At 67.7% G+C, this 56,861-nt stretch carries 51 protein-coding genes and 2 pseudogenes (1 of these 53 running past the window's edge); 29 read left to right on the top strand and 24 right to left on the bottom strand.

Annotation, left to right across the window (positions count from 1 at the left end; translation table 11 throughout):
- The first annotated feature begins 93 nt into the window (after positions 1-93).
- The 4 genes from rnpA to ACH34W_RS48605 are packed head-to-tail and all read left to right on the top strand — an operon-like array spanning position 94 to position 2,139.
- A complete protein-coding gene (gene rnpA / locus ACH34W_RS48590; RefSeq protein WP_395968066.1) occupies positions 94-324 on the top strand; it encodes a ribonuclease P protein component in 231 nt (76 codons plus the stop codon).
- Positions 321-677, top strand: a complete 357-nt coding sequence (gene yidD / locus ACH34W_RS48595) for a membrane protein insertion efficiency factor YidD (RefSeq protein WP_395968067.1) — start codon at positions 321-323, stop codon at positions 675-677. The genes rnpA and yidD overlap by 4 nt, the downstream gene beginning before the upstream one ends.
- Entirely contained in the window at positions 670-1,617 is a 948-nt protein-coding gene (gene yidC / locus ACH34W_RS48600) for a membrane protein insertase YidC (protein ID WP_395968068.1), read from the top strand. The genes yidD and yidC overlap by 8 nt, the downstream gene beginning before the upstream one ends.
- A gap of 15 nt (positions 1,618-1,632) precedes the next feature.
- A complete protein-coding gene (locus ACH34W_RS48605; RefSeq protein ID WP_395968069.1) occupies positions 1,633-2,139 on the top strand; it encodes a protein jag in 507 nt (168 codons plus the stop codon).
- A 936-nt stretch (positions 2,140-3,075) separates the two neighbouring features.
- Here the strand turns inward: ACH34W_RS48605 and ACH34W_RS48610 are convergent.
- Positions 3,076-3,528 carry a DUF6458 family protein gene (locus ACH34W_RS48610; protein WP_395968070.1) on the bottom strand — a complete coding sequence of 151 codons (453 nt, stop codon included), beginning with the start codon at positions 3,526-3,528 and terminating at the stop codon, positions 3,076-3,078.
- Between the two features lie 171 nt (positions 3,529-3,699).
- Between ACH34W_RS48610 and rsmG the strand changes: the two genes are divergently transcribed.
- From rsmG to ACH34W_RS48625, 3 genes are all read left to right on the top strand, one after another.
- Positions 3,700-4,386: a 16S rRNA (guanine(527)-N(7))-methyltransferase RsmG gene (gene rsmG / locus ACH34W_RS48615; RefSeq protein ID WP_395968071.1), complete on the top strand. Its 687-nt coding sequence runs from the start codon at positions 3,700-3,702 to the stop codon at positions 4,384-4,386.
- A 371-nt stretch (positions 4,387-4,757) separates the two neighbouring features.
- Positions 4,758-5,573, top strand: coding sequence for a ParA family protein (locus ACH34W_RS48620; RefSeq protein ID WP_395968164.1), 816 nt, complete (start codon positions 4,758-4,760; stop codon positions 5,571-5,573).
- 43 nt (positions 5,574-5,616) lie between these two features.
- Positions 5,617-6,591: a ParB/RepB/Spo0J family partition protein gene (locus ACH34W_RS48625; RefSeq protein ID WP_395968072.1), complete on the top strand. Its 975-nt coding sequence runs from the start codon at positions 5,617-5,619 to the stop codon at positions 6,589-6,591.
- 2,242 nt (positions 6,592-8,833) lie between these two features.
- Here the strand turns inward: ACH34W_RS48625 and ACH34W_RS48630 are convergent.
- Positions 8,834-9,755 (bottom strand): annotated as a pseudogene (locus ACH34W_RS48630) (IS481 family transposase); the annotation flags it as partial.
- A gap of 72 nt (positions 9,756-9,827) precedes the next feature.
- On the opposite strand from ACH34W_RS48630, the pseudogene ACH34W_RS48635 reads away from it, so the two are divergent.
- A pseudogene (locus ACH34W_RS48635) lies at positions 9,828-10,467 on the top strand (DDE-type integrase/transposase/recombinase); the annotation flags it as partial.
- 195 nt (positions 10,468-10,662) lie between these two features.
- Here ACH34W_RS48635 and ACH34W_RS48640 read toward each other — a convergent pair.
- The 3 genes from ACH34W_RS48640 to ACH34W_RS48650 form a co-directional block, all read right to left on the bottom strand.
- Positions 10,663-10,857, bottom strand: coding sequence for a hypothetical protein (locus tag ACH34W_RS48640; protein ID WP_395968073.1), 195 nt, complete (start codon positions 10,855-10,857; stop codon positions 10,663-10,665).
- Positions 10,858-10,999: 142 nt separating this feature from the next.
- Entirely contained in the window at positions 11,000-11,941 is a 942-nt protein-coding gene (locus ACH34W_RS48645) for a D-alanine--D-alanine ligase (RefSeq protein ID WP_395968165.1), read from the bottom strand.
- Positions 11,942-12,403: 462 nt separating this feature from the next.
- Positions 12,404-13,642 carry a PLP-dependent aminotransferase family protein gene (locus tag ACH34W_RS48650; RefSeq protein ID WP_395968166.1) on the bottom strand — a complete coding sequence of 413 codons (1,239 nt, stop codon included), beginning with the start codon at positions 13,640-13,642 and terminating at the stop codon, positions 12,404-12,406.
- Positions 13,643-14,124: 482 nt separating this feature from the next.
- Here ACH34W_RS48650 and ACH34W_RS48655 point away from each other — a divergent pair, with 482 nt between their 5' ends.
- The 3 genes from ACH34W_RS48655 (at position 14,125) to ACH34W_RS48665 (ending at position 16,286) form a co-directional block, all read left to right on the top strand.
- Positions 14,125-14,742 carry a GNAT family N-acetyltransferase gene (locus ACH34W_RS48655; RefSeq protein WP_395968074.1) on the top strand — a complete coding sequence of 206 codons (618 nt, stop codon included), beginning with the start codon at positions 14,125-14,127 and terminating at the stop codon, positions 14,740-14,742.
- Positions 14,743-14,875: 133 nt separating this feature from the next.
- Positions 14,876-15,532, top strand: a complete 657-nt coding sequence (locus ACH34W_RS48660; protein ID WP_395968075.1) for a DedA family protein — start codon at positions 14,876-14,878, stop codon at positions 15,530-15,532.
- Between the two features lie 313 nt (positions 15,533-15,845).
- Positions 15,846-16,286, top strand: coding sequence for a nitroreductase family deazaflavin-dependent oxidoreductase (locus ACH34W_RS48665; protein ID WP_395968076.1), 441 nt, complete (start codon positions 15,846-15,848; stop codon positions 16,284-16,286).
- 132 nt (positions 16,287-16,418) lie between these two features.
- Here the strand turns inward: ACH34W_RS48665 and ACH34W_RS48670 are convergent, their stop codons facing one another.
- On the bottom strand, positions 16,419-17,021 hold the full coding sequence (locus tag ACH34W_RS48670; RefSeq protein WP_395968077.1) for a TetR/AcrR family transcriptional regulator: 603 nt from the start codon (positions 17,019-17,021) through the stop codon (positions 16,419-16,421).
- A 117-nt stretch (positions 17,022-17,138) separates the two neighbouring features.
- Between ACH34W_RS48670 and ACH34W_RS48675 the strand changes: the two genes are divergently transcribed.
- Positions 17,139-18,338, top strand: a complete 1,200-nt coding sequence (locus tag ACH34W_RS48675; protein WP_395968078.1) for an FAD-dependent monooxygenase — start codon at positions 17,139-17,141, stop codon at positions 18,336-18,338.
- Positions 18,339-18,563: 225 nt separating this feature from the next.
- On the top strand, positions 18,564-18,932 hold the full coding sequence (locus ACH34W_RS48680; RefSeq protein WP_395968079.1) for a hypothetical protein: 369 nt from the start codon (positions 18,564-18,566) through the stop codon (positions 18,930-18,932).
- Between the two features lie 105 nt (positions 18,933-19,037).
- On the opposite strand, the gene trxA is transcribed toward ACH34W_RS48680, so the two are convergent.
- Together trxA and trxB are read right to left on the bottom strand one after the other, a co-directional pair.
- Positions 19,038-19,352, bottom strand: coding sequence for a thioredoxin (trxA, locus tag ACH34W_RS48685; protein WP_395968080.1), 315 nt, complete (start codon positions 19,350-19,352; stop codon positions 19,038-19,040).
- 92 nt (positions 19,353-19,444) lie between these two features.
- Complete coding sequence (gene trxB / locus ACH34W_RS48690; RefSeq protein WP_395968081.1) at positions 19,445-20,398, bottom strand: thioredoxin-disulfide reductase; 954 nt, start codon at positions 20,396-20,398, stop codon at positions 19,445-19,447.
- A gap of 190 nt (positions 20,399-20,588) precedes the next feature.
- On the opposite strand from trxB, the gene ACH34W_RS48695 reads away from it, so the two are divergent.
- Positions 20,589-21,158: a dienelactone hydrolase family protein gene (locus ACH34W_RS48695; RefSeq protein WP_395968082.1), complete on the top strand. Its 570-nt coding sequence runs from the start codon at positions 20,589-20,591 to the stop codon at positions 21,156-21,158.
- A 138-nt stretch (positions 21,159-21,296) separates the two neighbouring features.
- Here the strand turns inward: ACH34W_RS48695 and ACH34W_RS48700 are convergent, their stop codons facing one another.
- Positions 21,297-22,091, bottom strand: coding sequence for an anti-sigma factor family protein (locus tag ACH34W_RS48700; RefSeq protein WP_395968083.1), 795 nt, complete (start codon positions 22,089-22,091; stop codon positions 21,297-21,299).
- Positions 22,091-22,711, bottom strand: a complete 621-nt coding sequence (gene sigM / locus ACH34W_RS48705; RefSeq protein ID WP_395968084.1) for an RNA polymerase sigma factor SigM — start codon at positions 22,709-22,711, stop codon at positions 22,091-22,093. Before sigM ends, ACH34W_RS48700 begins: the two co-directional genes overlap by 1 nt.
- 283 nt (positions 22,712-22,994) lie before the next feature.
- Between sigM and ACH34W_RS48710 the strand changes: the two genes are divergently transcribed.
- Positions 22,995-23,414: a hypothetical protein gene (locus ACH34W_RS48710; RefSeq protein ID WP_395968085.1), complete on the top strand. Its 420-nt coding sequence runs from the start codon at positions 22,995-22,997 to the stop codon at positions 23,412-23,414.
- A 141-nt stretch (positions 23,415-23,555) separates the two neighbouring features.
- On the opposite strand, the gene ACH34W_RS48715 is transcribed toward ACH34W_RS48710, so the two are convergent.
- The 4 genes from ACH34W_RS48715 to ACH34W_RS48730 form a co-directional block, all read right to left on the bottom strand.
- Positions 23,556-25,151: a protein kinase family protein gene (locus tag ACH34W_RS48715; RefSeq protein WP_395968086.1), complete on the bottom strand. Its 1,596-nt coding sequence runs from the start codon at positions 25,149-25,151 to the stop codon at positions 23,556-23,558.
- 215 nt (positions 25,152-25,366) lie between these two features.
- Entirely contained in the window at positions 25,367-26,959 is a 1,593-nt protein-coding gene (gene murJ / locus ACH34W_RS48720) for a murein biosynthesis integral membrane protein MurJ (protein ID WP_395968087.1), read from the bottom strand.
- Between the two features lie 175 nt (positions 26,960-27,134).
- Positions 27,135-29,702, bottom strand: a complete 2,568-nt coding sequence (locus ACH34W_RS48725) for a DUF6049 family protein (protein ID WP_395968088.1) — start codon at positions 29,700-29,702, stop codon at positions 27,135-27,137.
- Between the two features lie 236 nt (positions 29,703-29,938).
- Positions 29,939-30,670, bottom strand: a complete 732-nt coding sequence (locus ACH34W_RS48730) for an aminoacyl-tRNA deacylase (protein ID WP_395968089.1) — start codon at positions 30,668-30,670, stop codon at positions 29,939-29,941.
- Between the two features lie 628 nt (positions 30,671-31,298).
- On the opposite strand from ACH34W_RS48730, the gene ACH34W_RS48735 reads away from it, so the two are divergent.
- Positions 31,299-32,792, top strand: a complete 1,494-nt coding sequence (locus ACH34W_RS48735) for a CCA tRNA nucleotidyltransferase (RefSeq protein WP_395968167.1) — start codon at positions 31,299-31,301, stop codon at positions 32,790-32,792.
- Positions 32,789-34,102: an adenosylmethionine--8-amino-7-oxononanoate transaminase gene (locus ACH34W_RS48740; RefSeq protein WP_395968090.1), complete on the top strand. Its 1,314-nt coding sequence runs from the start codon at positions 32,789-32,791 to the stop codon at positions 34,100-34,102. Before ACH34W_RS48735 ends, ACH34W_RS48740 begins: the two co-directional genes overlap by 4 nt.
- 49 nt (positions 34,103-34,151) lie before the next feature.
- On the opposite strand, the gene ACH34W_RS48745 is transcribed toward ACH34W_RS48740, so the two are convergent.
- The 4 genes from ACH34W_RS48745 to ACH34W_RS48760 all read right to left on the bottom strand — a co-directional run bounded on the left by ACH34W_RS48745 (position 34,152) and on the right by ACH34W_RS48760 (position 39,402).
- Positions 34,152-35,447 (bottom strand): MFS transporter, encoded by a 1,296-nt coding sequence (locus ACH34W_RS48745; protein WP_395968091.1) that lies wholly within the window; start codon positions 35,445-35,447, stop codon positions 34,152-34,154.
- A gap of 140 nt (positions 35,448-35,587) precedes the next feature.
- Positions 35,588-37,336, bottom strand: coding sequence for an ABC transporter substrate-binding protein (locus ACH34W_RS48750; RefSeq protein ID WP_395968092.1), 1,749 nt, complete (start codon positions 37,334-37,336; stop codon positions 35,588-35,590).
- 280 nt (positions 37,337-37,616) lie between these two features.
- Positions 37,617-38,696, bottom strand: coding sequence for an inositol-3-phosphate synthase (locus ACH34W_RS48755; RefSeq protein WP_395968168.1), 1,080 nt, complete (start codon positions 38,694-38,696; stop codon positions 37,617-37,619).
- Positions 38,697-38,769: 73 nt separating this feature from the next.
- Positions 38,770-39,402, bottom strand: coding sequence for a helix-turn-helix transcriptional regulator (locus tag ACH34W_RS48760; protein ID WP_395968093.1), 633 nt, complete (start codon positions 39,400-39,402; stop codon positions 38,770-38,772).
- A 205-nt stretch (positions 39,403-39,607) separates the two neighbouring features.
- Here ACH34W_RS48760 and ACH34W_RS48765 point away from each other — a divergent pair, with 205 nt between their 5' ends.
- The 5 genes from ACH34W_RS48765 (at position 39,608) to ACH34W_RS48785 (ending at position 48,891) form a co-directional block, all read left to right on the top strand.
- Positions 39,608-39,973: a DUF5318 family protein gene (locus ACH34W_RS48765; RefSeq protein WP_395968094.1), complete on the top strand. Its 366-nt coding sequence runs from the start codon at positions 39,608-39,610 to the stop codon at positions 39,971-39,973.
- 889 nt (positions 39,974-40,862) lie between these two features.
- Positions 40,863-43,169 (top strand): transglycosylase domain-containing protein, encoded by a 2,307-nt coding sequence (locus tag ACH34W_RS48770; protein WP_395968095.1) that lies wholly within the window; start codon positions 40,863-40,865, stop codon positions 43,167-43,169.
- A gap of 836 nt (positions 43,170-44,005) precedes the next feature.
- Entirely contained in the window at positions 44,006-46,258 is a 2,253-nt protein-coding gene (locus tag ACH34W_RS48775; protein WP_395968096.1) for a transglycosylase domain-containing protein, read from the top strand.
- Between the two features lie 37 nt (positions 46,259-46,295).
- Positions 46,296-47,819: a glycosyltransferase family 87 protein gene (locus ACH34W_RS48780; RefSeq protein WP_395968097.1), complete on the top strand. Its 1,524-nt coding sequence runs from the start codon at positions 46,296-46,298 to the stop codon at positions 47,817-47,819.
- A gap of 376 nt (positions 47,820-48,195) precedes the next feature.
- Positions 48,196-48,891, top strand: coding sequence for a hypothetical protein (locus ACH34W_RS48785; RefSeq protein ID WP_395968098.1), 696 nt, complete (start codon positions 48,196-48,198; stop codon positions 48,889-48,891).
- 157 nt (positions 48,892-49,048) lie between these two features.
- Here the strand turns inward: ACH34W_RS48785 and ACH34W_RS48790 are convergent, their stop codons facing one another.
- Entirely contained in the window at positions 49,049-49,543 is a 495-nt protein-coding gene (locus ACH34W_RS48790; protein WP_395968099.1) for a hypothetical protein, read from the bottom strand.
- Positions 49,544-49,851: 308 nt separating this feature from the next.
- Between ACH34W_RS48790 and ACH34W_RS48795 the strand changes: the two genes are divergently transcribed.
- Positions 49,852-50,304, top strand: a complete 453-nt coding sequence (locus ACH34W_RS48795) for a barstar family protein (protein ID WP_395968100.1) — start codon at positions 49,852-49,854, stop codon at positions 50,302-50,304.
- Positions 50,305-50,416: 112 nt separating this feature from the next.
- Here ACH34W_RS48795 and ACH34W_RS48800 read toward each other — a convergent pair whose 3' ends face one another.
- The 3 genes from ACH34W_RS48800 to ACH34W_RS48810 all read right to left on the bottom strand — a co-directional run bounded on the left by ACH34W_RS48800 (position 50,417) and on the right by ACH34W_RS48810 (position 52,290).
- On the bottom strand, positions 50,417-50,809 hold the full coding sequence (locus tag ACH34W_RS48800; protein WP_395968101.1) for a DUF4190 domain-containing protein: 393 nt from the start codon (positions 50,807-50,809) through the stop codon (positions 50,417-50,419).
- 205 nt (positions 50,810-51,014) lie between these two features.
- Positions 51,015-51,797 (bottom strand): deoxyribonuclease IV, encoded by a 783-nt coding sequence (locus ACH34W_RS48805; protein ID WP_395968102.1) that lies wholly within the window; start codon positions 51,795-51,797, stop codon positions 51,015-51,017.
- Positions 51,798-51,984: 187 nt separating this feature from the next.
- Positions 51,985-52,290: a hypothetical protein gene (locus ACH34W_RS48810; protein ID WP_395968103.1), complete on the bottom strand. Its 306-nt coding sequence runs from the start codon at positions 52,288-52,290 to the stop codon at positions 51,985-51,987.
- A 239-nt stretch (positions 52,291-52,529) separates the two neighbouring features.
- Here ACH34W_RS48810 and ACH34W_RS48815 point away from each other — a divergent pair, with 239 nt between their 5' ends.
- From ACH34W_RS48815 to ACH34W_RS48840, 6 genes are all read left to right on the top strand, one after another.
- On the top strand, positions 52,530-52,697 hold the full coding sequence (locus ACH34W_RS48815) for a hypothetical protein (RefSeq protein WP_395968104.1): 168 nt from the start codon (positions 52,530-52,532) through the stop codon (positions 52,695-52,697).
- A 383-nt stretch (positions 52,698-53,080) separates the two neighbouring features.
- Complete coding sequence (gene rpsF, locus ACH34W_RS48820) at positions 53,081-53,371, top strand: 30S ribosomal protein S6 (RefSeq protein ID WP_395968105.1); 291 nt, start codon at positions 53,081-53,083, stop codon at positions 53,369-53,371.
- 52 nt (positions 53,372-53,423) lie between these two features.
- Positions 53,424-53,996 (top strand): single-stranded DNA-binding protein, encoded by a 573-nt coding sequence (locus ACH34W_RS48825; RefSeq protein WP_395968106.1) that lies wholly within the window; start codon positions 53,424-53,426, stop codon positions 53,994-53,996.
- Positions 53,997-54,063: 67 nt separating this feature from the next.
- Complete coding sequence (gene rpsR / locus ACH34W_RS48830; RefSeq protein WP_395968107.1) at positions 54,064-54,300, top strand: 30S ribosomal protein S18; 237 nt, start codon at positions 54,064-54,066, stop codon at positions 54,298-54,300.
- 18 nt (positions 54,301-54,318) lie between these two features.
- A complete protein-coding gene (rplI, locus tag ACH34W_RS48835; RefSeq protein ID WP_395968108.1) occupies positions 54,319-54,765 on the top strand; it encodes a 50S ribosomal protein L9 in 447 nt (148 codons plus the stop codon).
- A gap of 294 nt (positions 54,766-55,059) precedes the next feature.
- Positions 55,060-55,836 carry a peptidoglycan recognition family protein gene (locus tag ACH34W_RS48840; protein WP_395968109.1) on the top strand — a complete coding sequence of 259 codons (777 nt, stop codon included), beginning with the start codon at positions 55,060-55,062 and terminating at the stop codon, positions 55,834-55,836.
- 132 nt (positions 55,837-55,968) lie between these two features.
- Here ACH34W_RS48840 and ACH34W_RS48845 read toward each other — a convergent pair whose 3' ends face one another.
- Both ACH34W_RS48845 and ACH34W_RS48850 read right to left on the bottom strand, forming a co-directional pair.
- A complete protein-coding gene (locus tag ACH34W_RS48845) occupies positions 55,969-56,133 on the bottom strand; it encodes a hypothetical protein (RefSeq protein ID WP_395968110.1) in 165 nt (54 codons plus the stop codon).
- 94 nt (positions 56,134-56,227) lie between these two features.
- Positions 56,228-56,861: the final stretch of an MATE family efflux transporter gene (locus ACH34W_RS48850; RefSeq protein ID WP_395968111.1), read on the bottom strand. It continues 698 nt past the right edge of the window; the window shows 634 of its 1,332 coding nt (coding positions 699-1,332); the start codon falls outside the window, past its right edge; it ends in the stop codon at positions 56,228-56,230.

The following is a 56,861-nucleotide window of genomic DNA, read 5'->3' on the forward strand; positions in this document are numbered from 1 at the left end:
CCCCCCCCCCCCACCCCGCGCGCCCCCCCCCCCGCCCGGCCAACTGTCGTCGTTCACCTGCTACACCGAGATGACGCCGCCGAAGAGGACCCATTGGTCGGGTTCATCGTGGCCCGCAACGTAGGGAACGCGGTCGTACGGAATTCCGTACGGCGTCGGCTCCGTCACCTCGTACGCGGGCACCTCGATCGACTTTCGCGGGGTAGCCTGCTCGTAGTGCGTGCCAATCCCGCCGCGGGTAGGGCACGCCATGACGAACTGGCCGCGGATCTCGAGTCGGCACTCGACCGGCTGCTGCGGCCCGCGTCCAAGGGACGGAAATGACGAGCCAGCCAGAGGGGTACGTCCCCTCGCCGCACGAGGTCACGAGGCCGAGCCTCGCGGCGCGTGGGTTGATGCTCCTCGTCCGTGCCTACCGCCGCTTCTTGAGCCCTCTGCTCGGACAGCAGTGCCGCTTCCAGCCCAGCTGCAGCGCGTATGGCCTGGAGGCCCTCCAGGTGCACGGCGCCCTGCGGGGCACCTGGCTGACGGTCCGCCGGATCGGCCGGTGCCAGCCCTTCCACCGGGGCGGGTACGACCCCGTACCGCCCCATCGAGGGGACGCACCTTCGAAGACCTCCGGCCGCGACGAGAGCGGCCCCGCCCTAGCAGAGCCCAAGGAGCTGCCCGGTGCTTGATCCGCTATACAAGGTCGTTGCTCAGCTCATCGTGTGGATTCACACGGGTCTGAGCTCCATTGGCATTGACAAGGACAGTGGATGGGCCTGGGGCGGCGCCATCATCCTGCTGACGGTGTTGCTGCGTCTGCTGCTCTTCCCCCTGTTCGTGAAGCAGATCCATGCATCGAAGAAGATGCAGGAGCTGAACCCCAAGATCCAGGCGCTGCGCAAGAAGTACAAGAACGACAAGCAGCGCCTCAATCAGGAGGTCATGAAGCTCTACCAGGAGAACGGCGCCAACCCGCTGTCGGGCTGCCTGCCGATCCTGGTCCAGATGCCCGTCTTCATCGGTCTCTTCCAGGTCCTCAAGAACGTCTCGGACGCCAAGCAGGGCGAGGGCTACTTCGCCGTCACCCCTGACCTGGTGCAGAGTGCCCAGGATGCCAACATCTTCGGGGCGCACATCCCCGACACGTTCCTGAACGCGTGGGGCGCCGACCCCAAGACCTGGAGCGCGATCGTCGTCACCGGCATCGCGGTGATCATCAGCTCCTTCACCACGTTCTTCACCGTGCGGGCGAGCATGCAGCGGCAGAAGCTGCAGGGCACGATGGACGAGAACAACCCGATGATGCAGGCGCAGAAGATGATGGTCTTCCTCGCGCCGCTCTTCGGCCTCTTCGGCCTCGGCTTCCCGCTCGGTGTGCTCATGTACTGGGTGACGTCCAACAGTTGGACGCTCGCGCAGCAGCACTACATCTACAAGAAGTACTACCCGCACGACGAGAACGGCAACGGCGACGCCAAGGACGCCAAGCCGGCCACGGGCCTCAAGTCCAAGCTCAAGAAGGAGCCGACGCCGGAGCCGGCCCCGAAGGTCGAGGAGAAGCCCAAGGTCGTGCGCAACCAGCCGACTCGCAAGCCGCGCAGCAAGCGCAGCGGCAGCCAGAAGCGCTAGTTTGAACCCCGGTCCATGTCGAAGAAGGAGTTCCCGTTGAGCCAGACCGACACCACCGAGGTCGACGTCCAGGCGCTCGAGCAGGAAGGCGAGATCGCCGCCGACTACATCGAGGGCCTGCTGGACATCGGTGACTACGACGGTGACATCGACATGGACGTCGAGGGCGAGCGCGCCATGGTCGCGGTCGTCGGCGGCGCGCTGGACGAGCTGGTCGGCAAGCGCGGCGAGGTCCTCGAGGCCCTGCAGGAGCTGACGCGCCTGGCCGTGCACCGCCAGACCGGCAACCGGACCCGCCTCATGCTGGACATCGGCGGCTACCGCGAGCGGCGTCGCGCCGAGCTCACCAAGCTGGGCCAGGACGTGTCGGACGAGGTCAAGCAGAGCGGCCAGCCCAAGCCGCTCGCTCCCATGACCCCGTTCGAGCGCAAGATCGTCCACGACGCCGTAGCCGCCGCCGGCCTCCGCAGCGAGTCCGAGGGCGAAGAGCCCGAGCGCTACGTGGTAGTCCTCCCCGCTTAAGTCCCAGAAGAACGGCGGTGGTCCCCCAACCAGGGGGCCACCGCCGTTCTCATTTCCGCCAAACGGCCCCCCCGCGAGCAAGCGGCCCGGCGTGGGCACCGCCGCGTGCTGCACGTCAGCCAGTACCGAGGGCTGCACGTCGGTCGTAACTAGGGCTACGCGATGGCCAGTGGGTGCGGGCTGTGCGACGGCCGGTACCGCGGGCTGTGCGACAGCCGAATGGTGCGGGCTGCGCGACAGCCAGTATCGCGGGTTGCGCGACGGTCAGCGGGTGCGGGTTGCGCGACGGTCAGTTGCGCGGGCTACGGGTCGGTCGTACCGCGGACTACGCGACAGCCAGCGGGTGCGGGCTACGTGACCGTCAGTGGCGCGGGCTACGCGATGGCCAGTGGGTGCGGGTTGCGCGACGGTCAGTACCGGGCTGCGCGACGGTCAGTGGCGCGGGCTACGGGTCGGTCGTACTGCGGGCTGCGCGACAGCCAGTGTGTGCAGGCTGTGCGACGGCCAGCGGGTGCGGGTTGCGCGCCAGCGAATACCGGGCTGGGCGACAGCCAGTACTGCGCGGCCGTCGCGGGCGCCGAGAACCTCGGCGTCGCCTGGGCGATCGCCCGCGCACGTCAGAGTGCGGTGTTCGCGCCGCGTTCTGGGGATGGGCTCGTTCGGCGAGAGTCACGCCGGTGCCCGGGAACTCGTGTGGCGGATATCACCTGTACTCGCGAGCTCACGCATTGTGCACAGGTCGCGCTGGGTGTGGATGGCGGGTGGAAGAGCCTGTGGATAGAGACGATCGGGGTGTTCGCACATGGTATTCGTTCGTTTACACAGAGGTCGGCGCCCGGTCAACTTATCGGGAGCGGTCGGCGACGTTGTGGTGGGTGTCGGCGACCCTTGACCGGGCGCCTTCGGCTTCAGGCGAGCCCTGCCCTGCGGAAGCGGTTAGGAAGGACGTTCGTGCGGAGCGCGACTCGAGGGAGGAGTGGTGGCGTGGGGACGGTTCTGTCTGGCGGGGTCCTGGGCGATCGCGGGATCCTGCGCCCGCGCCGGGTCTTGCGTGGTGTGGCCTCGCGGCGTATCGGCCACCTGAGCTGGCCGTTCGATGACACGTTCGACGTGCTCAACCGGGCCGTCGGGGGTCTGCTCGACGGTGCGTTCCTCGTGAATGACCGTCTCGGGCTCGGCGGGTTCGGTGTAACCGGGATCGCTCCCGACCATGAGGTCGGCCTGGCGACGAGGCCGGGTGTAGAGAAGGGTGAAGGCCATACTGAAGGCCCCCGCCAGAATCAAGATCCAGCCGACGAGCTGGATGTCTACGCCGGAGAGTTCGACGCGGAGGGCGAACGCAAGAATCGCACCGAAGCTGATGAAGGAGAGACTGACTCCCACTCCCATGACTCGGGGCTCCTTCCGTTTTCGGGACGGGCTGCTCTCTCGCCTCTACCCGACGAGGGGCGAATATGCCTGTGCCTGCGGCTGGTAAGCCCTTCGTGGCCGTCCGAACAGTCTTCGTGCTGGTCGTTTCGTGTGTGCGTCCCCCGGACTTTTTGTGGAACGATTCGTTCGGTGGGGATTTCGAGTGAGGTTTTCGGTGACGCGCTACCGCTGGCTGAGCGCTATGCGGAGTTTCTCGCCGATGCCGGAGTCGAGCGGGGCCTCATCGGGCCCCGCGAGGTCGACCGGCTCTGGGAGCGGCACCTGATCAACTGTGCCGTCGTGGAGGAGGCGATTCCGGAGGGCGCCAAGGTCGTCGACATCGGCTCAGGCGCCGGACTACCGGGGATCGTGCTGGCGATCGTACGACCGGACCTCTCGATTACCCTGTTGGAGCCCTTGCTCCGGAGGACGACCTTCTTGAACGAGGTCGTCGAGATGCTGGAGCTCGAAAACGTCGAGGTACGCCGCGGCCGGGCTGAAGAGGTCACCCGGGAACTTTCCGTTGACATCGCGACCGCCCGCGCGGTGGCTCCGCTCGAGCGTCTCGCCAAATGGGCACTGCCGCTTCTGCGCCCCGGTGGCGAGCTTCTGGCGATGAAGGGCGAGCGTGCGGCGACCGAGTTGGAAGAGGCTCAGCCCGTTCTGAAGCGGTTCGGTGTACGTACGACTGAACTACTCCAAGTCGGGCGCGGTAAGGTCGAGCCGCCGACAACGCTTGTCCGTGTGGTCGCCGAGCGCGAACCCCGCCAGGAGCCCGGCCGGGGTCGGTTGGCCGGGAAGGGCGACGCTAAAAGGTCGAGGAAGAGGTCTTCATGAGCACGGGACCAGGACTGGGCTGGCCTGACCGCGCCAACGAATCCCCTGATGACGACACGTCCGGCCTTGGCTGGCCCGATCAGGGCGAGGCGCCGGAGGCCGGGGAATCGTCGCCCGAAGCCACGCCGGAGGCGCCGTCCGGCGAGCCGGATGCGAGCACGACCCCCGGGGGCACACCTTCCGGGCATGCAATGTGGGGCAACACAACGTCCGGGACCGCGGAGAACGTCGGATACGTACCGACCAACGGGGGTACGCAGGAGCCGCCAGGCCCGCGCAAGGCATCATCTCAGGGGGAGTCGCAGCTCGTGCGCGAGGCGCTCAAGGACGCCAATGTTTCACAAGAAACAACGGTGGCAGTGATCAAGGCCATGTCGGGTCGCAAGCAGAAGGAGTGGCCCAGGCCCGCCGACTGCCGTGTGATCACCATTGCCAACCAGAAGGGCGGGGTCGGCAAGACCACGAGCTCGGTCAACCTGGCCGCCTCGCTGGCGATGCACGGCGCCCAGGTTCTGGTGGTCGACCTGGATCCGCAGGGGAACGCCTCCACGGCGCTCGGAGTGGAGCACCACGCTGAGATTCCGTCGATCTATGACGTGCTCATCGAGGACATGCCGCTGGCCGACATCGTGGTGCCGGCCGCCGACATACCCAATCTCTTCTGCGCTCCGGCCACCCTCAACCTCGCCGGCGCCGAGATCGAACTGGTCTCGAAGGTCGCCCGCGAGTCCCGGCTGCGCCGCGCGCTCGACGCGTACGACACGGACAAGTTCGACTACGTCCTCATCGACTGCCCGCCGTCGCTGGGCCTTCTGACGGTGAACGCCCTCGTCGGCGGGGACGAGCTGCTCATCCCCATCCAGTGCGAGTACTACGCGCTGGAGGGTCTGGGTCAGCTGATCCGCACCGTCGACCTGGTGAAGTCGCACCTCAACCCGGACCTGAACGTCTCCACGATCCTGCTGACGATGTACGACGCCCGAACACGACTGGCCGCCCAGGTGGCCGACGACGTTCGTGATCATTTCGGCGACGTCGTGCTCAACACGGTGATCCCGCGAAGCGTCCGCGTTTCTGAGGCTCCGAGCTACGGACAGTCCGTCATGACGTACGATCCGGGATCGAGCGGTGCGCTCGCCTACAGCGAGGCCGCATCCGAGATCGCCTACCGCGGAGCAGCGCAGTGAGCGACCAAACAAACGTGGCCAGGGTGCCGAACGGGGAGGTGGCGTGAGCCAGCAGCGACGAGGTCTGGGTAAGGGACTGGGTGCCCTGATTCCCACCGCTCCGCCCCCGGGTACCCCGGGAACGGCGGGCGAGCCCGGCCTCCCCGGCGGCCCGAACGGCTCGGCCTCCCCGGCCATGCAGCCGGTCGCCGGAGCGCATTTCGCCGAGCTCCCGCTCGACGCCATTCGCCCCAACCCCCGGCAGCCCCGGGAGAACTTCGACGAGCAGGCGCTCGAGGAGCTGTCCGAGTCGATCGGCATCGTCGGCCTCCTGCAGCCGATCGTCGTCCGCAAGATCGAGTCAGCCGAGCACGAGTACGAGCTGGTCATGGGCGAGCGCCGCTGGCGCGCGTCCCAGCTCGCCGGTCTCGACGTCATCCCCGCGATCGTCCGCGACACGGGTGACGACGCCATGCTCCGGGACGCGCTCCTGGAAAACCTGCACCGCCAGCAGCTCAACCCGCTCGAAGAAGCCGCCGCCTACCAGCAGCTCCTGGAGGACTTCGGAGCCACCCACGAGCAGCTGGCCACCCGCATCGGACGCTCCCGCCCGCACATCACCAACACCCTGCGGCTGCTCAACCTGCCACCGGCAGTCCAGCGCCGCGTCGCCGCCGGCGTCCTCTCGGCAGGCCACGCTCGCGCGCTCCTCTCCCTGGAGAGCGTCGAGGCCCAGGAGAACCTGGCCGCCCGCATCGTCGCCGAGGGCCTCTCCGTCCGTGCGGTGGAAGAAATCATCGCCATGCGCGACGTCGAGGACGGCCCCCAGACGCCTCGCCAAAAGCGCAAGAAGCCCGTCGCGCCCGCCCTCAAGCAGCTGGCCGACCGCCTCTCCGACCGCTACGAGACCAAGGTCCGCGTAGACCTAGGCCGCAACAAGGGCAAGATCGTCGTCGAGTTCGCCTCCCTGGAGGACCTCGACCGCATCATCAAGACGATGGTCCCCGACGAAGAGGGAGTCGGCGACCCCGACGCCTGACCGACCACCACAACGCCCCGGGATCCCAACCCGGGGCGTTTCCATTCCCACAGAGCCACGACACCGCCCCGCCTACCACCCCCGGCGGCGCCCGACTTGATGGACCACGGTCACCAGCCCCGCCAGAGCCACAACGCCACATCAACCTCAAGCGCCAGACCCGGTTGCTCAAGCCCCCTGCCCCACAACAGCAAAGTGCCCGACTTCACCCCGAGGCTTTTCCGCACCCTCAACATCTCGTACGCCGCTCAACCACCTCCCCCTACACCCTCCAAATGACATGAAGCTCCACCAGAGCGCCGGACCGAAGCTTCACTGACCCTCCGGCCCACATGGGTCGGTGGAACGGCGGCTACGGCGGGCCCAGAAGACATCAACGGGCCGCAAGAGCCCAAACCGGGTGGATGTCAGCACTCGGAGAGCTGCCCTCAACCGGCAGATCCATCACCAACCAGTCTCACCACGTCCAGGAATCCATCGACGCCGACCGCGCCGCCCACTTGCCTCTCTCCGCCATCGCCTTCGGCACACACGCCAAACCAGGCAGCTCCGGCGTCCTCAACAAGGCGGGCTGGAAATGTCGACGCGTCCGACGAACACCGGACCTCAAAGGAGTCCTTCTGGATGGCCGCTCACGCGCCATCTGGAGCGCCCATGTGGCGAGGTGGCGGGGCCCAGTCCAGTGGAGGATCTGAGCCACGGCGGCTGAGGCTCCGCAGTGATGGCCTGCGAGGTGCATGTGAGGGATTCGCAGGAGCCCTCAACAGCGGTCGGTTGGTGACCAGTCGCGATCCCCCACTGGCACCCACTTACCAGGGATGGCCACGACCACGACTGTGTTCAGTTACGGAAGGTCAGTGCATCTACCGATGCTCGAGGGCCGTGGTCCTAGTTCACGACAGGCACACCCAGTGCCTGGTACCTCAGCAGGTCCGTGCGGCGCTGCGCCGAGCAAGCCGTACCGTGACGGGCGCGAGCGCGGCACATGCGGGGTGGCCAGCGTCTGGCCGCCGTCACGCTGGGTTCGTCCGAGGCGGCCGAACAAGCGCAACCGGCCGCAGACGGGGAACGGTGTGGCTACCAGCGGGGAGCCGAACTGGCCGTGCACGAGAAACGATCTTGGCCGGTGTCAGTGGTCTCGGAGCGTTAGCGCAGCTATGTGACCTGGGGCGTGTCTCAAAGTTCAGCTGCCCTAGTGCGCGACGCCTGGGCGCCCACCTCGCGGGCTGTCGCCCCATCACACCAAGACGCTCCGCAGAGAGTTGCGTCCACGGAGATGGTGTACGAGTTAGCTCTGGTCACGGGCGCGGCGTCGTGGAATGAGACGGTCTCCCAGATGGACGATCAAGCTCGAAGCAGAGGAACGCGATGGCGGTGGACACCGGTGTGGACCCCGCGGGCTGGATTGCCGGGCAGATCGAGGCGTCTGAGCCGGATCTGCTGCTGTCGATGCTCAAGACGACGGCCGAGGCGCGGAGGTCGACGGCTAAACCGGGGTCGACTCCCTCCTCCGCCCCACGATGCACGCACGAGGTGGATTCGGGCGGCGTAGACACAGGGCGCTCGCCACGGGGCGCCGACTTTGAGGCACACCCTTGAGGGAGAGGGCGCTCGGCAGAACCATCAATCAGAGGGCCCCAAGGCGGCAGCCATGTTTCACATGAAACATGGCGCTAGGGGTGCCGTCGCTCGGTCATGCTTCAAGATGGGCGATGGTCGCGACGTGGAGGGCGACCCTTGCTGGTAACTGCGTACCGAGGTTGGAATCGGTGTAGCGCTCGCGTGACCTAGCGTTCAATCCGCCTCGCAGTAGGTCTTCCCTGCGGTGTCTAGGTGCGGGTTGGTTGCTCCCAGCACAAGTGGCTGGCCCGATGTTGTCGAGCGCAGAGTTGGTCTGCCGATCTGCGCTGCGGTTGAGCCGGCGGCGTTCCCAGCAACTGCGCCAGCCAGTCCCCACATCCGGTCGTCGCTGCCGCCGTCCTGCGGCGGAGTGGTCGCCACTAAGGCGTGTCTCAAAGTCACCTGCTCTGCTCGCGACGTCCAAGTGTGCCCTCGCGGGGTTGTCGCCCCCACCAGAACTGTCCGCAGAGCTCCGCGTTTCGGCGGGCACCCCGGGCAAGCGTCGGTCGACGACCAACCCCTGTGCCGACTCCCTCCTCCGCTCCACGATGTACGCCCGAGATGGGTTCGGGCGGCGTAATGCATAAGGTGCTCGCTACAGGCGCCGACTTGCAGACACGCCCTAGTTGTACTGCCCAGACAGGTTGGGTACGCGGCTGGCGGGTGGGTGGCCGCCCGAGTGCGGTGTGGCTGCGGTGGTGGTTGTAGGTGTGCAGCCAGGGCGCGAGTGCTTGGCGGCGTTCGGCTTCGGAGTGGTAGGGGCGGGCGTAGGCCCATTCTTGGAGCAGGGTGCGGTTGAGTCGTTCGACTTTGCCGTTGGTTTGTGGCCGGTAGGGGCGGGTGCGTTTGTGGGTGATGCCGGCGGTGGTGAGGGTGTCGCGCCACAGGCGGGATTTGTAGCAGGCGCCGTTGTCGGTCAGCACGCGGCGGACGGTGATGCCGGCTGCGGTGAAGAAGGCGTGGGCGCGGTGCCAGAACGCCACCGCGGTCTCTTTGCGTTCGTCGGGCAGGATCTCGCTGTAGGCCAGGCGGGAGTGGTCGTCGATGGCGGTGTGGATGTAGCTGTAGCCAACATGGCTGTTGCCGTTGTGGTCCAGGGTTTTGCCGGGGGTGCGGGTGCGGTGACGTTGCCCTGCCCGGCGGCCGATGGCGCGGTGCCCGCCGCCGTCGGGGATGTTGCCGAGCTTTTTGATGTCCATGTGCACCAGGTCGCCGGGGTTGGCGTGCTCGTATCGGCGGATCTGTCGCCGCATCGGCCGTCCGGTGGCCCGGTCCAGATGCGCCAGCGGCGGGCAGCGGTAGCGGACCAGCACCACGTGCACCGTGGAGACGGGTACCCCGAGGCGGTCGGCGATCCGGGCCGGGCCCAGCTGATGGACCACCGGCACTTTGATGATGCGCCGCTCGAGCCGCTGGGGGGTGCGAGCCGGGCTGCGGCGCGGGCGGCTGGAGCGATCGCTCATCCCGGCCCGCCCTTGGTCGCGGTACCGGTCGGCCCACCGCTTGGCCGTGGTCGCCGACACCTGGAACCGTTCGGCTGCCCGCGGCCCAGCGTTTGGCGGTCGGCCAGGACACCCCGTACTGCTCGTCCGCCCGCGCCACCGGCCAGCCGTCATCGCGCCACCGGCGAGCCGGTCCGCCGCTACGAGCACGACCACCCGGGCGCGATGCTGCACATCGACGTCAAGAAACTCGGCAACATCCCCGACGGCGGCGGCTGGCGCTATGTCGGCCGCGTCCAGGGCGAACGCAACCGGGAGGCCACCGCCCGCCGCACCGGGGCCCGCAACAGCCGCTACGAGCCCCGGGTCGGCACCGCGTTCGTGCACACCGCGTTCGTGCACACCGTCGTCGACGACCACTCCCGCCTGGCCTACGCCGAGATCTATGACGACGAGAAGGCCACCACCGCGATCGCCGTGCCGCGATCGCCGTGGCCTGGTTCGCCGAACGCGGCGTCACCACCGAACGCGTGCTGACCGACAACGGCTCGGCCTACAAATCCCACGCCTGGCGCGACGCCTGCACCGAACTGGGCATCCAGCCCCCAAAAGACCCGGCCCTACCGGCCCCAGACCAACGGCAAGGTCGAACGCTTCCACCGCACCCCGGCCGACGGCTGGGCCCTAGGCCGTTTCCACAACTCCGAGCAGGCACGCCGCAAAGTGCTACCGGCCTGGCTCCATCACCACAATCACCACCGGCGGCAAACCACCCATCACCAGATTGACCAACGTCCCTGGGCAGTACACCTAGAAGGCGTCGGCTTCGGGGATGTCGCGAGGCCCCCGAGCAGAGTCAGCAGACGATGGTCTCGGGCAGGGGGACGGTGGCCCAGGGCGGGTGGGCGGCAGTCCGGGCCGGGCGTTGACGGGGCGAGCGTGGATAGGGCATGCGGTGGTCAGGGTTGGTGGCGCCGCCGACGGCGATGGCGAAGAACAGGGCGATGCGTTAGCGGGCGGAAATGTCGCGGTGTTCGGTCTTCCAGCCGAGGGAGCTGCCGATGTTGGCGTAGACCTCTGACAGCTGGTTGCCGCCGGCGGCTTTGCCGGTGTGGCCTTCGGCGAGGGTGCGGAGGGTTTCTTTGCTGGCTGAGACGCTGGGTGGTTTGGCCTTCCATGTCGACGGTGCCGTACGGGGTACCAAAGGCGATGCTGGAGACGGGGAGGGGGGCGGTGCGGCCGGCGTCGATGGATTCCTGGACGGCTCGAGGCTGGTTGGTGACGGATCTGCCGGTGGAGGGTAGCTCTCCGGGGGCGATGTTTCACGGGAAACAGTGGGCGGCGGGTCAGGGGAAGCGGCGGAGGATCAGGTCTCGGCAAAGGGAACCTAGATCCAGGCCCGCGACGCTCACTGCGCGGGGGAGGAGGCTCGTCTCGGTCATCCCGGGTGCGACGTTGACCTCAAGGAAGTGGACCTCACCTGAAGCGTCGACGATGAGGTCGGTGCGGGAGAGGTCGCGTAGGCCCAGAGCGCGGTGGGCGGTCACGGCAGCGGCGGTCGCTCGTTGGGCAGCTTCAGGGGTGAGGCGTGCCGGAGTGACGAACTCCGTGTCACCGGCGTCGTAGCGAGCCGTGTAGTCGTACAGGCCGTTGGGGGCGACGATTTCTACGGCCGGGAGAGCCATGGGTTCTCCGGCTCGTTCGATGACGCTGACCGCGATCTCGACGCCTTCGATGTACTGCTCGATGAGGGCCGCGTCTCCGTAGGCGAAGCAGCCCACCATCGCGGCGGGTAGTTCGCTGGCTTCACGTACGACGGAGGCGCCCAGGGCCGAGCCACCGCGAGTGGGCTTAACAAAGAGTGGGAGTCCCAGCCGGTCGACGATTCGGTCGAGCACGGAGGATGCGCCGAGGTCGTGGAAGACCTCTTTGGGGAGCGCTACGGAGGCAGGGGTGGCGATGCCTGCCTGGCGTACGACGGCCTTGGCGGTCGGCTTGTCCCAGGCAACTCGGCACGCATCCGGGCGGGCCCCCACGTACGGAACCTCAAGGAGTTCGAGTACGTCCCGGATCGAGCCGTCCTCACCGGCGGCCCCGTGAAGCACAGGAAACACAGCGTCCGGAGGATCGTTGGTGAGCGAGTCCAGCAGCGTGGCGTCCGCGTCCCGGAGTTCCACAGGGACATTGGCTGCGCGGAGCGCGTCGCTGACCCGGCGACCTGAGCGCAAGGAGACCTCTCGCTCATACGAGAGCCCCCCGGCAAGGACGATCACGTGCCCGAGTTCCAATCCATTGCCCTTCAAACGGTGTCTCCATGGAGACGAACAAGCTTGGCGGTGTTCCAAGGAAACCAGAGGGGCGGGTGGGTGTTCGGGCCGGGTGCCGGGAAGTGGAGGGCGCGAGGCAGTGGCAGGTCGCCGAACGGACCTGCGCGCGATCGGGGAAGCCCTGGTGGCTGTTGGAGCCATGCGTGCTTGGTCACCAGACAGCTACCGGTCAGGTCATAGTCGGTCAAGGGTGTGATCGCGTGCTGGAGGCTCCTGGGCGGTGTCTCCGCAATCTCGCTAACCTGCCGGTTGCCCATGACCTCCGCCATGAGCCGCAATTCCGCTCGTTCCGCCACCAGCTTCCGAGAACCCTGAGTCTCCGGTCGTTACCGATCTCGAAAACCCATCGCATCTCCTCAACGGGAATGCGCGACGGCCTCTTGAACCTCAGATCTTCTCTTCGGCGCTGAGAGATGCGGGTGATTAGAGGGTTTCGGGGCCTGGGGTGTCTACGAGCGCGGATTGGGCTCCTACGCCGCCGGCGCCGCCGAAGGTGTCGCGGAGCTCGATCTCCTGCTCGATCACCCCGGCGAGCCTCCGGACACCTTCGCGGATGCGGTGGGGCTCCGGGTAGCAGTACGAGAGCCGCATGTGGCGGTGGCCGCTGCCGTCGGCGTAGAAGCCGGTGCCCGGCACGTACGCGACCCGTTGGGCGATGGCACGCGGGGCCATGGCCTTGGCGTCCAGACCCTCGGGGAGACTGAGCCACACGAAGAAGCCACCGGCCGGGCGGGTCCACGTGCAGCCTTCGGGCATGAGCGATCCAAGCGAGTCCAACATCGCGTCGCGGCGCTCGCGGTAGAGCTCGCGGAAGTCCTTGATCTGCTCCCGCCACGGCTGGGTCGTCAGGTACTCCCGTACCGCCAGCTGAGTCAGGCTGGAGTGGCACAGCACCGCGGATTCGGCGGCCAGCACGAGCTTGGCGCGTACGGCGTGGGGCGCCAGGACCCAGCCGACGCGGAGGCCGGAGGCGATCGTCTTGGAGAACGAGCCGAGGTAGATGACCCGGTCGGGATCGTCCGCGCGGAGTGCCCGCATGGGCTCGTTGTCGAAGCCGAGGAGGCCGTACGGGTTGTCCTCGATGACGAGCACGTCGTACGCGGCGCAGATCTCCAGGACCTGGGCGCGGCGGGCCGAGGTGAGCGTGACACCGGCAGGGTTCTGGAACGTGGGCACCGTGTAGAGAAACTTGACCCGGCGTCCCTCGATCCGCAGCCGTTCGAGGGTCTCGCGGAGCGCGGACGGGATGAGGCCGCCCTCGTCCAACGGCACGTGAACGACGTCGGCTTGGTACGAGGCGAACGTGCCGAGTGCGCCGACGTACGACGGCGCCTCGGCCAGGACGACGTCGCCCGGGTCTACGAAGATCCGGGTGATGAGATCCAGCGCCTGCTGAGCGCCGACGGTCACGACGACATCGTCCGCGGAGGCCTGGATGCCCTCCAGCGACATGACTTCGCAGATCTGCTCACGGAGACCCGGATCGCCCTGTGCCGACGCGTACTGCAGCACCTCGGCGCCGTTGCGCGCGACGAGATCGCCGACCATCTGGCCGACGGCGTCGAGTGGAAGCGCCGAGACGTACGGCATGCCGCCCGCGAGCGAGACCACCTCGGGGCGGGCAGCGACTGCGAACAGAGCCCGGATCTCAGAGGCGACCATGCCGGCGGCACGGGCGGCGTAGCGATCGGAGTAGGCATCTGTACGCGAGTGCTGTTCCACGAGGCACCTCCGTGGCGTTTCGATTTCCCTGCAAACTACGCCATCACGGTCACGTGACCGGGACGGCCCCCGCCACTTCCGCGTGGCCAACGCCTTGGTGTAACGAAAACTCAGGACCTGTCGAACGAGGCGCAGTGCGTTCCTTGAACGACCTCACGTGGCCATCCTATGGTGACTCTCCGTTGAGTCTTGATCACAGCTTGGTGGAGGGTTGGGTCGTCCACGCCCCGCCGCATCGTGCTCGCGGTGGTACGAAGTCTTCCGTCCGATACGATGCCTGAGGATCCCGGGTAGTTGCCGGGAATTTCAGCGAAGTGGCGCTCCGCTCGAGTAAACCCGTTTCCCAGCACGCTCCTTGTCCGGTCCTCGGCCGCGCGCCACCCGAGGTTCGCCGGGCGGGTTCACCAAGGGGTGCAGATCCGGTGTCGCGCCGTCTCGTCAACATCACGTTGGACAATCTCGACGATCTTCCGCGCCGCTGCCGTCGCTGTGTCTTCTGGGAGCTCGACCCAGTGAGCCGGGACCGCGCCGCGGAGGACGGTGACCCGGACCTCGAGAAGGAGGCCTGGATCTCCTCGACGCTGCTCGAGTGGGGCAGCTGCGGCAAGATCGTGTACGTGGACAACACACCGGCCGGGTTCGTGTTGTACGCGCCGCCGCTGTACGTGCCGCGCTCGGTCGCGTTCCCCACCAGTCCCGTCAGCGCCGACGCCGTCCTGCTGATGACCGCGCACATCCTCCCCGAATTCACGGGAGGCGGGCTGGGCCGGATGCTCGTTCAGGGCGTGGCCAAGGACCTCACCCGCCGGGCGGTGAAGGCCATTGAGGCCTTCGGCGATCTGAAGGGCGAGGAGGGTGGCTGCATGGTTCCGGCGGACTACCTGCTTTCGGTCGGGTTCAAGACCGTACGGCCGCACCACCGTTATCCGCGCCTCCGGCTTGAACTCAAGTCGGCCTTGTCGTGGCGTGAGGACGTCGAGGTGGCCCTGGAACGCCTTCTGGGCTCCATGACCCCAGAGGGCGCCCTCCGTCCCGTCTGAGGCCGCCTGAGCGAGCCGCCGTCTCTGGGGCGTCCCCACCGGAGGTTCGGGCTCGCACCCCACCCAAAGTAGGGGGTGGTTATGGACGTAAGGTCGATCCGCGAGGCAGTGATCGTCACTAGATTCTCTTCCCGTGGACGCAATTCTGGATCTTGTGCATACGGCGGTCAGCTCGCCGTGGTTCTACCTGGTGCTGTTCGCGGTGGCGGCGATCGACGGATTCTTCCCGGTGGTGCCCAGCGAGAGCATGGTCATCACCGCGGGCGTCTACGCGGCCTCTGGCGAGCCGAACGTGGTGGCCGTCGTGGTCTTGGCCGCACTCGGTGCCTTCCTCGGAGACCACATCTCCTACTTCATCGGACGCGGCTCCGGCAGCCGCCTGACGTCCCGGCTCCGGCCCGGCACACGCCGGCATAAGGCGTTCGACTGGGCAAGCCGGACGATGCACGAACGCGGCGGGCTCATCCTGGTGGTGGCCCGGTACGTACCCGGCGGTCGCACCGCGGTCACGATGACCATGGGTTGCGTTCACTACCGCCTGCGGTCGTTCTCGTTCTTCGCCACCTTGGCCGCCGTCAGCTGGGCGCTGTACGGCACGCTCTTGGGCTACCTGGGCGGCATGGCGTTCGAGAACGACCCCATCAAGGGCGTCGTACTCGGCCTCGGGATGGCCATCGGCGTCACCATCGTGGTCGAGGTCGTCCGCTACCTGCGCAAGAGGAACCGTCCGAGCGTGACCGAAGAGGTCGCCGACGAGGACGACGCCCCTCAGGTTCCGATCTCCGCGTAGCCGGATCCATGGCTCGGCGGGCCGGGTCGCGGAGGAACACTCCCGACCAGGGGAGGAACACTCCTCCCCGACCCGGCCCGCCGAGCCATTTGTTGCTACCAGCCCCCCCAAAACCTCAGCTGCCACCAGCCCTCCAAATCTCAAGGGACCGCGACCTCTACCACGGACTCCACCCCTCAATCGGCCTGAGCGCCGGCAGGTGACCGCGTTACGGGTTACTTCGAAGTGCCTTCTTCTCGACCGATCGCCGGTCTCGGCACGATGACCTCAGTCAAACAGACGCGTTCGTACCAGCCGGTTGGAGGAAGAAGACATGTCCGTATGGGACGCAGAGGTGATCGACAGCCCGGAACGAAGCGTGGCTGAGCACGTTCGCCGTTACCTCTCGACCGACGGTGAGGACGGCTACATGGAGGGTGGCGTCACCAACCTCCTGCTGACGACAGTGGGGAGAAAGTCTGGCCAGTTGCGCCGCACGGGACTCTTCTTTGGGCAGGACGGAGACCGCTCTGTGCTTATCGGGTCATCGTTCAGCGGCGGCCCCAAGCACCCCTCCTGGTACCTCAACCTTGTCGCCCACCCTGAAGCGCAGGTGCAGATCAAAGGTGAGAAGTTCCTCGTCCGCGCGCGTACCGCCGAGGGTGAGGAGAGGGCACGCCTGTGGCGATTGATGACCTCAAGGTGGCCTGCATACGACACGTACCAAGCGAGATCTACCCGCGAGATCCCAGTCGTCGTCCTTGAACGCATCTGACCCTCGGGCCGCCGCCACGGCCGGGCCGCCGCCGCGCGGGTCGGAAGGCCACACGGGCCGTCGTCGCGCGGGTCGGAAGGCCGCACGGGCCGCCGCCGGCCCGCTGCTAGAACGCACAGCCCCTTGCACAGGTCAGCTGGTACGGGAGTCAGTGGGGATCGGGAGGCCCTTGGCCACGGTTTGGGCGGCTTCGATCAGGTCGAGGCCGGAGGGGGCGGTTTCGGGGTCCAGGAGCCATTGGGCCGCCAGGCCGCTGAGCAGCGTCTGGTAGTACGCGCCGATCCTCTCCACCTCCTGCGGGTCGGTCACCGAGGCGGGGATGCCGAACAGTTCGACCAAGGCCATGCGGGCCTGCTTGCCGGCCTCGGCGAACGTCTGGCGCAGGTCGGGGTCGCGCTCGATGTAGGCGAGCATCTCGAACTGGATGGACCACAGGGCGCGGGAGTGGGCGAACGACTCGGCGACCTTCGTCCAGGTGGCCGCGAAGCGTTCGGCCCGATCGGCGTCGGCGGCGCTCTCGGACGCGGTCGAGATGCGGGCCATGTCGTCGCCCCACTCTTCGATGGCCTGCCGCAACGCCTCGGTTAGCAGCACGTCCTTCGACCCGAAGTGGTAGCCGATGGCGGCCAGGCTGACCCCGGCGGACGTCGCGATGTCGCGCGCCGTCGTGCGGGTGTAGCCCTTTTCGAGCAGGCAGCGCTTCGCGCCCTCCAATAGATCTTCACGGTTGCCCATGGGCAGGATCTTACACACGTTCGGTACGGGCGTCTAAAACGCTGGTATTGCACAAGCGTCTAAAACGGTTGTACCGTTCAGCCATCGAGACAACGACGATGGCTGGGAGGCCCCTCCATGAAGAACACGAACGTCCTCATCTCCGGCGCCGGAATCGCAGGCATCACGCTGGCGTATTGGCTGCGGCGTCACGGGTTCAGCCCGACGGTCGTCGAGCGGGCGGCCACGATCCGCGAGGGCGGCTACAAGATCGACATTCGGGGCGCCGCGCTGGAGGTCGTCGAACGGATGGGCCTGCTGGAGGAGATCCGCTCGATGCGTACCGACGTGCGGGCCGGGTCGGTCGTCAATGCGGCAGGCAAGCGCGTCGCGAGCATGGACGGCGACACGTTCGGCGGGCGCGTGCACGGGGACGCCGAGATTCTGCGCGGTGACCTGCACCGGATGCTGTACGAGCGCACGAAGGACGACGTCAGGTACGTCTTCGGCGACTCCATCGCCTCGATGAACGACGTGGCTGACGGCGTCGAGGTCACGTTCGCCAGCGGCCAGACGGGTGTCTATGACCTGGTGGTGGGGGCCGACGGACTCCACTCGGTCACCCGCGCCATGGCGTTCGGCCCCGAGGAACGGTTCCTGCGCGATCTCGGCCACTACATATCGATCTTCAGCGTTCCCAATCATCTGAACCTCGACCGCGAGGAGCTCACCTACATCGGACCTGGCCGGACTGCGCTGACCTACAGCACGGCCAAGGACACCGATGCCAAGGCGATGTTGCTGTTCTCGTCCGGCCCGCTCTCGCACGACCAGCGCGACCGGTCCCAGCAGGAGCAGATCTTGCACGACGCCTATGCCAGAGAAGGCTGGGAGGTCCCGCGGATGCTCGACGGTATGGCGGGCGCGGCTGACTTCTACTTCGACTCCCTCAGCCAGGTTCACATGGAGCGCTGGTCAGAGGGCCGCGTGGTACTCCTCGGTGACGCCGCCTACTGCGCCTCGCCAGCTTCCGGTCAGGGCACCAGTCTCGCTCTGGTCGGCGCCTACGTTCTGGCTGGGGAGCTGGCTGCGGCCGACGGTGACCATGAGGCGGGTTTCGAGGCCTACGAACGAGAGATGCGGGCGTTCGTCGACGCCAACCAGAAGCTCGGACCGTCCAACATCAAGCAGATGGTGATGCGCACCAAGGGCCAGGTCCGCTTCTCCATGGTCATGCTCTCGCTGATCTCCCGGCTGCCGGGCAAGGAGAAGATGCTGGCCAAGGTCGTGGCGCCGATTCACAAGGCCGCCAACGCCATCTCGCTCAAGAACTACTGACCGGCCTCAGCCTGACACGGATAGCGCCGAAGCATGCGGGGACGTGCACCGGCTCTCCAGACCCCTGTCGCTCTTCGTTCATGATCAGCTCGGGGCATGGCAAAAGTTGATCTTTCTCCGATGATCATTTCCTTCTATGGTGACGCCCAGGCACTGAAGATCATCCGGCACATCGCCGTCGGCGCCAGCCCTTGGCGTACAGGCTCGTCCGAATGGAGAACCCCCATGAAGAGACTGCTTCTCGCCGCTCCTGCCGCCACCGCCGCGTTCACGATCGCTGGGATGGGCCTGGCCGGCGCTGCGGCCGCACAGACCGCGACAGCGACGCCTGCGGCGGCACAGAGCACGACGGCGACGCCTGCGGCCGTGGCCGCCTGCAGCAGCCCGATCAAGGCGAAGGAGAGCATCCACATTCGCGCCTCGATCGGCGGGACTTCGCTCGGGCTGTTCCACAAGGACCGCACCGGGTGCCTGAACAGCCGCTCGTCCGGTCCCTCGTACACCGCCTGCGGTGTCACGGGCACGACCTACTACTACATCACCTACGGCAGCACGAAGGGCTGGGTCGTCTCTGGCTGCGTCATCAAGCTCTGACGATGAATGAATGACCACGGCCCGTACCCCTGACCTTCAAGGGGTACGGGCCGTGCTTCATGCGCCCGCCGCGGGAGAGGCGAGTATCAGTGGAGGATCAGACGCTCAGATGAACTCGGCGAGCTCGCGCAGCAGGGCGGCCTTCGGCTTGGCGCCGACGATCTGCTTGACGATCTCGCCGTCCTTGTAGACCTGCAGGGTCGGGATGCCGGTGATGCCGAGCTGCGAGGGCTTCTGCGGGTTCTCGTCGATGTTCATCTTGACGATCTCGAGCTTGTCGCCGTGCTCGGCGGAGATCTCCTCGAGGATGGGGGCCACCATCCGGCACGGCCCGCACCACTCCGCCCAGAAGTCGACCAGGACGGGCTTGTCGCTCTTGAGGACCTCGGTGTCGAAGTCGGTGTCGGTAACGGCTTTCAAGGTGTCTCCTTCATTCCGAACGGCAGGGTCATCCCCCGCCGGTACCCGGTCGCCATGGACTCGGGTCCCGATGAGCATCTGCGTGGCTGTGCTCAGATCTGGTGGGTCAGCTCCGCGGTGCCTTGGTCCTGCAGCCAGCGCTCGGCGTCGATGGCCGCGGAGCAGCCGCTGCCGGCCGCGGTGATGGCCTGGCGGTAGATGTGGTCGACCACGTCGCCCGAGGCGAACACGCCGGGGATCTTCGTCTTCGTGGTCGGGGCCTCGACGAGCAGGTAACCGTCGGCGTCGGTGTCCAGTTGCCCGGCGAAGAGCTCGCTGCGCGGGTCGTGGCCGATGGCGATGAAGAGCCCGGTCAGCTCCAGATTCTCCTCGGCACCCGACGTGGTGTTGCGAACGCGGACACCGGTGATCTTGTCCTCGCCGTGGATCTCGACGACTTCGCTGTCCCAGAGGAAGCGGATCTTCTCGTTGGCGAACGCCCGGTCCTGCATGATCTTGCTGGCGCGCAGCTCGGCGCGGCGGTGGATCACGGTGACGGAACGGGCGAACTTGGTGAGGAAGATCGCCTCCTCCATCGCGGTGTCGCCACCGCCGACCACGGCGATGTCCTGGTCGCGGAAGAAGAAACCGTCGCAGGTGGCGCACCAGGAGACGCCGCGTCCGGACAGCCGCTTCTCGTTCTCCAGGCCCAGCTCGCGGTAGCCGGAGCCGGTCGCGATGATCACGGACTTGGCCAGGTAGACGTCCTCGCCGACCTTCACGACCTTCGGGTCGGCCTTGAGGTCGACCTCGGTCACATCGTCGGTGATGAGCTCGGCCCCGAAGCGCTCAGCCTGCTTGCGCAGGTTGTCCATCAGGTCGGGACCCATGATCCCGTCAGGGAAGCCGGGGAAGTTCTCCACGTCGGTGGTGTTCATCAGCGCACCACCGGCCGTCACGGAGCCCTCGAAGACCAGCGGCTTAAGGTCGCCGCGGGCCGCGTAGACCGCGGCCGTGTAGCCCGCGGGGCCCGAGCCGATGACGATGACGTTGCGGACGTCGCTCACTTTAATTGCGCCTCTCTGCTTCTTCCGGCCCCCTGGCTGAGGACCCACCCCGCCTCCTGTACGCCAGGGTGTCAGTCGGCCGGTCGCCGTCTCCGGTGATCCGGCCTGCCAGTGGCGTCAACCGATCCTAGGGCCCGGTGATTCCCGTACGGCCCGATCCGCTCACCAGCCTGGTCATAAGCTTGACCACATGGCACGGATTCTTCTCCTGCACTCGATGTACGGCTTGCGACCCGCCATCCACGCGGCGGCCGAACGGCTGCGAACGGCCGGCCACGACGTCCACGTCCCGGACCTCTACGACGGGCGTGTTGTGGACGACGCGGAGGCGGCAGCCGAGATCCGGGAGGAGATAGGCCGGGACGAGCTCCTCAAGCGCGCCGTGGCCGCCGCCGCGCCGCTCTCCGACGAGGGCCTGGTGTACGTGGGCTTCTCGCTCGGCGGCGCCCTCGCCCAGAACCTCGCCCTCGCCGACGAGAAGGCCCGAGGGTTGCTCCTCTTCCACGGCACGTCGGACCTGGCCGACGACGCGTCCACCGACATCCCGGTGCAGCTGCACGTCGCCGACCCCGACACGTTCGAGCCCGTCGACTGGCTGAACGCCTGGTACCTGCGGATGCGCAGGGCCGGAGCCGACGCCGAGGTCTACCGCTACCGAGGCGCCGGCCACCTCTTCACCGACCCCGACCTGCCCGACTACGACGCCGAAGCCGCCGAACAAGCCTGGGCCACAGCCCAAGCCTTCCTAGCCGACCTCTAATCCCGCCATCAAGCCACGACCCGAACGCGCCACCCCAAACCCCGAGGTCGTCAGTGGTCATGGGGGTACCGGGGCCCGTGGGTATGCGAAAGCCCTCCGGCCGCTTCCGGGTGGGGAGGCGGGCAGGAGGGCTTTCGATCAGGCGGACTCGCGCTTCAGGACTGAGCAGTTCGGGCCTACGGCCCAGACGTTCCAGGTCCCGGGCTTGGCTCCGGCCAATGCGATCACTGTGGCGTCCGAGCCTTCGTACTTGGCGACGTCAACAAGGGCCGGGGTCTTCCCCCCGGTGATCGTCGAGACACATTGGGCCAGTTGTGAATCAGGGGCCTGTCCATCGCCGACCTTCAGCTCGGGACCCTTGCCGAACAAGCGCCCCACCTGCTGGTTCAGCTGTCCCTGCCGGTAATCCGTACCGCTGCGGGAGACGGTGTACGAGCCGGTCACCTTGGGCTGGCCATTCTCACCGAGCGTCTGCGTACGTTCCGACGGGGCCGCACCCTTTGCGGCACCGCCACTGGAATCCTTACGGTCAGTGACGGGTGAGTGCGCCGTCGCCGAATGATCATTATCGCCCGACCCGTTCAGGGCCGCCTTGCCGACCATAGCTCCGCCGCCGAGCACTACCACCGTCGCGGCAGCGGCGGAGAGGATCCGCCAGTGCCGCCTTCCGCGCCGTTGCTCCAGGCTCACCACCGTGGCGTTGCTCATCGACTCCGCCGCGATGGCGGTGTCGATGCGTGCGGCCAACTCGGCGGGCATGGACGGAACGGGTGCCTCCGCCAGGATCCGGGAGACGTCCGCAAGATCGGCGGATCGGTCCCGGCACTCGGCGCAGGTGTCGAGGTGCGCGTTGACGGAGGCGGCTTGATCGTCTTCGAGCAGGCCCTCGGCCAGATCGGCGAGGGTGTCGTAGTCATAGTGAGCGGGGTTCATCAGGGCATGCCACCTCCTTCCACACCTCCGACGTTCTTGCGGTCCCGTCGGTTCCGATGTTGTACGAGAAGTGGCGCTAGTCGCGCGCGTCCCCGGGCGCAGCGGCTCTTGATCGTCCCGGGCGGCACCTCCAGCACCTTGGCCGCGTCGTCGACGGAGTAGCCCATCATGTCGACCAGTATCAACGCCGCTCGCTGCTCGAACGGCAGCTGGGACAGGGCCGACTGAACGTCAAGCGATACGCCGTGGGCGTCCGTGGGGTCTGGCATCTTCGGCGCCACGGCGTCGAACGTGGCGTCGTCGCCCATCGGTGTCGCCGGCCGTACGGACTTGCGCCGCAGCCGGTCAAGGCAGGCGTTGACCACGATCCGGTGCAGCCATGTGGTGACCGCCGCGTCGCCCCGGAACCGCCCGGCGGCCCGGAACGCCGACAGGCAAGCGTCCTGGAGGGCGTCCGCCGCCTCCTCGGGGTCGCCGAGGGTACGGATCGCCACCGCCCACATGCGGTCGCGATGCCGGTTGACCAGCTCGGCGAAGGCATGCGGGTCTCCCTGAGCGTGCCTGGCAAGCAGCTCCTTGTCGGGGACCTCGTCCACACGCCGCATACTCACCGACGCCATGGGCACCTGCTCGTGGATGCGGTCTGGCCTGCTGGGGTCGACACCACAGATTCCTGAGGGGAGGGGACATTCTGCTCACAGGCACGATACCGACTGGTGCGACCCCACGTCACAGCTCGTATGACCGCCTCACCATTCGCGGCGGAGATGTTACGTCGATCACGCCCTCCAAACTACCGTCCACAAGTGGCAAGGCGACACGACCCGAGGAGTCTGGACCCCTCCCAGGACGCCCCATAGCGTGCTTTTGATCTTGATGTCCTGACGAAGGAGACCACACTCAATGGCATCGCACCTCAGGCGAGGCATCACGGCACTAACCGTCGCAGCCCTGGCCGGAGGGCTCGTCGTCGTTCCCGCCGGCCCCGCCTCGGCGAAGGTCTACTACAACAAGCGCGTCGTTAAAGCTTGGGGCATCACCGGCAAACTCGACATCGACCACCGAGGGAAGGGCAAGTGGTACGCACGCGCTCGCTTCTACAACAGCGAGGAGTACAACGCGTTCTTCAAGGTCATGCTCGAGCGGAAGAAGGGGAAGAAGGGCGCCTGGAGGAAGGTCGGCTCGGCTGGCTTGCTTGAGAACGGCCAACGGAGGTACACCACGGGCTGGGCGTGGGACGGCAAGGGCTACCAAGTTCGCGCGTGCATCCAGCACTGGAGCGGTGCCGGCTACCACGGCAAACGGTGCAGCAAGGGGTACTGATCCGGGCGAGCACCGCGGACACGACCACTGTCGCCGGTGAGCCTCGTGGTCATGGCCACGTATGCGAATCCTGAGCGAGCGGACCTGCTGAACGAAAGGGGCCCTCCTTGCGGAGGGCCCCTTTCGTCGTACGAGCTGAGGTCAGGTGGCAGAGCCGAAGACGGTGACGTCGCTGAGCTTGGCCTTGAACCCTGCTGGCACCGGTGTGGTGAACCAGACGAGCACGTACTGAGCCTTCGTCGGCTGCGCTACGTCGATCTTGAAACCACCGGCGACGGACCGGCTCCTACCGATGACTTTGAGGGAGCCGAGCTCCTTGCTGTCACCGACCCTCAGCTGCATCGGTGCTCCGCTGACGGGAGTCTCGATCCTGACTGCTGAGACGTTGACGGGCTTCCCCATGTCGAGCAGGACGCCGAAGCCCTTCGAATACCTGCCGAAGTCGGAGGACCTGTAGGTCTGCGAGGCCCATTCCGTGCTTGACCGACCGTCGAGGACGGCATCGGCATTCCTGCCGATTGCGCTGTCGTGCCGGGCCCCGATGGGCTCCTCCATGCCTTCGGCGCCGACGACGTCGAGTTTGGTGGCGGCGGGGCGGGTGCGCTCGGTTTGCTTTTTGCCATTGTTGATGCTGGCTTTGTTGTTCTTGCCCGTGTTGTCGTCGCCGAGGTTGGAGATCGCCCAGATGCCCAGGCCGAGGATGACGGTGAGGGCGGCGGCGCCGATGCCCATGAGGCCTCGGCTGATGGGCTTGCGGGCAGTGTGCGGGGCCGTCGGCGCGGAGGGGACGCCTTGGTGCTGGGTTGGCTGCGGCTGAGCCCGGTGGGATGCGGGCTGGCGCGGCTGAGGTGGCCTGGGGCGGGGCGCTGGAGGCTGCGCGGGCGGCGGGGTGGGTGTGCGGGCCGGACGGGCCTGACGGGGCGGGGGAGGCTGTGGCGGCTGGGAGGCGGCCAGGCCGGCGAAGAGCGGGAGGGGTGTGCGGGGGACGCCGCGGAGGGCCTGGGCCAGCTCGGCGGGGGTCGCGATCGTGCTCTGGCCCGGTACGTCGAGGCCGAGGGCGCGGCAGGCGATGGCGTTCAGGGGGTGGGAGATGCCCGCCTGGACCTGGCGCGGAGCATGGGGCACTCCGTCGGTCTCAGGGGCGGCGGGCAGGCCGGAACGGTCGGCGGCGCCGGGCCAGTGGGCGGTGAGGGCGGCGTAGAGCATGCCGCCCAGGCTGCGGACGTCTTCGGCGGCGGGGTCTTCGGAGTAGCAGTCGGCCAGGACGGCGTCGGTGGCGATGCCGAGGACCTTGACGGTGCCGCCGGTCGTCCAGACCAGGTCACGGGGGGTGAGGCAGAGATGAGCCAGGCCCGCGGCGTGCGCGGTGGCCATCGCCTCGGCCGCCTCGAACAGGAGCGTCGCGGCGCGGCCAGGCTCCAGTGGCGCCTTGGTGAGCATTTGCTCAAGGGTCTCGCCGACGACCCATTCGCTGACGACATAGGCGTTCTCGCCGCTGTCGTCGGCGTCGAAGACCTGGGTGAGGCGGGGGTCGGTGAGCCGGCTGGCGGCGCGGGCGGAGGTGACGACCTCGGTGATGCGGGGGAAGTCGGGTTCGAAGGTCCGGACGGCCACGGCGCGAGCCAGGATCTCGTCGATGGCCTTCCAGAGCGTGGAGCCGCCGGAGTCGCTGATGCGCTCCTCAAGGCGGTAGCGGCCGGCGAGACGAGTGCCGGGCTCTATGACTGACGTGCTCACGGCAACGTCCTGCGCAAAAGTGTCATGTTCGTGGCGTGGCAGCTTACGCCTCCGACCCTCCTCTTTGCGTTCCCCAGGGTGTCGCCCCGCAAGCCGTAGTCCCCCACATGGTAGTGCTTACACCGATGGCTGGATGCCTTATCGACGCGCGTCGTGTGCACTTTGCCACGATTTACCCTCACGTCACACTGGACGCAGCCGTCACGGAACCCCACTCAGCCGCGACCAGGCAGGCGGCCGGCGACCATTGAGATCATCGACTGAACTTCGCCGACGCGCAGCAGTTTCGCGAAGAACAAGTAGAGCACCCCGCCGCCGGCGCTGCCGACGGCCAGGGCGAGCAGGCCGGCCGGCAGCCCCAGGCCCAGGGTGGCGTCGATGACCGCGTGTGTCGCGTACGCGAAGCCGATGAGCGGCCAGATCGCCACCGCCAGCTTCAGGTACGTCGTGAAGACGCGGCGTCCGTCCATGCCGCCGAGGCGTCGGCGCAGGATCACCCAGCCCACGATCGCCCCGGCCGTCTGGGCGACCGCGAAGCCGCTGGCGATACCGACGATGATCTTGTCGGTGGGCAGCACGCTGTACATCGTGATCGACGACGCGATGTTGGTGGCGACGACGGCGACGCTGATGAACGTGGGGGTGCGGGTGTCCTGCATCGAGTAGAAGACCCGCAGCATGAGCTGGTACGCGGCGAACGGAACGAGCGCGATGGCGAAGGCGCGCAGGACGTTGGCGATGACCATGGCGTCGCTCGCACTGGTGTTGCCGTGGGCGAAGAGCACGGTGGTGATCTCGGAAGCGAGGACGCCCATCAGCGCGGCGGCGGGGAGGATCACCGCGGAACAGAGCCGCAGGCCATTGGAGAAGTCGTCGCGGACCTCGGCCATGCGCCCGGCGGCCGCGTGCTCGCTCATCCGCGGCAGCAGCGCCGTGATCACCGACACGCCGATGATCGCGTACGGGAGCTGGAAGAGCTGGTAGGCGTTGAAGTACGGGGTGTAGCCGACGTCCCCGATGCCTTCCTGGCGCCCTTCCACGCCCGCCGCGTTCGCCAGCCGGGTGGTCACCGCGAAGCCGATCTGCGTGATCGTCACGTACGCGAGGGTCCAGATCGCCATCCGGCCCATCTGCCCCAGCTCGCCCTTGCGGAAGTCGAGCCGGGGGCGCCAGCGGAACCCCGAGCCGCGCAACGACGGCCACAGCGCCAGTGTCTGCAACGCCATGCCGCCGATCGTGCCCGCCGCCAGCAGCGTGATCTGCCGGGAGGAGATCGACTCGGGTGTCACCTTGCCGGTGCTGACCAGCAGGAACGCGGCCGCCGTGCAGCAGATGACGATGTTGTTGAGGACCGGCGCCCACATCGGCGCCGCGAACCGTTTGCGGGTGTTGAGGATCGCGCCGGAGAACGCGCTCACGCCGAGGAAGAAGATCTGCACCGCGAACAGCCGGGCGAAGAGCACCGCGAGATCGCGCTGGTCGCCCTCCATCTTGCCGCCGTAGATGCTGATGAACACCGGCCCGAGGAGCACCGCGATCGCCGTGATCACCGACAGTCCGAGCACCGCCAGCGTGAACAGCCGCTGCTCGTACTGCTCGCCGTACGCGCTGTCACGTTCCCGCGCGCGAATGATCAGCGGGACGACCACCGCGGTCAGGATCCCGCCCAGCAGCAGGTCGTAGACGATGAACGGGACGGTGTTGGCGGTGTTGTAGGCGTCCGCGACCGCGCCGGTGCCGAGGGCGGCCACCAGCATGGCGGTACGCAGGAATCCGGTGACCCGGGACGCCAGCGTCCCCACGGCCATGATCGCCCCAGACCGCAGCAGCCCCGAGGTGCCATTGCCAGGCGGCGGCTCGCCGCCAGGCCCTCCCGCCTCGCCTGGTCCAGGAGCGCCAGGTCCGCCAGGAGCGCCCGGTGCGCCGACGGGAAGGTCTACGCGCGTCTGCTGGGCCCCGGCACCCGCAACGGCAGCCGGAAGATCAACTCTGGTTTCCATCCCAGCGGCCGAAGGTGGACGGCCCGTCCCCCGGGGATCCGCCGGTGAGCCCGGCCCGGTCCTCGGACGGCCCGGACCCGCGTGACCCGGAGTCCCCGCTTGCCCCGAAGTCCCCGGGGGACCTGGAGTCCCCGCGTGACCCGTGCCCGGACCCGGAGTCTCCATCGGGCCCGGCCGGCCCGTCGAACCCGGCCTCTCGGCCGAACTCCGCCCCGGTCCCGGTCTCGAACCCGGTCCCGGCTCGGGCCTCCCGGTCGAACCCGGTCCCGCCGGGGAATTCGGGCCCGCTGGGGAATGCTGGCTCGGCGGGGTACCCGGACCCGTCGCCGGGGAACCCTGACCCCTGGGGTCCGGTCGTCCCTGCTGGTCCCACTCCGGTCGACCCGTCACCGGCTGCCTCCGCTTTCCGGCGGCGCCTTGCTCGCATGGCCCGCACTCCGACGCCCACGAAGAGTACGGCAAGTGCGCCGCCCGTGATGAGCAAGGCCTCCCTGCCGTACTCCGTGCTCCGGACCGTGATCTCGGTGGGCGTGCCGTACACCCTGCCCCGCTCGCCCGTGGGGGTCATCAGCTGCACGACCATCTTGAAGTTGCCGTTGCCCGACGCCTGAAGGGGGACAAAGATCTGGCGCTTCTCGCCCGATTTCAGCGCGATCACGCGCTCGTTCGCGGGCTGGAGCTTGCCAATCCGCAGACCGGGACTCTGGGAGGTGAAGACGACCCGGAACCTGACTTTCCGGCCGCGCAGATCGTTGGCGATGGTGACGATGTTCCGGCCTGATGTTCCGGCGAGTGAGATCCGCTTGTTGGTCCCCAAGACGACGTGCAGCCCGTCCATGTCGTCCTTGAGCCCCAGCTTCAGTTCGTCCCGGGCGCGCACCGACCGCGAGTAGCGGCTGCGCCAGTACGACGACTCCATGCGCAGGACGCCGCGTTCGTAGGTGTTGACCGGCGGGTCCAGGATCGAGCGGAAGGTCACGGCGCGCCTGGCGATGCCCTGCACCTCGGCCAGGTAGTTCTTGCCGAGCTCATACCGCTCGTACGCGTCGGAATAGCCCGCGTAAGTCCGGTCGACCGGTCGTGTCTGAGCGATCTCACGCAGACTCGTCCGCTCGTTGAGCCATTTGGCGGTCGCCGTGTACTCCAGCAGCTTGCGGGCCAGCTTGGGGTTCGGGTCCCAGCGCCGGTTGGGGGCGACGACGAGCGTGCGGGGCACCTCTGGCGCCTCCGCTGTGATCGTGGCGGTCTCAGCCAGGAACCGCTGCTCGATCAGCGAGGCCGCGTGCGGTGAACGGCTATCGCCGCTGATGATGTCGCTGAGCCCCTCGTCGTAGACGACGGCACGCCTCGCGCCCTGGCCGGTCGGCACGGTCGTGGTAGCGCTCGGTGTCGCCTTCTGCACGGGGAAGTCGCGGCTGCTCATCACGAACGCGCCGGACTTGGGAGAGAGGCCTGCTGACTTGGCGAGCTGGTCGAGCGTGCCACGCCCGGCCGCACCAGACGGTGGCCAGGCCATCTGGACGTCCGGTTGCCGCTGCAGGGTTGCGGCGGTGACCTGCTTGGCGTTCTTGTACGCGGTGTTGATGTGCGCTCCGAGCTTGTGGCGGACCAACGCCACGGCGTCAGGGTCGGCGTACGGCAAGTTGAGAAGGGGCTCCGACTTCGAGGCTTCCTTCAAGGACTTCGTCCAGTCGACGCCGGCCGCGTTCTGGGGGCGCTTGGTCGCCTTCTTGCGGCCGCTCAGCTTCAGCGAATAGCCGCCCTTGGCGTTCATGGCCTGCGCGTCGTCCAGCACCGCCGGGTCGATCGCCCAGGTCAGCGGCGTCCTGCTCCGCGCGGCCTCGTTGACCAGATTGGTCAGCCGTCCGCCCGGGCCGACCTCCTTCGCCAACTGGTCGTCGATAAAAGTCTCGTCGTTGGCACGGTGGATCCCGCTGACGATCGGCCAGATCCACGCCACCTTCACCGGCCTGAAGGTCGGCCGGCCGGCCGGAACGTACGTGATGAAGGTCGTCTGGCCGCCGAGGACCCGGCCGGTGGCGTCGTAGACCTCGACACCGACGGGATACGCCCCGAACTCGTCCAGCCCCATCTGGCGGGTGGTGAGACCGACCGTGAAGTCCTGTTTGCCGTTGGCCACGGCCGCCTGCGGCAGGGCCTTGACACTGAAAGGCACGCTGGGGACGCCTACGCCTCGCAGGAGGGACGGCTGGCTCCCGGCGTACTGGGCCAGCTGCCCCCGGCTGGCGACACGTTCGGCGCTGTAACGGAACCGCACTGACAGGCCGTTGATCGCCGCGCCGGAACGGTTTTGCACGGTCCCGGAGATCTGGACTCTGGAGTCGGCGCCTGTCGGCTTGGCGGACTTGGGCAACACGCTCGTCAGGGCGATGGACACCTGGTCGCGGGCCTGGGTCTGGGTCTGGCGGGAGGTTTGCCCGGAGGCGCGTTGCCGGTCGCCGTCGCGGGGGTCGGCGAGGACCGGCGTCGCCGACACCATGACGCAGGAGAGGGCGGCGGCCAGCGCGGCCGCGCGTTCGAACGTTCTCACGCCATATCCACCCGAGGGCCGTCCACCTGAGAGCCGTCCGCCCGGGTGCCGTCCACCCGGAGGCTGCCGGCCGCCGGGCGGGCCACCCGAGGGCAGCGGGCGTCGCATTCCCGCATCACGGCCTCGATGTTAGCCGTGACAGGGGTGCCGTCAGACCTTCCTGGCCACCTCCGTAGATCCAATCCGGGATCCAATGCAGATCCAAATCGGGGATCCGATACGTCCGATCTGCTGGATCAGCGAATGTGGCCGTGCCAAGTGCCCAGAAAGGCCAGCGGAACACGGCCGCCCGTCACAGGTCCGGTGGCCTGCCCGCCGGCCTGCTTGCGCGCCTTGGACTCTGCGGCCTGCCCGCGCGCCTTAGCCTCGGCGGCTTGACCGCGTGCCCTGGGCTCGGCGATCTGCCCGCGTGCTCTGGGCTCTGCGGCCTGCCCGCCTGCCTTGGACTCGGCGGCATTCTCGCCGGCCATCTGGCCGTTGCTCAGATCGACTGGTTTCGCGCCGCTGAGCGCGAACAGGTCCAGGGCACGGATCCCGAGTGCGGTGGAGGCCTCGCCGGTCGCCGTGTAGACGACGTCGTCCACCGGAAGCTCGCCGACGGTCTCCTCATCGATCAGCAGCGGCATCGACTCCGGTAGGAGCAGCGGGCAGACCAGGCCCGCCGCGTACTCGGTGACGGTGTTGACAAGGTCGGGCCGGGCCGGGCGGATCAGCCGCGCGCCGACGGCGAGGCGGACCCGCTCAGCCGGCGGACGCACGCCCGCCGGGACGATCACTCCCACCAGGAAACGTGAACCCCGGTGGACGTCGTTACAGGCGTAGACGCGCGTCACCAGGCACCGGCCAGCTGGAAGTCCCAGTGATCTGGGCAGTTCGTCGGCGTGCGCGATCGCCGCGGGGAGCCGCACGATCTCGTGCAGCGTCTCCCGTTCGAGAAGCGCGCGGTGAATGGTGAGAGCGTCCTTCATCTCTTCAGCTCCGTCCTGCGGGGTAGTCCCCGCACACCCCCGATGTGACTCTCTTCGCCCCCGTCTCCCGCTCCGCTGTCGGATCTCCCCACATACCCACGGTGGTGGGTTTTACCCTCTCCTTGCGTTCCGTGTGGCCTGTGTGGCCTGTGCACCCGCGAACTACACACCGGTGCGCCCGCGAACCACGCTCCGGCGCCGTGCAGTGACGATCGCCCCGCCCGCCCCCGCTACCGTTGGTCCGACGGACCGGCGGCCACGCGAGCGTCCTCTTCGGGGTGTCCAGAACGTAACTCGGGGATCGCGACGTGTGAAGAGGCGTCTTACCTTTCTTCGCGGTCCGGAACGTCCCAAAGTCTTTTGTCAGCCGCCCAGCAAGGAAATACGCTCGATGGTCGTGCCTGAAGAGAACGCCACCCCGGAACCGCATGAGCTGTCGGAGCGCTCCCAGCCGACGCGGCCGTCACCGGAGCCGCCGGCTTCGCCTAAGCCGCCGCCTTCGCCCAAGCCGCCTGCTTCGCCTAAGCCGCGTCAGCCACAGCTGCCGCAGCAGTCGCCGTTGTCGCGACCGGTTCCCGAGCCGCCGGAGTCGCAGACTTCGCAGCCGCAGCGCGTCGCGATCGCCGAGCTGCTCCGCAAGGTCGCGCCGGTCGCCGACGAACTCGGCGAGCGGTTCGCGGCGGCCGGGCACGAACTGGCCCTCGTCGGCGGGCCGGTGCGGGACGCGTTGCTGCGCCGACCCGGCAAGGACGTCGACCTGACCACCGACGCGCCGCCGGACCGGATCCTGGAGATCATCGGTGGCTGGGCGGACACGGTGTGGACGATCGGCATCGAGTTCGGCACGGTGGGGCTCCGCAAGAACGGTTACGAGCTGGAGATCACGACCTACCGCAGCGAGTCGTACGACCCCAAGTCCCGCAAGCCCGAGGTCTCGTACGGCACCTCGCTCGTCGAGGACCTGCGCCGCCGCGACTTCGCGGCCAACGCCATGGCGGCGCGGCTGCCGGGGCACGAGTTCGTCGACCCGTTCGGCGGGCTGACCGATCTGCGACGCAAGGTCCTGAGGACACCCGGCCGCCCCGAGGACTCGTTCAGCGACGACCCGCTGCGGATGATGCGGGCGGCGCGCTTCGCCTCCCAGCTTGGCTTCGCCGTGGCGCCCGACGTCGTCCAGGCCATGAACGACATGGCGGGACGGATCGAGATCGTCTCCGCTGAACGCGTACGTGACGAGTTCTCGAAGTTGGTCTGCGGGACGTATCCCCGGGAAGGCCTGGCCCTGCTGGTGGACAGCGGACTGGCCGCCATGGTGCTGCCCGAGCTGCCCAAGCTGCGGCTGGAGATCGACGAGCATCACCGGCACAAGGACGTGTACGAGCACTCGCTGATCGTTCTGGAGCAGGCGATCGCGCAGGAGGAAGACGGACCGGATCTCGTCCTGCGGCTGGCGGCGCTGCTGCACGACATCGGCAAGCCCAGGACCCGGAAGTTCGAAGCCGGCGGGCGGGTGTCGTTCCACCACCACGAGGTCGTTGGCGCCAAGATGACCCGCAAGCGGCTCACCGAGCTCCGGTATCCCAAGGACGTCGTCGGAGACGTGTCCCGGCTGGTCGAGCTGCACCTCCGCTTCCACGGCTACGGCACGGGTGAGTGGACCGACTCGGCCGTACGCCGGTACGTGCGCGACGCCGGGCCGCTGCTGTCGCGGTTGCACAAACTGACCCGGGCCGACTGCACGACCCGCAACAAGCGCAAGGCCGACCGCCTGCGCCGCACGTACGACGATCTCGAGGCACGGATCGCGCGGCTCTCCGAGGAGGAGGAGCTCGCCGCGATCCGTCCCGAAGTCGACGGGAACGAGATCCAGGAGGTCCTCGGCATCAAGCCGAGCCCCCTGGTCGGCAAGGCCTACCGCTACATGCTCGAACTCCGCCTTGATCGTGGTCCCATCGGGAAGGACGCCGCCATCGAGCAGCTCCGCCGCTGGGCCGTCGACCAGGGCATCCTCGACGCGACCGGCACCCCGACGAGCGGCGCCGAGGGCAAGGACCGGACCGTTGAGGGCGAGGGCCGTTCCGCTGAGGGCGAGGGCCGTAGCGCTGAGGGCGAGGAGTCATGATCCAGCTCAGGCTCGGCCGGATGAGCCCGCAGGAGACCGAGCGCCTGCTGGCGTACGACCGCGAGCACGTGTGGCATCCGTACGCGCCGATGCCCGCCGCCTACCCGGCCGAGCTCGTGGTCTCGACGTCGGGTGTGCATCTGACCTTGGCGGACGGCAGCGAGCTGATCGACGGCATGTCGTCCTGGTGGGCTGCCATCCACGGTCACAACCACCCGGAGATGAACGCGGCCGTCACGCGCCAGCTGGGCAAGATGGCGCACGTGATGTTCGGCGGGCTGACGCACCCGACGGCGATCCGGCTGGCCGAGAAGCTCGTCGACCTCAGCCCGGGGCCCCTCACCAAGGTGTTCTTCGCCGACTCCGGCTCGGTCGCCGTCGAGGTAGCGATCAAGATGGCGCTGCAGTACTGGCGCTCGCAGGGCCGCCCCGAGCGGCACCGCCTGCTGACGGTGCGCGGCGGCTACCACGGCGACACGTTCGGGGACATGGCCGTCTGCGACCCGGTGAACGGCATGCACCATCTCTTCGCCGACGTCCTGCCGCAGCACGTGTTCGCCCCGGAGCCCCCGATCGGTTACCAGGCCGAGCCGGACGAGTCGTACCTGAGCGGCCTGGCCGACCTGGTGGCCGCCCACGAGGGCGAGCTGGCTGCGATCATCGCCGAGCCCATCGCCCAGGGGGCGGGTGGCATGCGCTTCTACGCGCCCGAATACCTGCGAGCGCTGCGCGACCTGGCCGACGAGCACGGCCTGCTGCTCATCCTCGACGAGATCGCCACCGGGTTCGGCCGTACGGGCGAGTTCTGGGGCTGTGACCACGCGGAGGTCGCCCCGGACATCATGTGCATCGGCAAGGCCATGACCGGCGGCTACATGACCATGGCCGCGACGCTCTGCACGGACCGGGTGGCCGAGGGGATCGCCACGGGCGAAGCCGGGGTGCTCATGCATGGTCCGACCTACATGGCCAACCCCCTGGCGGCCGCCGCCGCGAACGCCTCCATCGACCTCCTGCTCTCCCGCGACTGGCGCGAGGAGGTCGACACGATCGAGGCCCTGCTCACGGCGGGACTTGAGGACGCCAGAGATCTTCCGGGCGTCGCCGATGTCCGGGTGCTGGGCGCGATCGGGGTCATCGAGGCACGTGAGCCGGTCGATGTTCCCGCCATCCAGAAGACCGTGATGGAGCACGGCGTCTGGCTCCGCCCGTTCGGCAAGCTGATCTACGCGATGCCGCCGTATGTCTGCTCCGAGGACGAGGTCGGCCACATCACCGAGGCCATGTACGCCGCCGCCGAATCTCTATGAGGACGGAATCTCTCTGAGCGCCGAATCTCTCTGAGCCTGCGACCGCACCTCAGGCAGCCGACGAGCCCAGCGGGTGGCGGGTGATGCGGGAGGTCGCGGCCCGGTAGGCGACGGCGCCCAGGGCGTACGTGACGATGACCAAGCCCAGGGTCGGGTACGAGACGCCGTCGGAGGGGAGCCAGGTGGCCGCTGCCGCTGCCGCCGCCGCGAACGTGGCGTTGAAGAGCATGTCGTAGACGGCGAAGACCCGGCCACGGTAGGCATCGTCGATCGTCTCCTGGAGGATCGTGTCGACGCAGAGCTTGACCCCCTGCGACACCACACCCAGGGCGAAGGCTCCGGCCGCCCAGGCAGGCTCGGCGAACGGCGTGGCGAATGCCAGCAGGGCTCCCGCGCCCCCGCCCAGCAACCAGGCGATCCAGGACTGCTTGCTGATCCGCCGTACGACCAGCGGGGTGATCACCGCGGCCGCGAAGTAGCCGGCCCCGGAGACCCCGAGCATCACCGCGAACTTGTCGAGGCCGGCGTCGGCGTCCGTGGTGAAGTGGTTGCGGCAGAGCAGCAGCGTCATGATCAGGATGACGCCGTACATGAACCGGTGGAACGAGATCGCGCCGAGCGCCAGGGCGGCCGACGGCCGTTCCCGGAGATGCCTGGCTCCGTCCACGAGGCCGTGCAGCACGTTCCCCAATGCGTCCCGCGTCTGCGCCGCAGCCTCCTCCAAATGAGGCCCGAGCAACTGGCGCGGCAGGCTCGTGGCGACGACTCCGGCCAGCATGAAGAGCCCGGCCGCGCAGAGCAGGATCAGCGCGGCGCCGTTGTGATCCGCGCCGAACACCTGCCGCAGCAGATATCCGACGCCGGCGCCGATGAACGCCACGATCGTCCCCGAGGTGACCGCGAACGCGTTGGCGGTCACCAGATGCTCGCGGCGTACGACGTGCGGAAGCGCCGCGGACAGTGCCGCCAGGAAGAACCGATTGACCCCCAGGACGAGCAGCACCCCCAAGAAGAAGGGGATGCCGTCGTCGCCGAACGCCACCAGGGCGGCGACCGCGATCACCATCAGTGCCCGCAGTATCGGCGCCCACACCAGGATCTGGCGCCGCTGCCACCGGTCGATGAACACCCCGGCGAACGGGCCGAGCGCCGAGTAGGGCAGCAGCGTCACGGCGAACGCGGCGGCCGCCTTGCCCGCCGAGGTCTGCCGTTCGGGCGAGAAGAACACCCACCCGGCCAGCGCGACTTGGAAGACGCCGTCGGTGAGCTGTGAGATCAGGCGCGTCGCGTACAGCCGCCGGAAATCCCGCCCACGCAGGATCATCCGCAGCTCGCTCGCCCTCATCGGATCACCCTACGCGCACTCCCTCCATGCTCCCGGCGAGGTGGTCAGGGGCGGACTGCGAGGTGGTCAGGTGCGGACTGCGAGGTGGTCAGGGACGGGCGGCGTCATCGCAACGTGTGGCGGTGGTGATCTGGGTTACGTCAGCGGGACAGCCAGAGGCGGGTGTAGTCGTAGCCGGTGGCGGTCGGGAGGTACCGGGCACCGCGGACGCGGGCGGAGTGGAAGATCGGGAGGGATCGGTTGAGCAGGGGGATGATGGCCGCGTCCTCCATGATCTTTTGGTCGGCGAGCTGCCAGTAACCGGCGGCGCGGCCCTGGTCCGGTGCCGTGAGGGCACTGTCGATGAGGGCGTTGACCTGCGGGTTGTCGTAGCCACCGAAGTTGGTGGAGTTCGGCCCGTAGGCGCGGCCGTCGAACAAGGGCTGGATGAGCGAACGACCGTTGTTGCCGTACCAGTCAGGCGTCCAGCCGGGGGCAGCGATGTCCCAGACACCCTCCCGGGCTTTGGCCGGGTCGGCGAGCGTCTCGCCGTAGTAGTTGCCGCCAGTGTCGGGGATGAGCTTGGCCTTCACCCCGCAGGCGCCGAGGTTCTCCTTGATGGCTTCGGCGATCCGCTTGTGGGTGCCTTGCACGCGGTACGGGAAGTTGAGGGTCAGGTCCTTCGGCGCTTTCGCCTTGGCGAGCAGCAGGCGGCATCTGGCCGGGTCGCCGCTTTCGCCTGCGGTGGCGTAACGGTTGGAGGCGAAGTGACCTGCGTTCCCCGGCGGGATGATCGTGTGCAGTGGCTCGGCCACCTCCGGGCCACCGACAATCTTGATCAGCGCCGTCCGGTCGACCGCGTACTGCAGTGCCTGGCGCACCTCACGCCGGGCCAGCGCGCCGCCGCCTGTCCGGCCGCGCGTGTTGAAGACCAGGTACGGGCTGCTGCTGGGAGTGTCGCGAATGGCGAAGCGTTCGTCCCGGGCCCGGCGCAGCCGGGCGATCGCGGTGACCGGCACCGGCTGGTCCCAGGAAAGGTCGGCGGTGCCCTGTTCGAGCTGTAGCTGGACGGCGTCAGGCGACTCCTGCCCGAGGGTGAGCTGGATCTTCTCAACGTGGCGTTCGCGCAGCGGGTCGGTCTCCTGCCGCCAGGCCGGGTTGTGGCTCAGCACGTAGGAGAGGCCGGGCTTGTAGGAGGTGATCTGGTACGGGCCGTTGGAGATGGTGTGCTGCCGGAACTGCGGGCTGTCCGGCACGTATTCGTCGTACTCCTTGGGTGCGGCGGCGGTGAACTGCAACGTCAGCAGGTTGAGGAAGTCGCTCGCCGGTTGCCGCAACTTGAAGACGAGCGTGTCGTCGCCCTTCGCCTGGATGCCGGGGATCGTGTGCCTGTTCTGGTACGCGGCGATGGCGGCGGGGTCGTTCGCGTTCACCTTCGCGAAGCCGCGGCAGTAGTCCTTCATCCCGCGGATCGTGGAGACGTAGTAGCCGATGCCGCCCGCCGGGGAGGCAGGATTGCATAGCCGCTCGAATCCGCGGACGAAGTCAGCGGCGACGACCGGGCGCGGCGGGCTGGTGTTCCACTGGACGCCCTTGCGGAGCTTGACCGTGTACGTGCGGCCGTCCTTGCTGATGCCGCCGTTCTCCTTGCTCGGTACCTTGGCCGCGACGTCGGCCTGCACCGGCACGGACTCCTTGAAGTCGTTGGAGGCCCGGGTCCCGAAGAGGGTCCGCGCGTAGGTGCGGTTGAGGCCGTGCGAGCCGGTGCTGTTGGCGCTGGCAGTGTCGAGGTGGTCGACGTCGGACGACCCGATGACCCGGAGCGTGCCGCCGTTCGCCGGCGGGCCGGTGGTCGGGCCACCGGAGTCGCCGCCGCCCCCGCATGCGGTCAGCCCCACTGCGAGCCCCACCAGCCTCGCAGTCGCCCTCGCCAGCCTCGCAGTCGCCCTCAGTGCCTCGCGCGCCATCCCGTTCCTCCACCGACCGACCGGCAACGGCCATCACTAGCGGTGCCAGAGTAGGGCCAGAGCGTGACAACGGCCGCTACATCACCATTTCCCTATAGAAGTAAGGACGCCCTGACAGTGATGTCCACTGTCAGGGCGTCCTTGAGGAGCTTTGTGATCAGGCTCTCAGCCGGCGCTCGGCGTCAGCGTTCGACGTCCGTGCTCAACGTCTCAGCGTTCGACGTCAGCGTTCGATGTCGCCGCGGATGAAGGCCTCGACGGCGTCGCGGGCCTGGTCGTCGTTGTACTGCTCGGGCGGTGACTTCATGAAGTAGGAGCTGGCCGACAGGATCGGGCCGCCGATGCCGCGGTCCTTGGCGATCTTGGCGGCGCGGACCGCGTCGATGATGACGCCGGCCGAGTTGGGCGAGTCCCAGACCTCGAGCTTGTACTCCAGGTTGAGCGGGGTGTCGCCGAAGGACTTGCCCTCCAGGCGGACATAGGCCCACTTGCGGTCGTCCAGCCACGGCACGTGGTCGGACGGGCCGATGTGCACGTCGGCCTTGGCCATCTCGTGCGGGATCTGGGACGTGACCGACTGGGTCTTGGAGATCTTCTTGGACTGGAGGCGCTTGCGCTCCAGCATGTTCATGAAGTCCATGTTGCCGCCGAAGTTGAGCTGGTACGTGCGCAGCAGCTCCACGCCGCGGTCTTCGAACAGCTTGGCCATCACGCGGTGCGTGATGGTCGCGCCGACCTGGGACTTGATGTCGTCGCCGACGATCGGGACACCGGCGTCGGTGAACTTCTGGGCCCACTCGGGGTCGCTGGCGATGAACACCGGCAGGGCGTTCACGAAGGCGACCTTGGCGTCGATGGCGCACTGGGCGTAGAAGCGGTCGGCCTCTTCCGAGCCCACCGGCAGGTAGGACACCAGCACGTCGACCTGCGCGTCCTTGAGCGCCTGCACGACATCGACCGGCTGGGCGTCGGACTCCTCGACCATGTCGAGGTAGTACTCGCCGAGGCCGTCGAAGGTGTGGCCGCGCTGAACGGTGATGCCGGTCGGCGGGACGTCGGCGAACTTGATGGTGTTGTTCTCGCTGGCGTGGATGGCCTCGGAGAGGTCCATGCCCACCTTCTTCGCGTCCACGTCGAAGGCCGCGACGAAATCCACGTCACCGACGTGGTAGTCGCCGAACTGAACATGCATCAGGCCGGGGACTCGCGTCTCGGGCGCCGCGTCCTTGTAGAACTCGACACCCTGGACGAGCGAAGAGGCGCAGTTGCCCACACCCACGATGGCTACGCGCACCGAACCCATCCGGTTGCTCCATTCTCTCTTGCGGAACATGTGGTGTTCTTCACCCGACCCCGAGGGAAGCAGGGAACCGCGATCAGCGGTCCGTCTCCCGAGGCATGTCCTGAGTCGTATTCGAAGTCTGAGTTTGCTCTTGCTGCGCTTGCTGTTGTTGCTCCGCCCGCTCGCGCCCGATGAGCTCGTTGAGCCACCTGACCTCGCGTTCGACGGACTCGAGCCCGTGGTTTTGGAGCTCGAGGGTGTAGCTGTCCACCCGCTCACGGGTCCGCGCCAACGCGGCGCGCACACCCTCCAGGCGTTCCTCCAGCCGACTGCGCCGGCCTTCCAGGATCCGCAGCCGGACGTCGGCGCGGGTGTGCGAGAAGAAGGCGAAGTGCACGCCGAACCCCTCGTCCTCCCACGACGCCGGACCGGCCTCGGTGAGGAGCTGTTGCAGACGCTCCTTGCCCTCGGCGGTGAGCTTGTAGACGATCTTCGAGCGGCGGCTCTGGAGCGCCAGGGGCACGTCATGCTCTGGCCGGTCCTCAATGATCAGCCCGTTGGCGAGGAGCTGCTTGAGGCACGGGTAGAGCGAGCCGTACGAGAAGGCGCGGAACATGCCCAGCAGGGTGTTGAGCCGCTTGCGCAGCTCGTACCCGTGCATCGGGGACTCGTGCAGCAGGCCGAGCACGGCGAGCTCGAGCACGCCTTGTCCCTTCCTACTGCTCATGTCCCACTCCCGCAGAGCCGATGTCTCAACTAGATGTATCGAGCGAATGTATCGACTCGATACATCTGAACGATACGTACCGGCGCCGGTCCTGGCAAGTCGCGAGGGCGCCGCGGCCTCTACGTGATCTTCCAAAGGCGGGATCCGGGCCGTACCCTGCTGGCATGTGGGGTCGGAGCTACCTCCCATGAGACCGAGGCTGGTCGTGGACTACGGCCTCGCGAAGCGAGCAGCCCTGGCCGAGCTACGCTCCGGTGCGCTGACCAGGGATGACGCCTGTGACGCCCACCCCTATCTCCTCCGCGCGGCCAGGTATCACGGCGAACCCACCGATCAGCCCTGTCCCGTCTGCGCGCGCGAGCGCCTTACCCACGTCACGTATGTATACGGAGACGAACTGGGCCGTTACGAAGGCAGGGTCAAGGCGACAGCCGATCTTGCCGACATGGACCGTGAATACGGAGAATTCAGGGTCTATGTGGTCGAAGTGTGCCAAGGTTGCGCCTGGAATCACCTGTCGGTGTCATACGTCCTCGGCCATGGGCAGGAACCCCGCAGCCAGCGGGGATAGCCCCCAGGCGGCCTCGCAACCAGCGAGGACGGCCCATGTCAGGGCGTCATATCCGTGCACGGCCGTCACCCGCTCACCAGCCTGCACAGTACTCTTCGGACGACGCACCAGCCGTTACCCCCGTTGATGAGGTCGCGTGAGTAATCCAAGCCAGCCCCGACCAGAACCCGGGTCGCCGCGGCCGGGCGGGCAGCAGAATCCCCGCCCCGGCCAGCCAGGCGTCCCCGCTCGGCCGGGAGCCCCCCAGCCCTCCGCCACGCCCGGACGCCCCGGTGCCCGCGGCGCGGCCGCAGGTCCCGATGGCCCCGGCCGACCCGGTGCCCCCAGTGCGCCCGGTCGACCAGGCGCCCCAGCGGGTCGTCCCGGCGGCCCCAACGGTTCCGGGCAGCCGAACGGCATAGGCCGCCCCGGTGGCGCACCACGTTCTGGCCCCAATGGCAACGGCCGTCCCGGTGCCCCTGGCGGCAATGGCCGTCCCGGTGCCACCGGCGGCCCTAGTGCCCCCGGTCGCCCCGGCGCCCCGGGCGCCCCTGGAGCTCCGGCTCGCGTGGGTGCCGGAGCCGGCGCCGGTGTTGGCGCGGCGTCACGTGCCGAGGCCCCGCCGCGCCCTGGCGCTCCACGCACCGGAGGTCCCGGCAGGCTGGGCGGCGCCCCTAACGGTCGCGGCCCCGGTCCCAATGGTCGCGGTCCTAACGGCAACGGCCGCCCCGGTCGAGGCCCTGGCGGTCCCGGTGGCCGTGGGCCCGGCGGCCCAGGCGGTCCCGGTGGCCCTGGCGGCCCGAACGACCCCGTCGGACGCACCGGCTGGAAGCGGATCCTGCTCGGTCCGGGGCTCAAGCGGAAAGGCTGGCGTCGTTATCTGCCTCCGTGGCGAGCGGTCCTGGGAGTCATGCTCCTCGGCTTCGCCGCCGTCTGCACGCTGGTCGCGGTCGCCTACGCCAAGACCCCGCTGCCCGCCAAGCCGACGAACGAGGGTGTCGCCGACCAGGCTTCGATCTTCTACTACGCCGGCGGGAAGGCGGAGCTCGGCCGGATCGGCAAGAAGCGGGAGATCGTCCAGCTGGGCGCACCGGGCGAGAAGCCCACGAGGGGCAAGGTGCCGGACTTCGTCCAGGATTCCGTGCTCGCGGCGGAGAACCGCAGCTTCCGCAGTGACAAGGGCGGCATCTCGATCAAGGGCACCGGGCGGGCCGTGTGGGTCAACCTCAACGGAGGCCAGGGCGGTGGCTCCACGATCACCCAGCAGCTGGCCAAGAACTACTACTCCGACATCGAAAACCGGACGATGAGCCGGAAGTTCAAAGAGCTCTTCATCTCGATCAAGCTCGAGCAGAGGTACCAGAAGGACGAAATCCTCGCGGACTACCTCAACACCATCTACTTCGGCCGTGACACCTACGGCGTCCAGGCCGCCTCCCGCGAGTACTTCGGCCCGAAGGTGAACGTGTGGGACCTCACGCGTGAGCAGGCAGCCTTCCTCGCCGGCCTGATCCAGAACCCCAACCGGGACCCGGCCGCGGCGAAGAACAAGAACTGGATCAAGGAGCGGTACGAATACACGCTCAACGGCCTGGTCACCATGAACAAGCTGTCGGCTGCGCAGGCTGCCGCCTACAAGGCGGAAATGCCCACCCCCAAGGCTGCGGGTGCGACCGGAAACACCTTCGGCGGGCAGAAGGGCTACATGCTCATGCGCGCGAAGCTGGAGCTGGAGCGCCAGGGCATCGATAGCAAAACGCTGACCACCCAGGGCCTGCGGGTCTATACCACCTTCGACCCGGACAAGATGAAGATGGCGAAGGTCGCGGCCGAGAAGACCATCACTGGGTTGAGCCCGAAGAAGCTCGCCAAGGAGAACGTGCGCGTCGGGCTTGTCTCCGTCAATACCAGGAACGGCGAGGTGGAGGCCTTCTACGGCGGGCCGGACTACCTGACCCAGGCGTTCGACAACGTGTGGCAGGGGCAGGCGCAGGCGGGTTCGGCGATGAAGCCGTACGTTCTCGCCGCCGCCTTGGATAACGGGTACAGCCTGAAGAGCCTTGTCGACGGCAGGTCGATGGTGCCCCTCAACACTAACGGCGACGTCGTGCCCAAGGGGACGGGTGGATATGCCGTTCGCACAAGCCACCAGAAGCCAGCCGTCGACCTCATCGAGGCGACCCAGTGGTCCAACAACACCGCCTTCGTGCAACTGGGCTTCAAGGTCGGCAGCGACAAGGTGGTCCAGATGGCGAGCGACGCCGGTGTCGCGGACAATTTGATGACGCCCTATAAGGGGGCCGGTGGTCTCTTCCTCGGGATCAACGACATCCGGGCGATCGAGCAGGCAGCGGGATACGCCCCGTTCGCCAATGGCGGTTTTTACCACAAGCCGCACGTCATCAAGAAGGTTTTGAACAAGGACAACAAATCGCAGTACCGCACCAAGTCCGGCAAGACTTTGAAGTGGGAAGAGAAGCGGAAGATCTTCGACGAGGACGTCGCGGCAAAGGCCACCTACGCCATGCAGAAGGTTGTCACGGGCGGCACCGGGACCCTGGCGAAGCTTCCCGACCGTCCTGCTGCCGGCAAGACGGGTACGACGGAGAACAACGTCGCGACCTGGTTCGTGGGGTACGTGCCGCAGATCTCCACCTCGGTCACCGTGTTCAACGACAAGTACGACAAGCGCTTGAAGCGCAAGAAGTCCCTCGAGATTCCGGGCGTCAACGTCCAGGGTGGCACGGTGCCGGCCCGCATCTGGCAGGCCTACATGGCCAATGCGACCAAGGGCCTTGAGGTCCAGCCGTTCCCGCCGGCGTCGATGGATGGCACCGTCCACAAGTACGCCCAGCTGCCGAAGAAGAAGGAAAAGGACGAGGGCGAGGACGAAAAGCCCGACTTCTGCAAGTACCCGATCTTCAAGGACGACCCGCGGTGCAAGGACGACCCCAACGACCCCCGCGATCCGGAGGATCCGCGCGACAAGCCGGCATGCCAGTCGCCCATACCGGACGGCAACTGCGACCCGAACAAGCCGCCGGACGTGCCCCCGCCGGATTGGTGGTGCGACGCGCACCCGGACAAGGCGCAGCAGTACCCGGCCTGCCGCCGAGGCGGCGACGGTCCTGGCGACAATGAGGACCCGCCGTTCCCGAATCAGCAACAAACACAGCGGGCCTTCTTCCTTCCTTCCGGCTATCGATCAGAGGAGTGACGCCGGTCGCCATTCGTAGTGGTTGACGGGCTGAACGTGAGCGTGGCGGGCCTCCCTTGTGGGGGCCCGCCACGCTCTCTCTTTTGGTGGATGAACCCAATATGGGGTGGCTTGCGTACCGGAGGCTAAGGATCGCCTGAGGAGCTGGCTGTGCTGGCTCCGAGGGGTAGACATTAGGACAAGGCGGGCATTTTGCCTGTTCAAGTGGCCCTTTGCCGGGCCGGCCGAGCACGGCGGTCACACCGCTACCGACGTGAGCAGTAGTCTCGGACGACGCAGAGCCGTACCCCAGTCGAACGAGGAAGCGTGTGAGTTACCCAAGCCCGTACGGACCGGAAAACGGAGAGAACCCGGGCAGGAAGGGTTCATACCGCCCCGGAGGGGCCGGCACGCCAGGCAGGGAACCGGGTGGCATGCCCACCGGCTCACCGATGCCCGGCGGGTCCCCGGGACCGTCGGCTGGAGGGGGATCCGGCCGGCTCAGCGGAGGGCGTTCAGGAGGCACCCCTGGACCAGGAGGCGCCCCTGGACGCCGCGAAATACCTCGCGTTGCGGCCAGGTCTGGCATTCCTGCCGGGCCCGGAGGCCCTCGCGGCTCTGGACGTCCGGCTGGTCCCGGCAGGTCTGGCAACCCCGGCGGCCCCGGCAGGCCTGGGATCCCCGGCAGGCCTGGGAGCCCCGGTAGGCCTGGCGGCCCGGGTGGCCTCGGTGGGCCCGATGGTCCGGGTGGGCTTGGCGGTCCAGGGGGGCCTGGCGGCCCGGGTGGCCCCGGTGGTCCGCGGGGTGGGGGCCGACGGCGGCCCAAGGGGCCTCGCCGGGAAGGTTGGAGGCGGTACGTGCCGTCGTGGAAGGTCGTCTCCGGTGTCACGGCCCTGCTGTTCCTCGCGGCCGTCACGCTCGTGGGGATCGGCTATGCGTTCACGCCGATGCCGGACGAGCCGCAGGACGGCGTCAGAGACCAGGGCTCAGCGATCCTCTACGACGACGGGAAGCCGATCGTGCGGCTGGGAGCGACTCGCGAGTCCGTCCCGCTGAGCAAGGTGCCCAAGCACGTCCAGCAGGCTGTGCTGGCCGCGGAGGACCGTAACTTCTACAACGAGCGGGGCATCTCCCCCAAGGGACTCGCCCGCGCGGTCTTCAAGTCCGCCACCGGCGGTGACACCCAGGGTGGTTCGACGATCACTCAGCAGCTGGCCCGGAACTACTACAAGGGGCTCAGCCAGGACCGCACCATGAGCCGGAAGTTCAAGGAGATCTTCATCTCCATGAAGGTGGGCAACACGCTCACGCACGACAAGATCCTCGAGATGTACCTGAACACGGTCTTCTTCGGCCGTGAGGCGAACGGGATCCAGGCGGCGTCACGGGCCTACTTCCGCCAGGACGTGAGCAAGCTGAACGTCGCACAGGGCGCGATGCTCGCCGCGATGATCCAGCAGCCGAGCTACTTCAAGACCCGGGGCAACGACGAGGCCAACCAGGCATTGCGCTTCCGCTGGAACTACGTCCTCGACGGCATGGTCAAGATGGGCCAGCTGAGCCAGGCAGAGCGGCAGAGCATGCAGTTCCCGAGGACGACGTACACGTGGAGTGACACCAAGGAGACCAGTCAGACCGGCTTCATCAGGGAGCGGGTCATGGACGAGCTCAACCAGATCAAGGGTCTGCCGCGGGACATCCAGAACGCCGGTCTGCGCGTCACGACCAGTCTCGATCCCGACTGGATGGAGTACGCCAAGGGCGCCATGGTGGAGGCCGGCGTCGGCCGGTGGCCGAAGAGGATCGGCGCCGGGCTGATCGCGGTCGATCCGAAGAACGGGGAGATCAAGGCGTTCTACGGCGGTAATCCCGAACGCAGCCAGGTCGACACGGTCTTCAACGCGGGTGCCCAGGTGGGCTCCTCGTTCAAGCCCTACGTGCTCGCCACCGCCCTCAAGAAGGGCCAGAGCGTCAAGTCGACCATCATGGGCAGGTCGCCGCAGTGCTTCGACGGCGCGGGCAACAACATGCCGGTCGGCACCGACTGCTACAAGGTCAACAACGATGAGGGCGACCCGCCGATGGGCGTCATCAATCTCGTCAAGGCCACCGAGAAGTCGGTCAACACCGCGTACGTCAAGCTCGGCCTGAAGCTCGGTCTCGACGACGTGGTCGAGACCACGACGGAGCTGGGCGTCCCCAAGAAGTACCTGGCCAAGCACGAGAACCAGGGTGGTCTGTCGCTGGGCATCGCCAACATCCCCGCCGTCTACCAGGCGTCCAGCTACGCCGCGTTCGCCAACGGAGGCCGTCCCGTCACCCCGCACCTCGTCACCAAGGTCGAGGTCAAGAAGGACGACGGAAAGTACCGCAAGATCGCGCTGCCGTGGGACGAGGAGAAGGAACGGGTCCTGACCAAGGACCAGGCGGCGCAGGCGACGCTCGCGATGAAGTCGGTCGTCCAGAGCGGTACGGCGACCAGGGCGCGGCTGAGCGACGGCCGTGACGTCGCGGGCAAGACCGGTACGACGGAGAGGAACGCGGCGGCCTGGTTCGTCGGGTACGTGCCGCAACTGTCGACTGCCGTGACGATGTACAACGAGAAGGTCAAGCCGATCACCGGGATTCCCGGCTTCCAGGGCAGCAGCATCTACGGTGGCACCATCCCGGCGCAGATCTGGAAGAACTTCATGGAGAAGGTGATCGCCGGCGAGAACCTGCCGCCGGAGTCCTTCGATCCGCCGACGTACAGCGACAGCACACCGAAGGCCTGGGACACGCCCCCACCGGTCCCGACGCCGACGCCCTCCACGAGTCCTTCGTGCCAGCCGGGTGTGCCCGGTGCACCGACCCCGCCGGACGCGGAGCCGTGTCCTTCGGGTTCGCCGACGCCCGGTCCGAGCGTGCCGACGCCCCCGCCCGACTCCGGTGGCCAGCCGTGTGACCAGTGGGGCATGCCGCTGGGCTGCAACCCGGACGTCCCGCCGTCCAACCCGCCGCCGTCGTGGTGGTGCGAGCGGCGCCCGGACAACCCGCAGTGCCAGAACCCAGACCAGCAGCGTTCGAACCAACCTCAGAGGCAGAGCAACCAGAGCGGCTGGGGTCCGTGATCTGACGCGGGGAGGGCGGCGGCAATAGGGTTCGTCCATGCCGTCGTCTACCCCCGCCGCCCCTGCCCTTGACGACCAGCCAGGCGGTCACGGGCGCCTGATGCGTCTCTTGCCGGTGCTGACCGGAGTGACCGCGCTGGTGTGTTTGTTGGGCTGGCTGCAAAAACAACCATGCGCCACGGCGGGCTTCGACTTCGTCAAGACGACGACGCGTGGCTGCTACACCGACATCTACCCGCTCTATTACGTACGCGGGCTGAACGACGGCAAGGTGCCCTACTTCGACTCCTTCGACGGCGACGACATCACGTACGTCGAGTATCCGGCGCTGAGCGGCTTCTTCATGCAGTTGGTCGCCAGGCTTGTACGGCCGTTCGGTGTCGAGACGCGGGGCATGGCGTTCTTCAACGTGACCGTGTTGCTCCTGGCGCTGCTGGCCATCGTCACCGTTCTCGCCACGGCGTACGTTGCCGGGCGCAAGACGCTGAGGGTCGGCCTGATGGTGGCGTGCTCACCCGCGTTGCTGCTCACCGCGTACATCAACTGGGACCTGCTTGCGGTGGGGTTGTCGGCGCTGGCGCTTGCCGCTTGGGCGTCCAAGAGGCCGCTGTTGGCAGGACTGCTGCTCGGGCTGGCGATCGCAGCGAAGTTCTATCCGCTGCTCTTCCTGGGACCTCTCGTTCTACTCTGCGTTCGCGCTGGGCAGTGGCGGGCCATGGGCCGCGTGTTGGCGGGGACTGCGGTCGGTTGGCTCGTCGTCAATCTGCCCGTGATGGTGTTCGCGTGGGAGGGCTGGCTGGAGTTCTACAGCTTCAGCCGCAGCCGTGGCATCGACTGGGGCTCGATCTTCTTCTACCTCCGTGACCACGGCGTAGAGTCGGCCAACAACACCGATGACCTCAACTTCTTCGGCACAGGCATCTTCCTCGTGCTTGCTGTCTGCATTGCGGTCCTCGCCCTCACCGCACCTACACGGCCGCGGCTCCCGCAGTTGATGTTCCTGGTCCTGGTGGCGTTCATGCTGCCCAACAAAGTGTGGTCGCCGCAGTACGTGCTCTGGCTTCTGCCGCTCGTCGTTTTGGCCCGGCCGCGCCTGCCCGCGTTCATCGTCTGGCAGGTGGGCGAGGTCATCTACTTCTTCGGCATCTGGTGGTATCTGCTGGCCGTGTCCTACCGTCGGCCGGGGGCCGACCTGTCGACCACTCTCTCGTCGCTACTGCACTTTGACGTCCCGCCAGGTGGAATCGACGACGGCACCTACTACGTTGCGCTCTTCGCCAGGTTCCTGACTGTGTTGTTGCTGGCGCTTCTGGTCGTACGCGACGTGCTACGCCCGTCGGGTGATGCCGTACGAGAGGACGATGTGGACGACCCGGCAGGAGGAGTGCTCGACGGCGCCGCCGATGTCATCAGCCTCCGTACCCTGCGTGCCCGCCTCGCCGCCAGGCCCACCGCCGCCGCGAGCGCCACGTCCGCGGCCACCGCAACTGCCACGGCCACCGCAACTGCCACGGCCACCGCAATCGCCACGGCCACCGCGACCGACACCGCCACCGCGTAGAAACCGCGACTTCAGCGCGTACAACGCGGTGGCGGCGAGCGGAAAGAAACAATGCCTGGGTCTTCGGAGGAGCCAGTACGCCCGAGGGCCATGAGCGTTCCATCGCTCGGCACTGGACGGGCCGGACTTGGCGGAACGTTCCATTGCCGGCGGCAGTCAAGCTGTCCGCCTACGCCGGCAGCACCACGTCGCCGTCCAATGCGTGGGCATTGGCGGGCACAGGCGACGGCGGTCCGACATACGCCCTGCGTTGGAACGGCCGTAAGTGGAACGTCTCCAAGAAGTGGGCCAACGCCCTGGCCAGCGACATAGTGACGTTCGGGCCTCGCAACGTGTGGGTGCTGGGCTACTCCCGAGCGGGCGCAGGCATCGACACGTGGCACTTCAACGGCCGCGCCTGGAGGCGGGTCAGTACCGGCAAACTGCTGCCGCACCGTCTCAGCGCCACTTCGGCCAAGGACATCTGGGCCGTCGGCGCCAAGCGGAACACCCCTGCGGTGATCGCACGATCGCGCGCTTCAACGGCAAGACGTGGAAGGACGTTCAGGCCGGAAGCGCCTTGCCGCCCGACATTCCAGAGCCTGAGACAGGCGGCCCCTCCCAGTGCGTCTACCTGCGTGATGTCGCAGCGGTCTCCAAGAAGAGTGTGTGGGTGACCGGCGAGGTGGCTCGTTCGGACGGAGAGGGCAACGAGAGCTGTGAGGCCCTCCTCCTTCATTGGAACGGCCGGCACTGGCAGCGCGTGAGCATGCCGAACGACCGGATCCCGCTGCGGGTGGTGCCCGATGGTCGCGGCGGCCTGTGGTTCATCGGCGACGAGACCGCCAGGGATCCCGAGAGGTCCAGCACCCATCTGCTGCACCGCACGGCGAGCGGCGCATGGAGCACGACCCAGATCGGTGCCGCGAGACGGTCCGCCCAGGTCTACGGTCTCGCCCTGATCCCAGGAACCGATCACTGTGGGCCGCGGGCCGTGTCCAGACGCCCGACGACTACGACGCCACGGTCTACCGCCTGGGCTGAACGCACGGATGACCTGGGGACGGCAACCTCGAACAAGCGGGCACGGTGACCGCCGACGTCCACCGGATTCAACGACCAACTCGGAGGGGTACCGTCCTGGCGTTGTGTCGTCGTTCACCTGAGCGACGGCGTGCATTCCAGAAACGCAGAGATCGCGCACGGCCTCAGGCCGTGCGCGATCTTTGAGGTGGCCGGTCGGGCGGGCCTCAGCCCTTGTAGCCGGGGTCGGGGATGGAGGGCGTGCCGCCTTCCTTGCGGGCCTTGCGCGCCTCGTCGATGAACTCGAGGGAGAACAGCGCCGACAGGGTCGCGACTCCACCGCGGTGTACCCGGACCTCCGCACTGCGGATCTCGCCTACGAGCCGCACGCGCCTGCCGGAGCCGTTCTCACCGGTCCAGTCCTTGACGCGGCCACGCCGGATGAACCTCAGGTCCCAACTGTCGATGTCGGTGTCGTCGTCGACGAGCACCTTCACCCACGCGTGGTCGAGGTCGAGGCGGATCTCGATGTCGCCTTCGGTGATCTGCGGCGAACGCAGGTCCAGCACGACGCCGCCGCGGTGAGCACGCACCTCGATGTGCCGTGCGGTCGTCCAGTGGCCGAGGCGCTTCACGGTGCGATAGTCCGCCTGGACGCGCTCGACGGAGGCGGGGGTCGCGGTGTCAGGGGTCGCGGTGTCGGGGGTCTTGGTGATGTTCATGGTGGGTCTCCTCCCGGGAAACGGGTACCGACTCTCGTATCGAGTAGCTCTTAATCAGAGTCTCTCGATATTAGAGATATTAGAAATCGAGCCGGCCCTTGTCAAGCACAGACGTTGAAATGGCTCCAGTGGGAGCATCCCTGGAGCGATCAGGCCAGGTCAGCGCGTCGCCAGGCCGTCCACGCCGGGCTGTGGAACGATCGCGAGCATGAGGACACCGCTCACGACCGCAGTTTGGTGCAGCTGGCAGACCGATGATCCGGCAGCGCGTCGCCAGGGCGGCCTGAGGGACACCGCCGGGAGATGACGTGGACGCGAAGAGGGCACTGGACGACTTGCTTGCGGGGCGGCTGGAGCCTGGCGTCTTCCAATGGTCGCCGCCCGCCTCGTTCAACTGGGTCGAACGGGCAGAACAGGCTGGCCTGCGGGTCTTCCGGCTGGACGGTCATGCCGTCCGGGACAAGGGGTCGTTCCTGCGGATGTGCTCCGTGGTCTTCGAGTTCCCCGACTGGTTCGGCGACAACTGGGACGCGTTCGAGGACTGCCTGACCGACTTGTCGTGGGTTCCTAGCCGGAAGGGCTACCTGATCGGGTACGAGGCGTGGTCGGAACTGGCCGAAGCCGACCACGGATCGTTCCGCACGGCCGTCGACGTGTTTGCCGAAGCCGTGGAGTCGTGGCGGGACAGCGACACCCCGATGACCGTCCTGCTCGTCGGAGAGGGCGGGACCGAGTTGTCAGGCGTCCCCAAGCTGGAATGAGGCCGGAGACTCACGGCCTCCGGCCTCTGGACCTCCGGCGTCTGACCGCAAAGATCGAGCCGCCCGGCTGTGCATGGGCCGAGCGCCTCGGCCCGGAGATGGTGATCCGGGCTTAGTAGGTGTTCGGGTTGGATTCGTTGAGGCTCCACAGCGCCGCGCCGTAGATTCCGACCACGACGATCCAGTAGAGCAAGCCGAGCGCCAGCATGATGTAGCCCATGATCAGGCCCGCGGCGGCCATGCCGCTGCCGCCCTCGCCCGTACGGCGGATCTGGCCCTGCGCGACGTGTCCGAAGATGACCGCGAGGATCGAGCCGAAGCCGCAGGTGAAGATGCCGATGATGCCAAGGATCATCGAGGCGGTCGCCATGCCGTTGGTGCGGACGGCCACAGGTGGTGTGCCGCCGCCGTAGTAGTGGTGCTGGACCTGGGCCGGCGGGTACTGCTGCTGTGCGTAGGGGTCCTGCGAACCGTAGCCGTACGGGTCGTAAGGGGGCTGGGACATCGACTTCCCGATCGTTCGCGCGCCCGCCGCCGCAATGTCACGCGCGTGCGCTGAGGTGTGGACTGTGCGGATTATGCCAGTGTGACGACTTGGTATGCGTGTGGGGATTCAGGGGACTTCGCGGGGTTAGATGCAGTCCAGGGCACTGAAGTTCCCGCTGGAAGGCACCCTTTGCGTCGTTGACGGGATGAAGGGAAAGGCCGGTTCAGGCCAGGTTGGAACCCAGGTTGGTACGAAGCCACGCGATGTCGTCGGCCTGGCCCTCGGCGGGGGTCTCCACCACGACCGGCGCACCCGCTGCCCGGACGACGCTGAGGATCAACTCCGGGTCGATGGTGCCCGTGCCGAGATTGGCGTGACGGTCTGCCCCGGAGTCGAACGCGTCGCGGCTGTCATTGCAGTGGACCAGGTCGATCCGGCCGGTGATGGCCTTGATCCGGTCGACCGCGTCGATGAGCTCCTCGCCGGCCGCGTGCGCATGACACGTGTCGAGGCAGAAGCCGATCTTCCCGTCGAGCCCGGGGACCCCGGACAGCACCTCCCACAGCCGCGCGATGCGCTCGAACTTGCGCGCCATGGCGTTGCCGCCGCCGGCTGTGTTCTCGATGTAGACGGGGATGGGGCACTCGATGCGTTCGAAGACCTTGCGCCAGTTTTCGAAGCCGGTCTCGGGGTCGTCGTCCTTCAGCACATGCCCACCGTGGACGATCAGGGCCTTGGCGCCGATCGAGGCGGCCGCCTCCAGCTGCTGGGTGAGGTTTTTCCTGCTGGGGATGCGGATCCGGTTGTTGGAGGTCGCCACGTTGATCGTGTAGGGGGCGTGCACGTAGACATCGACATCGGAATCCTTGACCGCCTCGACGCCCTCGGGCAGGACGGGCTTCTTCCAGCCCTGCGGGTCGCCGAGGAAGAACTGCACGACCTCGGCCTCGATGGCGCGAGCGTTGTCGAGCGGGTTGGTCTGGTCGACGTGGGCTCCGATGCGCATGCACCCGAGCCTAGCCGCGCCCTCCGACAGTTCGGGCGCACCCGGCCGAGCCACGTCTTGCTCAGCGAGCAAGCACATGACCGAGTCGCGGCCACAGGGCGGCCGACGCAGGACGCACTGTGGAGAACGCGCTATGGGGTGCGCGCTATGGAGTGCACGCTAGGTGGGGCGCGTCTTGCAGGGCGCGCTATGGAGTGAAGCCGCCGTGGCGCAGGGCGAAGGCCGTGCCGACGAACGAGGCGACCATCCCGACCACGTTGAGCCAGCGTTCGCCGGTGGTGGCCGAGACCATCTGGGAGTAGAGAGCGAGCGGAAGCCCGATCACACCGGCGATGGCGCCGAAGAAATGGGTGTCGGGGATGAATCCCAGGACGAGCGCGAGCAGTCCGATGACGATGGCGGCGACCGCGAGGGAATTTTCCATCGGGTGCCGTTCTCCGTCGGTGTTGAGGCTGATCACCGAACGCTTTTGACCGGCTGCCTCCTGTGGCATGGGGCCACACCCCCTCCAGGTACGAGTGTGCTCGTCGTTGCGTGTGGGGCGTCGCGCCCCGGGTGGGACGGACGTATCGCATCCGTAAAGAGATTCCCTGGACACCTGATGATCAACCCGCGAGGTGGGGGCGGAAAATGTCGTCCGGACCCGGTACGGTCGAACATGGATTCGAAGATGGCCGCCGCCGCGGCGAGCCGTCCCCCTGAGGGGAAGCAGGGAACGCAAGGAGGTGCACGGTGAAGGCGAGTGATTTCACGGTCATCGGCGACGCCGAGCTTGTCGAGGAGCTGTCGGTGCTGACCACCCAGACAGCCAGGATGCGGGCCAGGATGGCCGACATCATGGCCGAGCTGGAACGCCGGCGCTGCGCGAGGACCCCCGCCACACGCGCCGCCAGACGCTGACGCGGGTCACGGGCCGACGCCGAGGCGGGTCACAGGCCGACGCTGACTCGCGGGTCACAGGCCGGACGGCGGAGTGTCCGGCCGTCGGCTTGGGAGTGCCTGGCCGTCGGTATGGGAGTGTCCGGCTATCGGCACGGGAGTGTCCGGGCGCCGGCACGGAGGTCGGGGAAGGCAGACACGACCCCGGTCAAAGGGCCGTGGCGCCGGGGATCGCGTGTTGGCTGCGCACATAGCCTGACACGCTGCAAACTCTTGGTAGCCTGTATCGGTCTCGCGGTAGGCGCCCGGTCACGAAGGCCGGCACTGCCCCGCGAGAGACGCAACAGCCCTCCTGTCACGGAGAGACCGTGACCGCACCAGTCCAGAGGAGGTAGGGACACATCATGCGTCGTTACGAACTCATGGCCATCCTCGACCCGGCCATCGACGAGCGCACCGTCACCACGTCGCTCGACCCGTTCCTGAAGGTCGTCAAGGACGGCGGCGGGAGCGTCGAGAAGGTCGACATCTGGGGCCGGCGCCGCCTCGCGTACGACATCCTGAAGAAGTCCGAAGGCATCTACGCGGTGGTCGACCTCACGGCCGAGCCTGCCACGGTCAAGGAGCTCGACCGGCAGCTGAACCTGAGCGAGACGATCCTGCGTACGAAGGTCATCCGCCCCGAGGTCCACTGAGCCAGGCGCCCAGCGTCAGGCCCAGGCCCTCATATCCGCCGGAGCGAGCCCAATGGCAGGCGACACCGTAATCACGATCGTCGGGAACCTCGTGGAGGACCCGAACCTGCGCTTCACCCCTAGCGGCCAGGCGGTCGCGTCGTTCCGCATCGCGTCGACCCCGCGGTTCTTCGACCGCCAGGCCAACGAGTGGAAGGACGGCGAGGCCCTCTTCCTGACCTGCAACGTCTGGCGGCAGGCGGCGGAGAACTGCGCCGAGAGCCTGCAGCGCGGCATGCGGGTGATCGTGCAGGGGCGCCTCAAGCAGCGGTCGTACGAAACCCGCGAGGGTGAGAAGCGCACCGTCTTCGAGGTCGAGGTCGACGAGGTCGGCCCCTCGCTGCGCAACGCCACCGCCAAGGTCAACAAGACCCAGCGGCAGGGCGGCGGTGGCGGCTTCGGTGGCGGAGGCGGCGGCTACGGCGGCGGTGCCGCTGCGGGCGGCGGCTTCGGCGGCGGCCAGGGCGGCGGCCAAGGTGGTCAAGGCGGTCAGGGCGGTCAGGGCGGCGCCCCGGCCGACGACCCCTGGGCCACCGGCGGCGGCTCCGGCGGGGGCGGCGGCTTCTCTGACGACCCGCCGTTCTAAGCAAGATCAAGCAATCCGACAAACGTCCATTCCCGCGTGAGCGGGGCTCTACATAAGGAGCACCACGATGGCGAAGCCACCTCCCCGCAAGCCTAAGAAGAAGGTTTGCGTGTTCTGCCAGGAGAAGATCGCTTACGTCGACTACAAGGACACCGGCCTGCTGCGGAAGTTCATCTCCGACCGCGGCAAGATCCGGGCCCGTCGCGTGACCGGCAACTGCACCCAGCACCAGCGCGATGTCGCGACGGCGATCAAGAACGCCCGCGAGATGGCGCTGCTGCCGTACACCAGCACCGCTCGCTGAGTCAGGAGGATCTGAACCATGAAGCTCATCCTGACTCAGCAGGTCTCCGGCATCGGTGAGCCCGGTGACGTGGTCGAGGTCAAGGACGGCTACGGCCGTAACTACCTCGTGCCGCGCGGGTTCGCGATCAAGTGGACCCGGGGTGCCGAGAAGCAGATCGAGTCGATCAAGAAGGCGCGTTCGGCCCGCGAGATCGCGACCGTCGAGCACGCCAAGGAGGTCGCAGGTCAGCTGCAGGCCCTCAAGGTGACGCTGCGCACCCGTACGGGCAGCAACGGCCGCCTGTTCGGCGCGGTCACCGCGGCCGACATCGCCGACGCCGTCAAGTCGGCCGGCGGCCCGGACCTCGACAAGCGCCGGATCGAGATCGGCAACCCGATCAAGACCGTCGGTTCGCACCGGACCAGCGTCCGCCTGCACCCGGAAGTCAACGCGACGATCGAGGTCAACGTCGTCGAGGCCTGACCCGGCCTTCGGCGCGGAGGCCTGACCCGGCCTCAGCGCCCAAGCGCATATCGATCACTAAGCCGCCGGGTAGGAGTGGTTAACCCCCCCTCCTACCCGGCGGCTTTGTGCTATCCGCATCTCCCCACGTATCCACCTTCTTGTGCAACGTCCCTGAACCGCCGATTCCTTGGTGATCCACCCGGCCACGACTACGTTCCGTTAATGGATCATGACGAGCTGGGGGGGCGCGTGTTCGGGTGTTCGGGGGGATGTTCGGCCGACCGGGGGCCGAGGGCGAGCGACGGCCTGTTCATGAGCGACGGCCCGTTCACGAGCGACGGCCCGTTCACGAGCGACGGCCCGTTCATGACTCGGCGCACGGTTCTGGGAGCCGTGGCGGGGGGTTTCGCCATGGCGGCGGGCTTGGCCGAGAATATGGCCATGGCGGAGATCATCCCGGCTGGCGACACCGAACGTCCCGTACCGGCGCGGCCACGGGTCTACACACGCCAGGAGTGGGGCGCCAGGAAGGCCCGGAAGCCCACCAAGGTCGTTGAGCGCATGCCGGATCACATCGTCATTCACCACACCGCGACCCCGAACACGCCCAACGATTCGCTGGAACACGCCTACCGGCTTTCGCGCGACATCCAGCGCTTCCACATGAGACACCGGGGGTGGAACGACACGGGCCAGCACCTCACGATCAGCCGCGGCGGGCACGTGATGGAGGGCCGGGACAGCAGCCTCTCGGCGATCATCACGGGCAGGCATGCGATCGGAGCGCAGGCCCGGCGCCACAACGACCACACCATCGGAATCGAGAACGAGGGGACCTACAGGAAGGCCCCCGTTCCGGAGTTGATGTGGTCTTCGCTGGTCGCGGTCTGCACGTGGCTCTGCACCGAATACCAGCTCGACCCCGATCGCGCCATTGTCGGCCACCGCGACCTCGGCGACACCGAGTGTCCTGGTGATGCGCTGTACGCCCTGCTTCCGGAGTTGCGAGAGGCCGTCTCGGCCCGGCTGCCCCAACCGGAGGGGACATCGGAGCCCGATCTTGACCGGAGGAGCAAGTCCCTGAGCTAGGCCTCGGGCTGAGTAAACCCTCCGGCTGAGCTAACCCTCGGCCTGAGCAAACCGCCGGCCTGAGCAAACCGCCGGCCTGAGCAAACCGCCGGGCTGAGCAAACCGCCGGGCTGAGCAAACCGCCGGGCTGGGCTAACCCTCGGGCATGGTGTAGCGCGTGCGGCGTCGAGCGATCTCGGGATCGATGCCCTCGACCAGCGACCAGATGCCGGCGACCCGTTCCACGAGTGTTTCGGGCGGCAACCCGGCCAGCCCCTCTGCCGCCAGGTCATCGATGGCCTGCGTCAGCCGCGCCATCCGCTCTCCGTGTGTGGAACACATGTTCGAATACTAGCGAGAACGGGTAGAGGTACGGGCGGACTCCGCAGATTCCGTCCCAGGAATCACATCGTTAACGTGTGGCACCGGTGACCATCCAGGCGTCGCCGCGTGCGCGCAGGCTCAGCGTCGCCAAACGGGTGAGCATCCACGCGCCGATCGCCAGCCAGAGCCCGACGAGCCCGGCGTCCGCCTCGTACGCCAGCCAGGCTGCGGGCAGGAAGACCGCCGTCGCGATCAGTGTGGTGCCCGCCAGATAGCCGCCGTCGCCCGCGCCGATCAGGATGCCGTCCAGGACGAAGACCACGCCGGCGATCGGCTGCAACAGCGCGACGATCAGCAAGGACGTGAAGATCAGGTCTCGTACGTGCTCGTCCGATGTGAAGAGTGCCGGCAGCCACGGCCGTACTGCCATGATCGCCAGACCGAACACGACCCCGCACACCACGCCCCACTGGATCATGCGCCGGGTGGAGGTCCGCGTCCCGGCCGTGTCGCCCGCGCCCAGAGACCGCCCGGTGATCGCCTGGCCTGCGATCGCGATGGCGTCCAGGGCGAACGCGAGCAACGTCCAGACCTGGAACCCCACCTGGTATGCGGCGATCTCGGGGTCACCCATCCGCGCCGCGATCGATGTTCCGACGATGAGGACGAGCCGGAGCGCGGCCGTACGCACCACCAGGCCGAGGCCCGCCGTGGCGGAGGTC

Source organism: Actinomadura sp. 6N118 (assembly GCF_044326415.1).
In the GTDB taxonomy this organism is placed as follows: domain Bacteria; phylum Actinomycetota; class Actinomycetes; order Streptosporangiales; family Streptosporangiaceae; genus Spirillospora.

What these genes read in the sequence shown, in the direction of transcription:
- ACH34W_RS48805 (WP_395968102.1), bottom strand. Translation starts at nt 51,797, where the DNA reads ATGCGCATCGGAGCCCACGTCGACCAGACCAACCCGCTCGACAACGCT.
- ACH34W_RS48710 (WP_395968085.1), top strand. Translation starts at nt 22,995, where the DNA reads ATGGCATCGCACCTCAGGCGAGGCATCACGGCACTAACCGTCGCAGCC.
- ACH34W_RS48760 (WP_395968093.1), bottom strand. Translation starts at nt 39,402, where the DNA reads ATGAGCAGTAGGAAGGGACAAGGCGTGCTCGAGCTCGCCGTGCTCGGC.
- ACH34W_RS48610 (WP_395968070.1), bottom strand. Translation starts at nt 3,528, where the DNA reads ATGGGAGTGGGAGTCAGTCTCTCCTTCATCAGCTTCGGTGCGATTCTT.
- ACH34W_RS48740 (WP_395968090.1), top strand. Translation starts at nt 32,789, where the DNA reads ATGATCCAGCTCAGGCTCGGCCGGATGAGCCCGCAGGAGACCGAGCGC.
- ACH34W_RS48700 (WP_395968083.1), bottom strand. Translation starts at nt 22,091, where the DNA reads ATGAACCCCGCTCACTATGACTACGACACCCTCGCCGATCTGGCCGAG.
- ACH34W_RS48730 (WP_395968089.1), bottom strand. Translation starts at nt 30,670, where the DNA reads ATGAAGGACGCTCTCACCATTCACCGCGCGCTTCTCGAACGGGAGACG.
- ACH34W_RS48845 (WP_395968110.1), bottom strand. Translation starts at nt 56,133, where the DNA reads ATGGCGCGGCTGACGCAGGCCATCGATGACCTGGCGGCAGAGGGGCTG.
- sigM (WP_395968084.1), bottom strand. Translation starts at nt 22,711, where the DNA reads ATGGCGTCGGTGAGTATGCGGCGTGTGGACGAGGTCCCCGACAAGGAG.
- ACH34W_RS48670 (WP_395968077.1), bottom strand. Translation starts at nt 17,021, where the DNA reads ATGGGCAACCGTGAAGATCTATTGGAGGGCGCGAAGCGCTGCCTGCTC.
- ACH34W_RS48840 (WP_395968109.1), top strand. Translation starts at nt 55,060, where the DNA reads ATGAGCGACGGCCCGTTCACGAGCGACGGCCCGTTCACGAGCGACGGC.
- rpsR (WP_395968107.1), top strand. Translation starts at nt 54,064, where the DNA reads ATGGCGAAGCCACCTCCCCGCAAGCCTAAGAAGAAGGTTTGCGTGTTC.
- ACH34W_RS48780 (WP_395968097.1), top strand. Translation starts at nt 46,296, where the DNA reads ATGCCGTCGTCTACCCCCGCCGCCCCTGCCCTTGACGACCAGCCAGGC.
- ACH34W_RS48755 (WP_395968168.1), bottom strand. Translation starts at nt 38,696, where the DNA reads ATGGGTTCGGTGCGCGTAGCCATCGTGGGTGTGGGCAACTGCGCCTCT.
- ACH34W_RS48745 (WP_395968091.1), bottom strand. Translation starts at nt 35,447, where the DNA reads ATGAGGGCGAGCGAGCTGCGGATGATCCTGCGTGGGCGGGATTTCCGG.
- rpsF (WP_395968105.1), top strand. Translation starts at nt 53,081, where the DNA reads ATGCGTCGTTACGAACTCATGGCCATCCTCGACCCGGCCATCGACGAG.
- yidD (WP_395968067.1), top strand. Translation starts at nt 321, where the DNA reads ATGACGAGCCAGCCAGAGGGGTACGTCCCCTCGCCGCACGAGGTCACG.
- ACH34W_RS48695 (WP_395968082.1), top strand. Translation starts at nt 20,589, where the DNA reads ATGGCACGGATTCTTCTCCTGCACTCGATGTACGGCTTGCGACCCGCC.
- ACH34W_RS48620 (WP_395968164.1), top strand. Translation starts at nt 4,758, where the DNA reads ATGTCGGGTCGCAAGCAGAAGGAGTGGCCCAGGCCCGCCGACTGCCGT.
- ACH34W_RS48790 (WP_395968099.1), bottom strand. Translation starts at nt 49,543, where the DNA reads ATGAACATCACCAAGACCCCCGACACCGCGACCCCTGACACCGCGACC.
- ACH34W_RS48675 (WP_395968078.1), top strand. Translation starts at nt 17,139, where the DNA reads ATGAAGAACACGAACGTCCTCATCTCCGGCGCCGGAATCGCAGGCATC.
- ACH34W_RS48810 (WP_395968103.1), bottom strand. Translation starts at nt 52,290, where the DNA reads ATGCCACAGGAGGCAGCCGGTCAAAAGCGTTCGGTGATCAGCCTCAAC.
- ACH34W_RS48680 (WP_395968079.1), top strand. Translation starts at nt 18,564, where the DNA reads ATGAAGAGACTGCTTCTCGCCGCTCCTGCCGCCACCGCCGCGTTCACG.
- murJ (WP_395968087.1), bottom strand. Translation starts at nt 26,959, where the DNA reads ATGGCCGTGGGGACGCTGGCGTCCCGGGTCACCGGATTCCTGCGTACC.
- ACH34W_RS48800 (WP_395968101.1), bottom strand. Translation starts at nt 50,809, where the DNA reads ATGTCCCAGCCCCCTTACGACCCGTACGGCTACGGTTCGCAGGACCCC.
- ACH34W_RS48605 (WP_395968069.1), top strand. Translation starts at nt 1,633, where the DNA reads ATGTCGAAGAAGGAGTTCCCGTTGAGCCAGACCGACACCACCGAGGTC.
- rplI (WP_395968108.1), top strand. Translation starts at nt 54,319, where the DNA reads ATGAAGCTCATCCTGACTCAGCAGGTCTCCGGCATCGGTGAGCCCGGT.
- ACH34W_RS48665 (WP_395968076.1), top strand. Translation starts at nt 15,846, where the DNA reads ATGTCCGTATGGGACGCAGAGGTGATCGACAGCCCGGAACGAAGCGTG.
- ACH34W_RS48770 (WP_395968095.1), top strand. Translation starts at nt 40,863, where the DNA reads ATGCTCCTCGGCTTCGCCGCCGTCTGCACGCTGGTCGCGGTCGCCTAC.
- ACH34W_RS48650 (WP_395968166.1), bottom strand. Translation starts at nt 13,642, where the DNA reads ATGGTCGCCTCTGAGATCCGGGCTCTGTTCGCAGTCGCTGCCCGCCCC.
- ACH34W_RS48825 (WP_395968106.1), top strand. Translation starts at nt 53,424, where the DNA reads ATGGCAGGCGACACCGTAATCACGATCGTCGGGAACCTCGTGGAGGAC.